The sequence below is a fragment of the Kitasatospora sp. NPDC036755 genome, from assembly GCF_040636595.1.
Taxonomy (GTDB): domain Bacteria; phylum Actinomycetota; class Actinomycetes; order Streptomycetales; family Streptomycetaceae; genus Kitasatospora.
Genome location: NZ_JBEZUT010000011.1, coordinates 1 through 52,478 on the forward strand (window position 1 = coordinate 1; position 52,478 = coordinate 52,478).

The window sequence follows — 52,478 nt, forward strand, 5'->3', positions numbered from 1 at the left end:
CGTGCCCGGCGGCCCCGGACGGGTGTTCGCGGGCGGTCCCGGGCGGGCGCTCGGGGGCGGTCCGGGCGCGGGCGGGCGGTTCCTGCCGGGGCCGTGGACGACCGGGTCCGCCGGTCAACCCCATGGGCGCAGCGTCCCCGGCGTTTCGGGGCGGGAGGGGCCGTGGGGGCGGACGCACCGTTCGGTCGACGGATTCCAGCCCATCGGGTGACAGCACCCGCATCCGGCTGACGCAACCGGCCGCCCGGCCTTATGGTGCGCTGGATCGTGGTGCGCGGGGCCCGTGCGCCGGGGTCGCCGCCGGGTAGCGGTGTTCCCACGGGGGGATGCTGGACGGCGTCCGGCCGGGCGGTCGTCGGGTGCTTCGCACCGGACCGGTCGCCGGGGTCCGGGCGGCGTCACCGGAACGACCGCGCGGTGTCACCGGGACGAGTGGAAACCGGGGTGATCCGGAACGCCCACCCGGACCGGGGCGTCGAAAATGTCAGTAGCGCCACGCAGCATGCACTACCGGGGATCGGACGCCTCCGTTTCCCGGTCGGAACTGATCGTTTCGAGTCGGCTCAGGGCCCGAAGCCGGGCGCCCGAGGGCTCCGAAGGGGGTGCCGCACCGTATGGCAGCAGTCGACAACGCGCGCGCTCACGCCCAGGCGGTCCTGCGGGTCCGGGGCCTCGCCCGGGCCGCCGCCGCCCTGCCCGCCGCCGTCGCGGTGGTCCTGCTCGCGGGCCGGTTCACCGGCCGGATCGGCGCGCCCGGGGCCGCCGACGCGGCCGGCTGGGACGCCGCCCGCTGGGTGGTCTGCGCGGTCGCCGCGCTGACCCTGCTGGTGGCCGGGCTGACCGCCCGGGCCCTGCGCCGGGCCGTCCCGCCGCGCACCCCGGCCGTCTCCCTGGAGCGCGCCGAGGCCCCCGAGCTGTACCGGCTGATCGACGAGCTGGCGGCCCGGCTGGAGGTGCCCGCGCCCTCCGCCGTCGCCCTCACCCCGGACTGCGACAGCTGGCTGGAGGACGTCCCGCCGACGGGGCGGACGGCCCCGTCGCGGTCGCGTCCACCGCGGCCGGGCCCGGACGCGCCCGCCCCCGTCCTGGTGATCGGCTCACCCTTCCTGTGGTGGATGCGGGCCGGCGAGCTGCGCGCCCTGCTCGCCCCCGTGGTGGCGGGCACCGCCGCCTCCGCCGACCCGGAGATCGCCGCCGCCCGGCGCTTCCTGCGCGATCTGGACGCCTGCCTGGACTCCGGCGGCGCGGCCCCCGGCCTCGGCGGCGCCACCCTGGCCGCCCCGCCCCGGCCGCCCCGGCGCGGTCCGGCCGCGCTCGCCGACCGGGTCGTCCGCAGGATCGTCCGCCGCCTGCTCGGCGCCTGCCGGGGGCACTCCGCCGAGCTGGAGCGCTCGGTCGCGAGCTGGGCCTCCGAGCAGGCCAGGGCGGTCGACTACGGCCTGCGGATCGCCGCCCAGGAGCAGGTCGGCCTGGCCTACGCGGGCTGGGACCGGCTGCTCACCCGGGTCGCGCTGCCCGCCTGGCGGCTCGGCCGGCACCCGGCCCACCTCAACGCCGGAGTGGTCTCCGCCCTCACCGAGCTGTCCCGGCGCGACCGGCTGGCCGACGGCTACGGCAGCCGGCTCGGCGACCGCCCCGCCTGCGACCTGCTGGAGGAGCCGGGCGCCGTCGACCGGGCGGTCTCCCGGCTGGCCGCCGAACTGTTCTTCGGCCGTCCGCCGGCCGGCACCTGGCACGAGCTGGAGTGGGCCGACTACCCGGCCGAGGCGGTGGACGCCGGCTGGCGGGCGGGTGCCGCCGCCCTGCAGACCGCCCTGGACCGGCTCGCCCCGCAGGCCCGCCCCGGCTCCCCGACCCTCACCCGGCTGCTGGGCCGGCTCGCCGAGGGGGACGGCGAGCTGCTGGCCGCCGCGCTGGCCGCCCAGCTGGCCCGCACCACCGCCCCGGCCCCGCTGCTGGAACCCGACCGCGGCGGCCGCGACCTGTTGGTCGACCACGTCACCGCGATGGTCTGCTGCGCCGCGGTGGACACCGCCGGCGGCGTCCCCGGCCTGGACTGGCTGGACGGCCCGGTGCTGCTGCTCGGCGGGGTGCGCCGCACCGACCTGGCCGGCCCGGTCGCCCAGGCCGTCGAACAGGGCCAGGACGGTCCGCTGCGCGCCTGGCTGGACGCCGCCGACGTCCGTCTCGAGAAACCCGTCCGCCTCTGACGTCCCAGGCGCCCCGGGAGGGCGCTCGGACCTCCGGTACGCGCCCCCAAATCGACTGGCCGCCGGGCGTTTCCGCAGGCCGGAGGCCCTGCCCGGGAGGCGCGCGAGATTCCCTGCACCAATCGCTACCGGAGGGTGACGTTGCGCCACCACTCTGTGGTGTATTAGACCGCACGCACATCCGGGGGGCACGTGCCAACCGGGCGGAAGTGCACCTGGGAGGGGCGCGTGGGGACCGAACTCAACCGCCGCTGGGAGTCGGGGACGCACGCCTACAGCGTCTCCGACCCCTTCGGTCAGGGCCCGCTGCCCTGGCTGCGCAGCCCGGACCAGTACCTGGCGGGGGCGGAGGGCGCCGTCCCCTGGTACGTCTCGGTGGACGCGCCCGGGCAGCAGCCGCTGACGGCGGGCGTCCGGCGCAAGCCGTCGGTCGGCAGCCCGCAGGGCGCCAACGACGTGGACCAGCAGATCAAGGGCTTCGCCTCGGCCGGGGTGATCCGCCCCGGGGGCTCGGTGGACTTCCGGGTCACCGTCAACCCGCCCCGCGAGTTCACCGTGGACGTCTTCCGGATCGGCCACTACGGCGGTGACGGCGCCCGCCACATGACCTCCAGCCCGCTGATCTCCGGCCTGGCCCAGCCCGCCCCGCTGGTGGTCGACCGCACGGTCTCCTGCCACCACTGGTGGCACTCCTGGCGGCTCCAGATCCCGGCGCACTGGAAGCCCGGATCGTACGTCGCCGTGCTGACCACCGCGGACATGCTGCACCGCAGCCACATCCCCTTCACCGTCCGGGACTTCGACGAACAGGCGCGCACCGCCGAGCTGCTCCTGGTGCTCCCGGACGTGACCTGGCAGGCGTACAACCTGTTCCCCGAGGACGGCCGCACCGGCGCCAGCCTCTACCACGCCTGGGACGGCAGGGGCGGCCTGGTCGGCGAGCCGGAGGCGGCCGTCACCGTCTCCTTCGACCGCCCGCACGCCACCGCCGGACTGCCGCTGCACGTCGGCCACGCGTACGACTTCATCCGCTGGGCCGAGCGCTACGGCTACGACCTCTCCTACGCCACCGCCACCGACCTCCACGCCGGCCTGGTGGACCCGTCCCGGCACCGGGCGCTGGTCTTCCCCGGCCACGACGAGTACTGGTCCGAGCCGATGCGCCGGGCCGCCGAGCGGGCCCGGGACGGCGGCACCTCGCTGGTGTTCCTCTCCGCCAACACCATGTACTGGCGGGTCGAGCTGACCGCCGCCGCCTCCGGCGAGCCCAACCGGCTGCTCAACTGCCGCAAGCGGCAGAAGGTCCGGGCCGGCAGCCCGGCCGCCGGGGCGGCCGGCGCGGCCAGCGCGCTGTGGCGGGACGCCGGGGAGCCCGAGCAGCACCTGCTCGGGGTGCAGTACTCGGGGCGGGTCGCCGCGCCCGTCCCGCTGGTCGCCCGGCACACCGCGCACTGGCTCTGGGACGGCACCGGCCTCCAGGAGGGCGACGAGCTGCCCGGGCTGGTCGCCGGCGAGGCCGACCGCTACTACCCCAAGGTGGCGCTGCCCGAGCACATCGAGCGGGTGCTGCTGGCGCACTCGCCGTACCAGGACCCGGCCGGCCGCACCCGCTACCAGGAGACCTCGCTGTACCGGGCCCCCAGCGGCGCGTACGTCTTCGCGGCCGGCACCTTCGCGTGGTCGCCGGCGCTGGGCCGCCCTGGCCTGACCGACGAGCGGATCCAGCGGGCCACCGCCAACCTGCTGGACCGACTCTGCAAGAACTAGCGCGCGGGGGCCGTGAAAGACTGCGGGGGCAGTGACCTCCCCTTTCGCGGTGCCCCTGCCCGTGAACGACCCCTGAGGACTGAACACCTTGAGCGGATTTGTCACCAAGCCCGAGCCGGTCCAGGTACCCGGCCTGGTCCACCTGCACACCGGCAAGGTGCGCGACCTCTACCGCACCGAGTCGGGCGAACTGGTCATGGTGGCCAGCGACCGGACGTCCGCCCACGACTGGGTGCTGCCGAACGAGATCCCCGACAAGGGCCGTGTCCTCACCCAGCTGTCGCTGTGGTGGTTCGAGCGGATCGCCGACATCGTGCCCAACCACGTGATCTCCACCGAGGTCCCGGCCGGCGCCCCGGCGGACTGGAAGGGCCGCACCCTGGTCTGCCGCAGCCTGGAGATGGTCCCGGTCGAGGCGGTCGCCCGCGGCTACCTGGCCGGCTCCGGCCTGGCCGAGTACGAGGAGAGCCGCACGGTCTGCGGCATCGCGCTGCCGGAGGGCCTGGAGAACAGCTCCGAGCTGCCCGGCCCGATCTACACCCCGGCGCTCAAGGCCGAGGTCGGCGAGCACGACGAGAACGTCTCCTACGAGGAGACCGCCCGCCGGATCGGCGCCGACCTCGCCGCCCGGCTGCGCCGCACCACCCTGGACGTCTACGCCCGGGCCCGGGACATCGCCCGCGAGCGCGGCATCATCCTGGCCGACACCAAGTTCGAGTTCGGCCTGCTGGACGGCGAGCTGGTGATCGGCGACGAGGTGCTCACCCCGGACTCCTCCCGCTACTGGCCGGCCGACGACTACCGGCCCGGCCGCTCGCAGTCGTCCTTCGACAAGCAGCTGATCCGCGACTGGCTGGTCTCCCCGGCCTCCGGCTGGGACCGCCACGGCGAGGAGCCGCCGCCCGCGCTGCCGGCCGAGATCGTCGAGCGGACCCGGGCCAAGTACATCGAGGTCTACGAGCGGCTGACCGGGACGACTTGGTCCTGAGCCCGCCCGGACCGCCCGCGGGCGCGGCTTCAGATCCAGCCGTGCTCGCGGGCGATCCGCACGGCCGCGTGCCGGTTCTCCGCGCCCAGCTTGGTGGCCGCCGAGGACAGGTAGTTGCGCACGGTGCCCTGGGAGAGCGAGGCCCGTTCGGCGATCTCGGCGATCGAGGTGCCGTCGGCGGCCAGCTCCAGGACGTCCGTCTCCCGCGGGGTCAGCGGGGTCTCGCCGGCGCTGATCGCGTCCGCCGCCAGCTCCGGGTCCACGTACCGGCCGCCGGAGCGCACGGTGCGGATGATGCCGGCCAGGTCGGAGGCCGAGACGGTCTTCGGCAGGAAGCCGCGTATCCCGACCTCCAGGGCCCGCTTCAGGTAGCCGGGGCGGCCGTGGCCGGTGACGATCATGCAGCGGCAGTCCGGCAGCCGCAGCCGCAGCTGGGCGGCCACCTCGATGCCGTCCTTGCCGGGCATCTGGAGGTCCAGCACCGCGACGTCCGGGCGGTGCGCCAGCGCCATCGCCAGCGCCTCCGTGCCGGAGCCGGCCTGGGCGACCACCTCGATGTCGTCCTCCAGCGAGAGCAGCGCGGCCAGCGCGCCCCTGATCAGGTGCTCGTCGTCGGCGAGCAGGACACGGACGGGCGCGGCGTTCTCGGTCATCGGGCGGGCCTTCCTCGGCGTTCTTCGGGCGGGCTCAGCGCGGCAGCGGGACGGTGGCGAGCATCCGGAAGACGCCCGCGTCGGCGGTCGGCAGGGTCAGTTCGCCGTCGTGGGCGGCGAGCCGCTCGCGCAGCCCGCGCAGCCCGGTGCCGCTGCCCTGGGAGGGGAACGGGACCTCGGGCACCCCGTCATTCTCCAGCTCCAGCACGGCCCGGCCGTCCTCGGTCCGCAGCCGGATCAGGCAGTGGCCGGCCTCGCTGTGCCGCAGCACGTTGGTGGTGGCCTCGCGGATCACCCAGCCGAACACGGACTGGACCGGAGCCGGCAGCTCGTCGGCGTGCTCGCCGAGGTCGATCTCGCAGTCGACGTCGGCCGAGCGCAGCACCGCGCGGGCGCCGATCGCCTCGGCGTGCAGGTCGGCGGTGCGGTAGCCGCGGATGACGTCCCGGACCTCGCGCTGCGACTCCTGGGCGATCTTCTGCACCTCGGCCATCTGGTCGGCGGCCTCCTCGCGTCCCCGGCGGGCGAGCTGGACGGCGAGTTCGCTCTTGAGCGCGATGGTGGTGAGGTTGCGGCCCATCACGTCGTGCAGGTCGCGGGAGAAGCGCAGCCGCTCCTCGGCGACGGCCAGCCGGGACTGGGCCTCGCGGGCGGTGTCCAGCTCCCAGACCACCGAGGTCAGCCAGGCGAAGCTGCGGCAGGTCCCGCCGAGGACGGGCAGCATGATCAGGGAGCCGACCACCAGTCCGGCGGTGCCGGCGAGGCCCTGCCCGGCCAGCACCATCGCTGGGACGACCAGCAGGAACCCGCCGAGGGCGGCCAGTGCGGCGTGGGGCAGCGACAGGCCGATGGACGCCGGGCCGAAGGCCATGACGAGCAGGAGCACCGAGACGGTGGAGGTGAACAGCGTCGCGCGCGAGCCGTCCGCCCCGCCGGCGTCCGGTCCGAGCAGTAGGACGGCCCAGGAACCGGCCACCGCGAACCCGCCGTTGACGGCCAGCCAGCGCAGGTGGTCGGTGGGGCGCTTCAGGTAGTGGTCGAGCGAGGTGCGGCAGGCCCGCAGGCCCAGCAGCGTCTCGGCGAGCGCGACCAGCACGGAGACCCGGACGGCGTTGCCGGAGCCCGGCAGGTCGCTGCCGGCCCCGGCGACCACCAGCACGGCCGGGAGCAGCAGCAGCGGCATCGAGTAGAGCGACCAGCGGAAGTACAGCTCGGTGCGCTGGGGCTTGCTCAGGCTCGTCCAGCTGCGCAGCGGTGACCGCATTCTCAATTCTTCCGCCCAGTTCGATCACGATCTTGCCGGAGACTTCATATCAGAGGCGCCGAAGGCGCTCATCCGACGGATGAGCGCCTTCGGCGTGCGGTGGCCCTTCGGGTCAGCGGCGCGGCTCCCAGCGGAAGTAGCGCACCGCGCCCCAGACCGCCAGGCCCAGCCAGATGCTCCCGGTGACCAGGTGCGAGCCGGCGGCGCCCCAGGAGCCGGCGAAGTCGGTCGCGGCGGCCGAGCCGTCGGTGCCGAACCAGCCGACCCGGATCAGCTGGAAGGCAGGGGTGGTCGGCAGCAGGCGGCAGACGTTCGCCATCTGCTCGGGCATGACGTCCAGCGGGATGAACAGGCCGGAGCCGAACTGCATGACCAGCATGACGGGCAGGGTGGTGATGCCGGCGCTCTCGACGGTCTTGGTGAAGGCGCTGGACAGCGCGGCCAGGGCGATCATGGTGGCCAGCGCCAGCAGCAGGCCGGCCAGCATCAGCAGCGGGTTGACCGGCACGGCCAGGTGCAGGCCGACGCTGCCGCCGATCCCGATCAGGGCGGCCATCAGCAGGCCGAGGGTGAGCGAGGGGACGGCGGTGCCGAGCAGGATCTCGATGTCCCGGGCCTCGCCGGTGCGCAGCCGCTTGAGGACCAGCTCGCCGCGCCGCCCGACGTACGCGGCGGTCAGGTTGTAGTAGACGACGAAGGCCAGGACCATCCCGACCGAGCCGTAGACCAGCAGCGAGTCGACGTCCAGGCCGGGGTTGGACTCGGCCTGCTTCGCCAGCGTGCTGTGGAGGACGACGACCAGGAACAGCGGCAGCACCAGGGCGGTGAACAGGGCCGTGCGGTTGCGCGTCAGCAGGGTGGCCTCGGCCCGGCCGAGGGCGAGCAGCCGGCGGACGGCGGTGCTCTTCGGACCGGCGGTGGTGGTGGCGGTGGTCATCGGGCGGATCCGATCAGGCGGCGGCGGGCGGGACGGGTGGCGGCGGGCGCCTGCGGGGGGTTCTGGTGGGCGGCCTCGGAGGCGATCGCGAGGAAGGCCTCCTCCAGCGAGGCGCTGCGGGCGTCCAGGGCGCCGAGCGCGATCCCGTGGTGGCGGGCCCAGCCGAGCAGGTCGGTCAGGGTGTCCTGGAGCCCGAGGGTCTGCACGGTGACCTTGCGGCCGTCGACGGTGAGGTCGGCCCCGGCCAGGGCGGGCAGCGAGGCCCCGGCGAACTCGGGGAGCTCGAAGCTGATCCGGGAGGGCCGGCCGGCGATCACCTCGGCGACGGTGCCGGAGGTGACCACCTGGCCGCCGTGCATGATGGCCAGCCGGTCGGCCAGCTCCTCGGCCTCCTCCAGGTAGTGCGTGGTGAGCAGCACCGTGGTGCCCTGGGCGCGCAGTTCGCGGACCAGCTGCCAGACGGCGGCCCGCGCCTCCGGGTCGAGGCCGGTGCTGGGCTCGTCCAGGAAGAGCACCTCCGGGCGGCCGAGCAGGGCCATCGCGAGGTCCAGCCGGCGCTTCTCGCCGCCGGACAGCTGCTTGACCCGGACGTTCGCCCGGTGGCCGAGGCCGACCAGCTCCAGCGCCTCCGCCACCGGGCGGGCGCCGCTGGTCATGCCGGCCCAGACGCGGCCGGTCTCGGTGGCGGTGAGCTCACCGGCGAAGCCGCCCTCCTGGAGCATGATGCCGATCCGCGGGCGGACGGCGGCGCGCTCCTTGAAGGGGTCCCGGCCGAGCACCCGGACGGTGCCGCCGCTGGGCGCGGCCAGGCCCTCGATGACCTCCATGGTGGAGGTCTTGCCGGCCCCGTTGGTGCCGAGCAGGGCGAACAGCTCGCCGCGGCGGACGGTGAGGTCGACGCCGCGCACGGCGTGGTACCCGGTGGTGCCGCCGCCGTAGTGGCGGTGCAGGTCGGTGACCTCGATCACGTCGTCGCTGGGGCGGGAGGGCCGGCTCGTTTCCATGCCTCAAGCCTCCCGTCGGCCGGGCCCCGCGGGCAGTGCGTGCCGTCATGACATCGCCGTGGGGACGCACGGGTCGGCGATGACAAATGTCATGGCCGATATCGCCGGTGCCCGGGGACCGCCCGCCGGGAGCGGGGGAAGGAATGCCGAAGGGCCCCCTCGAATGAGGGGGCCCTTCGTATCTGAGCGGACGACGAGATTCGAACTCGCGACCCTCACCTTGGCAAGGTGATGCTCTACCAACTGAGCCACGTCCGCAGGTCAAGATATTGAGTTGTGCTGTGCTCGCGCACTGCGAGCGGACGACGAGATTCGAACTCGCGACCCTCACCTTGGCAAGGTGATGCTCTACCAACTGAGCCACGTCCGCACGGTGCCTGGTGGGGCACCGGCCGCCTCTTCGGATCTCTCCGTTGCGGCGACGAGGAATACTCTACAGCATCGTTCGGGGTGGTCGCCCCACCCTTTCGGTCCGGGCGGGCGGGGCGACCGGGGAGCACGCTCCCGCGGGGCTCAGTTCGCCTCGGCGAACGCCTCGTACACGTGCTTGGGGATGCGGCCGCGGGCCGGAAGTTCCATCCCGCGGGACAGGGCCCAGGCGCGGACGGCGGCCGGGTCCGGGGTGAGGGCGGTGCGACGGAACGACTTTCCGGTGCGGCTCTGGCGGCGGCCGGCGGCGACGAACGGAGCGAGGGCCTCCCGCAGCTTTTCCGCGTTGTCCACGGACAGGTCGATCTCGTACGACTTCCCGTCGACGCCGAAGTGGACGGTTTCCGCGGCGGCGCCGCCGTCCAGGTCGTCGGAGAGCGTGACAACTACACGCTGAGCCATGGGTGTCAATCCTCTCGGGCAATTCGGCCGCCGGTCCGAGGGGGTACCGGGGCCTGATGTGCACCAACTCGGGCAAGCGCGTACGGGCGTGCCGGACGGCTCGCCTGATACGCAGCACTTGCCGCGACAGGTGGCCCTATTCTGCACCCGAAGGGGGCCGAAATCGAAGAGTCCGGCATTCTTTTCCGGATATTCACGTCTCTTCGCGGTGGTCCTGGATACCGATGTGCGGGACGGGCGGATCTGTCCCCAAGTGCCGTATTCGGGTGTTCTCCGGGCGGGGGCGTTCCGGGCGTCGAATCCGGGGAAACCGGCGGGGCCGGGGCGGTGGCGGGGGGTCCGGATCCCTTGCGGCGTAAGGGTCTGGGGTCTACGCGCGTCGCTATGCCCGGCCAGCAATCCTGCCCGAAACCACCGGTAGTCTGGAGTTCCCCCGCCTCACCGAAGACACCACCGGGAGTGCCAGTGGCACGCGTCGTAGTCGACGTCATGCTCAAGCCGGAGATCCTCGACCCCCAGGGACAGGCGGTGCAGCGTGCACTGCCCCGTCTCGGATTCACCGGGATCGCCGACGTCCGCCAGGGCAAGCGTTTCGAGCTGGATGTGGAGGGCCCGGTCGACGACGCGGCGCTCGCCCGTATCCGCGAAGCCGCCGAGACCTTTCTCGCCAACACCGTGATCGAGGACTTCACCGTCCGGGTCGAGGAGGAGGGCAAGTGACCACCCGCGTAGGCGTCGTCACTTTCCCCGGCTCCCTCGACGACCGCGACGCCCAGCGGGCGGTCCGCCTGGCCGGCGCCGAGCCGGTCGCCCTCTGGCACCGTGACAAGGATCTCCACCAGGTCGACGCCGTCGTCCTGCCGGGCGGATTCAGTTACGGCGACTATCTGCGCTGCGGTGCGATCTCCCGGTTCTCGCCGGTGATGGAGTCCGTCATCGAGCAGGCGAAGCTCGGAATGCCGGTCCTCGGTATCTGCAACGGCTTCCAGGTGCTGTGCGAATCGCACCTGCTGCCCGGCGCGCTCCACCGCAACGACTCGCTGCACTTCATCTGCCGCGACCAGAAGCTGCGCATCGAGAACGCCGGCACCGCCTGGACCCGGGATTACTCGGCGGGCCAGGAAATCGTCGTCCCGCTGAAGAACGGCGAGGGCCGCTTCGTCGCCGACGAGCGGGTGCTGGACGAACTGGAGGCGGAGGGCCGGATCGTCGCCCGCTACGTCGACGTCAACCCGAACGGTTCGTACCGCGACATCGCCGGCATCACCAACGCCGCCGGCAATGTCGTCGGCCTGATGCCGCACCCGGAGCACGCGGTGGAGCCGCTCACCGGTCCGACCACCGAGGGCCTGGGCTTCTTCACTTCCGTCCTGAAGCAGCTGGTGAACGCCTGATGAGCCTCGACACCGTCAAGAACGCCGAGCAGACCCCGGACGCCGCCCAGCCCTGGGCCGAACTCGGCCTCAAGGAGGACGAGTACGCGCGCATCCGGGAGATCCTCGGCCGCCGCCCGACCGGCGCCGAACTCGCCATGTACTCCGTCATGTGGTCCGAGCACTGTTCGTACAAGAGCAGCAAGGTCCACCTGAAGCAGTTCGGCGAGAAGAAGCCCGATTCGGACGCGATGCTCGTGGGCATCGGCGAGAACGCCGGCGTCGTCGACGTCGGCCAGGGCTACGCGGTCACCTTCAAGGTCGAGTCGCACAACCACCCGTCGTACATCGAGCCCTACCAGGGCGCGGCCACCGGCATCGGCGGCATCGTGCGCGACATCCTGGCGATGGGCGCCCGCCCGGTCGCCGTGATGGACCCGCTGCGCTTCGGTGCGGCCGACCACCCGGACACCCGGCGCGTGCTGCCCGGGATCGTCGCGGGCATCGGCGGCTACGGCAACTGCCTGGGCCTGCCGAACATCGGCGGCGAGGTCGTCTTCGACTCCTGCTACCAGGGCAACCCGCTGGTCAACGCGCTGTGCGTGGGCGTCATGAAGCACGAGGACATCCACCTCGCGCAGGCCTCCGGCGCCGGCAACAAGGTCATCCTGTACGGGGCCCGCACCGGCGGCGACGGCATCGGCGGCGTCTCGGTGCTCGCCTCCGAGACCTTCGACGACACCAAGCCGGCCAAGCGCCCGGCCGTCCAGGTCGGCGACCCGTTCCAGGAGAAGCTCCTGATCGAGTGCACCCTGGAGATCTTCCGGGAGAAGCTCGTCAAGGGCATCCAGGACCTCGGCGGCGCCGGTCTGTCCTGCGCCACCAGCGAGCTGGCCTCGGCGGGCTCCGGCGGCATGCGGATCGAGCTCGACACCGTGCACCTGCGCGACCACACGCTCTCGCCGGAGGAGATCCTCATGAGCGAGTCGCAGGAGCGCATGTGCGCGATCGTGGAGCCCGACAAGGTCGACCGCTTCCTGGAGATCTGCGAGAAGTGGGACGTCATCGCCAACGTCATCGGTGAGGTGACCGACGGCGAGCGCCTGGAGATCTTCTGGCACGGCGAGCTCGTGGTGGACGTCCCGCCGCGCACCGTCGCCCACGAGGGCCCGACCTACCAGCGCCCGTACGCCCGCCCGAGCTGGCAGGACGCGCTGCAGGCCGACGCCCCGACGGCCGAGCGGCTGGCCCGCCCGACCACCGGCGAGGGCCTCAAGGCCGACCTGCTGAAGGTCACGAGCCACCCGAACCAGGCCTCCAAGTCCTGGATCACCGACCAGTACGACCGCTACGTGCTCGGCAACACCGTGCTCGCCTCCGGCGAGGACTCGGGCATGATCCGGATCGACGAGGAGACCAACCTCGGCGTCTCGGTCGCCACCGACGGCAACGGCCGGTTCGCCAAGCTGGACCCGTACACCGGGGCCCAGCTGGCCCTGGCCGAGGCGTACCGCAACGTCGCGGCCGGCGGTGCCAAGCCGCTCGCCGTCTCCGACTGCCTCAACTTCGGCTCCCCCGAGGACCCGGACGTGATGTGGCAGTTCGCCGAGGCCACCCGCGGCCTGGCCGACGCCTGCCTGGTGCTCGGCACCCCGGTCACCGGCGGCAACGTCTCGCTGTACAACCAGACCGGCGAGGTCGCCATCCACCCGACCCCGGTGGTCGCGGTGCTCGGCGTCATCGACGACGTCACCCGGCGCACCCCGCTGGCCTTCGCCGAGGAGGGGCAGCTGCTCTACCTGCTCGGCGACACCGCGGACGAGCTCGGCGGCTCGGCCTGGTCGCAGGCCGTCCACGACCACCTCGGCGGCCTGCCGCCCGCGGTGGACCTGGAGCGCGAGCGGCTGCTCGGCGAGATCCTGATCGCCGCCTCGCGCGACGGCATGATCGACGCCGCGCACGACCTGTCCGACGGCGGTCTCGGCCAGGCGCTGGTGGAGAGCTGCCTCAAGGGCGGCCACGGGGCCCGGATCGTCGTTCCCGAGGGCCAGGACCCGTTCGTCCTGCTGTTCTCGGAGTCGGCCGGCCGCGCCGTCGTGGCGGTGCCGCGCAGCGAGGAGCTCCGGTTCAACGACATGTGCACCGCGCGCGGCCTGCCGGCCACCCGGATCGGTGTCGTGGACGGCGACAGCCTGGACGTCCAGGGCCAGTTCAGCGTCTCGCTGGCGGAGCTGAAGGACGCCCACACCGGTGTCATCGAGGCCCTGCTGGCCTGACGCACGGCTCCCGGGGGCGGACGGTTCTTCTCGAACCGTCCGCCCCCGGGCGTATGTTGGGCCCATGCCTGCCAAGCCCCGCACCTATCAGCCGCAGAAGGTCCGCGCCGCGCTGGCCGGCCAGAACGAGGCGCTCCGCGCCGTCGTGCACGGCGTCACCGCCGAGCAGTTGGAGCTGCCGACCCGGCTCGGGTCGTGGCGGGTACGGGAGTTGCTGGCCCACCTGTGCCTGGCGCTGGGCCACCTGCCGGCCGGGGTGGACGGGCCCGAGCCGGACGGGCCGGCGCTCTCGCTGGCCGGCTACGCCGAGCTGTCCGAGGCGATGGCCGAGGCCGTCGACACCCGGGTGGTCGAGCACGCGGCGGCCGGGTTCGCCGGCCCGCCCGCGGAGGTGTCCGCCGCCGTCGACCGGACGCTCGACGCCGTGCGGGCCGCGCTCGACGGGCCGGCCGTGACGGAACCGGAGCGGCGGATCGCCGTCCTGGGCGGTCGGTCGATGGCACTGACCGACTACCTGGTGACCAGACTGCTCGAGGCCGTGGTGCACGCCGACGACCTCGCCGCCGCGCTCGGCCGGGACGCCTTCCCGCACGACCGCCAGGCCCTGGCCGCCGTCACCCGGATGCTGGCCGACGTCCTCGCCGACCGCGCCCCCGGTGGCGCGGTCGAGCTGAGGGTCCCGCCGTACGCGGTGGTCCAGGCGGTGCCGGGGCCGAAGCACACCCGCGGCACCCCGCCCAACGTGGTGGAGACCGACCCGCTCACCTGGATCCGGCTGGCCACCGGCCGGGCCGACTGGGCGGCGGCGGTGGAGGCCGCCGAGGTGTCCGCCTCGGGGGAGCGCAGCGACCTGCGGGCGTACCTGCCGGTGTTCGGATAGGGGGCCCGCGGCCCGGCCCGCACCCGGGCCGGTGCCGCTACGGCACGGACGGCCCGCTGAGGTAGGTGCCCTCCGCCGAGTACGGCCAGGCGTTGGGCGTGCAGCCCTTGAGGCCGTAGATCTGCTGCATCATCGCGGGCGCCGGCTTGCCCTCGCCCGGGCAGCCCTCGTGCCCGTGGCCGATCCGGTGGCCCACCTCGTGGTTGACGATCAGCGCCCGGTACTCCTCCAGCGGCCCGCTGAACTGCGGTGAACCGGTGTTCCAGCGCTTGGAGTTGACGAGGACCTGGTTGCCGACGTTGCAGTTGACCTCGCCGTGGGTGTCCAGGCCGGAGGCGCCGCAGATCCGGTCCACGGTGGCCGGTGAGGCGATCTTCACGGTGAAGTCGTACGGGCCGTCGGCGACCAGCTGGAAGCCGTTCTTGCGGTCGTTCGTCCAGCCGCGCCTGTCGCCGAGGATGCCGTGGATCTGCGCCGCGGCGGACGGGGCGTCGATGCCGATGCCGTCCTCGACCTCGACCCGGTAGCGGCGCACGGTGCCGCGCCCGACCGGCTTGGCGGTGGCGGGGGCGACGGCGAAGGTGCCCGCCCCCTTGGTGGGCCCGGGGTCCGGGGCCGGGGGCGCGGGAGGCGCCGTCGGGGCCGGGGACTGCGCGGGCGGCGGGGTGTCGGCCGGCGCGGGGCCCGGGGGAGGGGTCTGCGCCGCCGTGGCGGCCTGTTCGGCGGGCGGGGCGACCCTCGCCTGGGTGGTCGGGGTGGCGGCAGGGGTCTGCGCGGGGCGGTTCAGCATGACCGCGGTGGCGCCGAGCACCAGCGCGGAGACCGCGAATGCCGTGAGCATGCCAGGACCGGGTCTGCGCCGCGGTCGGCGGCGTCGGCGACCGCCCTTCCGGGGCGGTGCGGTGCGCCTGCCGACGGATCGGGCTGCGGACATGATCTTCACACTGGCACGGCGAACGGGTGAATGTCCACGCACTTCGTCCGCGGGTTCGCGGCCCCGGCGCGGCGGTCCGGACGGGACGGCGGTTGACCCCTGCGTCTCGGGTGGCAGACTTCAGGGCATGGCGATTCACAGGAATCTTCTCGACGGTCCCGAACCGACCCTCCTCCCGGAGGAGGAACGGCCCTACCGGATGCTGGCGGAGGAATCGGCCTCCCCGACCCAGGTGGCGGCCGAGTTCCCGGCCTTCTGCCTGGCATGGGCCATGCTGGCCGACGACGCCTTCGCGGCCGGCCGATACGTCGAGTCGTACGCCTACGCCCGGACGGGCTACCACCGCGGCCTGGACGCGCTGCGGCGCAGCGGCTGGAAGGGCCACGGACCGGTGCCGTGGGAGCACCGCGGCAACCGCGGCTTCCTGCGCTGCCTGGCGGCCCTCGCCCGGGCGGCCGGCGCGATCAAGGAGACCGAGGAGGAGGCCCGCTGCTGGCAGTTCCTGAAGGACAGCAGCGCGGAGGCGTACGCGGAGCTCAAGCAGTAGACCCCCCGACGGACGGGTGCCCCCGGCGGTCTCCGCCGGGGGCACCCGTGTTCTCAGGCCCGGGGCGTCCCGCGCCCGGTCCCTGTGCGGCCCGGAGCGCGTGTCCGGGGCGCGGGCCTCACTTCAGGCGCTTGCCCGCCGAACGCAGCTGCTCGGCGGCCTCGACCACGCGGGCGGCCATGCCGGCCTCGGCCAGCTTGCCCCAGGTGCGCGGGTCGTAGGTGTTCTTCTTGCCGACCTCGCCGTCGACCTTCAGCACGCCGTCGTAGTTGGCGAACATGTGGCCGGCCACCGGGCGGGTGAAGGCGTACTGGGTGTCGGTGTCCAGGTTCATCTTCACGACGCCGTTCTCCAGCGCGGTGGCGATCTCCTCGGCGGACGAGCCCGAGCCGCCGTGGAAGACGAAGTCGAACGGGTCGGTCTTGCCGTACTGCTTGCCGATCGCGTCCTGGAGCTCGCGCAGCAGCTCCGGCTTCAGCACGACGTTGCCGGGCTTGTACACGCCGTGCACGTTGCCGAAGGAGGCGGCCAGCAGGTAGCGGCCCTTCTCGCCCAGGCCCAGGGCCTCGGCGGTGCGCACGGCGTCGTTGACGGTGGTGTACAGCTCGTCGTTGATCTCGTGGGTGACGCCGTCCTCCTCGCCGCCGGTCGGGGTGATCTCGACCTCGAGGATGATCTTGGCGGCGGCGGCCTGGGCCAGCAGCTCCTGGGCGATGGCCAGGTTGTCGGCCAGGGTCTCGGCCGAGCCGTCCCACATGTGCGACTGGAACAGCGGGTTCAGGCCCTTGGCCACGCGCTCGGCGGAGACCGCCAGCAGCGGGCGGACGTAGCCGTCCAGCTTGTCCTTCGGGCAGTGGTCGGTGTGCAGCGCGACGGTGACGTCGTACTTGGCGGCGACGATGTGGGCGAACTCGGCGAGCGCGACGGCGCCGGTCACCATGTCCTTGTTGTGCTGGCCGCCCAGGAACTCCGCGCCACCGGTCGAGATCTGGATGATGCCGTCGCTCTCGGCCTCGGCGAAACCACGCAGGGCGGCGTGCAGGGTCTGCGACGACGTGACGTTGATGGCCGGGTAGGCGAACTTGCCCGCCTTGGCCCGGTCCAGCATCTCGTTGTAGACCTCGGGAGTTGCGATGGGCATGCGATCCGCTCCTGTCGGGTTGCGGCGTACGGACGGTGCTGTCCGACGCTGTGTACGCCTTCGTGACGACTCCGTGCCGGCCCGCCGACGCGCGGCGTTGCGGTGTGGCTCTCCGGCACGTTCGAGGCGACCTCCGCGGTACGGCCATGAGGGTGGTGTGCCGTTGCGGACCGGACGCCTGTGCCATCTTCCCAGACTCGTGCCTGCGGGTCAGCAGGAGCCCGCCATGCGGAACGTCGCACGGCACGGGCGCACGGCGGCACTCCGGACCGTCCCCGACCGGCCCCCGACCGGTGCTCAGCCGGCGCTCCGCCGCTCCCCGGGCGGCCCGGGCGGCGGCCGGGAGCGGCGCCGGGCGGGCCCCGCCGGTACGGGACGCCCGCTTCGCCGGCAAGGTGCGCCCGCTATCCTGCGCCCGTGGACTACAACCAGCTGGCCGTCAACCTGCTCGACGCCAAATCCCTGATCTCGTCCCTCGGCGCCATCGGGCTGATCGCGATCATCTTCGCGGAGACCGGCCTGCTGGTCGGCTTCTTCTTCCCGGGTGACTCGCTGCTGATCCTCGCGGGTGTCGCCGCCTCGAACGCCGCCTCCTCGGTGCTCGGCGACGGCGCCAAGCTGCCGATCGCCGTGCTGCTGATCGGCTGCCCGATCGCGGCGATCGCCGGCGCCCAGCTCGGGCACCTGATCGGGGCCAAGGTCGGGCCGAAGATGTTCGACAAGCCCGATTCGAAGATCTTCCGCCGCGAGTACGTGGTGAAGGCGGAGGAGTACTTCAACAAGTTCGGCTCCGGCAAGGCCGTGGTGCTGGCCCGCTTCATGCCGATCATCCGCACCTTCCTGAACCCGGTCGCCGGCACCCTGGAGATGCCCGCGCGCACCTTCTTCGTCTGGAACGTGATCGGCGGCGTGCTGTGGACCGAGTCCATGCTGCTGATCGGCTACTTCTTCGGTGACGCGCTCGCCCCGGTGATCGACAAGTACCTGATCCCGGCGGTGCTGCTGATCGTCCTGCTGTCGATCTCGCCGATCCTGGTCGAGGTCATGCGCGAGCGGAAGAAGAAGCGGGCCGGCGGCGCCGCCGCCGAGGTCGGCGACGAGAGCCAGGCCCAGGCCGGCGGCGGCCGGCACCGGCGGGGCTGAGCGTCCGCCGCTCCGGACACGGCGAGGGCCGGTGCTGTTTCACGTGAAACAGCACCGGCCCTCTGTCGTTCGTCGTGCCGGTCGCTCCCCGGGGCACCGGCCGTCGGCCCGGGGTCAGAGACCCAGGTCGTCCAGGGTGTACGCGGTCACGTACTCCAGGCCCTGGGCCTCGACGGCGGCCGCGCCACCGCGCTCCACGATCACCGCGACGCCGACCACCTCGGCGCCCGCCTCGCGCAGCGCCTCCACGGCGGTCAGCACCGAGCCGCCGGTGGTGGAGGTGTCCTCGACGGCCAGGACCCGGCGGCCCTTGACCTCCGGGCCCTCGATCCGGCGCTGGAGGCCGTGCGCCTTGCCCGTCTTGCGGACCACGAAGGCGTCCAGCTGCTGCCCGCGCGCGGCGGCGGCGTGCAGCATCGAGGCGGCCACCGGGTCGGCACCCAGGGTCAGACCGCCGACGGCGTCGTACTCCAGGTGCGAGGTCGCGTCCAGCATCACCCGGCCGACCAGCGGGGCGGCCACGCCGTCCAGCGTGATCCGGCGCAGGTCGACGTAGTAGTCGGCCTCCTTGCCGGAGGAGAGGGTGACCTTGCCGTGCACGACGGCCTTGTCCTTGATCTGTGCCAGCAGGGCGTCGCGGTCGTTGCTCATGAGCGTTCAGTCTAGGCCCTGGCGGGCCCGGCGGCGCTCCCGGCTCAGCGTCGGCGCAGCGCCCTGACCAGCACCACGGCGCCGCCCAGCAGGGCGACCGAACCGCCGATCACCCACGGCACCGCGCTGCGGCCGCCGGTGCCCGGCACCACGATCCCGCCGGCCTCCCCGCCCCAGCGGGACGCCGCCCGGGCCCGCGCGCTGCGGGCGGGCAGCGCCGGGGCGTACGGGCCGCGCGGCGGGGCGTGGTCCACCTCCTCGGCGGACCGGCCGACGATGCTGCGGCGCACCGGGCCGGTGAGCACCGGCTCCTCCTCGTACGCGAAGAGCGGCTCGGCGGGCAGTTCCTCGGCGACGCCGTCCTGCTCGGACCCCTCCGCGTCGTCGACGTCGTCCTCGTCGTCGTCGGCGGAGCCGGTCGGCAGGCCGAAGCGCTCGGCGTCGGCGTCCGAGAAGGCGATCAGGTCGGAGAGGTCGTCGTCCAGGTCGTCACCCGGGAGGTCCTGGCGCTCCTCGATGAAGACCACACCGGCGTCGGTCCCGGTGGCCTCCGACCCGGCCGGCTCGGCGTCGTCCTGGTCCTGGTCCTCCTGGGGCTGCTCGCCCTCCGGGGCGACCAGCGCGGCGGCGAACCTGTCCAGCAGGCGGCGGCCGGTGGTGTCGAGGGTCTCCTCGTCGAACTCGGCCAGCCGGCCGGTGGCGCTCAGATCGCCGGTGAAGCGGATCGCCGCGGTGCCTTCCTCGGCGCCGTCCGCGACGCTGACCCGGACGGTGGCGGTCACCTCACCGCTGCCCCGGGCCTCCTCGCCCTCGGCGAACACGGTCAGCACGCCCTCCCGGCCCTCGATCAGCGACAGCACGCCCTTGTACGTGATCGTGGAGCCGCCGATCCGCAGCTTCAGCCGGCCGCCGATCTCCTCGGCCGCACCGGCCCCGACCGCGGCCGGCTCGGTGCTCAGCCCCGGCACGCTCCGCGCCAGCAGCGCCGGATCCTGCAAGGCCTGCCGCACCAGCTCGGCGGACATCGGGACGACAACCTCATGCTCCATGTCACGGAGCCTACCGACTGGCCCCCGCCCGGTCCCTACCCACCACCACCAGATTTTCCCCGCCCGGGCTGTTCCCCCGGCCGTCGAACCGACACCCGGGCCGCGCCCGTCCCGGCTCGGACTCCTCCGGGGTGCGTCCGGGCCCGAGGGCCGGCGGTCGCCCCCGCGGGCCCCGGGCCCGGCCCGGCTCAGCGGGGGCCGAGCAGGGTGAGGGCGGCCGGGGGACGGGTGGGGCGGAGGGCGGTGAGGCGGGTGGTGGCGGCGCGGAGGGCGTCGGTGGTGAGGGCGCGGGGCGGCGGGGCGTCGGGGGCGAGGGTGAGCGCGGGGCGGGTGGCGGCGGCGAGGAGGAAGTTCTGGGCGTCGTCCGGCGGGCCGGGGCGGCAGGTGGCGGTGGCGCTGCCCGGGACGGCGTACGGCACGGTCTGCAGGCCCGTGGTGCGCAGGCCGGACTCGATCTGCCAGAGGCCGTCCAGGCCGTCCAGGCCGCTCCCGGCGCGGACGGCGATCCGGCCGCCGGGGGAGAGCAGCCGGGTGGCGAGGCCGTAGAACTCCTGGGAGTGGAACTTGACCGGTCCGCCGTCGGCCGGGGCCGGGAGGTCGGCGAGCACCACGTCGTACGGTCCGTCGGCGCCGGAGGCTCCCGCGTCGCGCAGCCAGGCCATCGGGTCGGCCGCGGTGGTGCGGACCCTGGGGTCGTCGAGCGAGCGGCCGCCGAGGGCGGAGAGCCCGGGGTCGGTGCGGGCGATCCGGGGGAGGGCGGGGTCGGAGTCGACCAGCCGGACGGTGCGGACGCCCCGGTGCCGCAGCACCTCCCGCAGGGCGAGCCCGTCGCCACCGCCGAGCAGCAGGACCCGGGCGTCCGGGCCGGCCGCCATGGCGGGGTGCACCAGGCCCTCGCTGCCCCGGTACTCGTCGGGCCCGCAGACCGCGAGCCGGCCGTCCAGGTAGAGCCGGAGGGGGCCCTCGGCGGGGCCGGTGAGCACGATCTCCTGGGAGCGGCCGCGGGTCGCGTAGCGGACCTGGTCGCCGTACAGGGCGTGCCGGGCGGCGCGCTCGATGGCGTCGGAGCCGGCCGCGGCCGCCGCGAGCGCGGCGAGGACGAGCAGGCAGCCGCCCCAGAGGAGCCGTCGTATCCCGGGGGCGGGTTCGTCGCGGAACAGCCAGAGCACCACGGCCGCTCCGGCGACGGCGTTGACGGCACCGGTGAGCAGTGCTCCGTCGCCCGGTCCGAGGGCGGGCAGGATCAGGAACGGGAAGGCGAGGCCGCCGACCAGCGCGCCCACGTAGTCGGCGGCGAACAGGTCGGCGACGGCCCGCCCGGCGTCCTCGCGCCGGATCCGCTGGATGAGCGTCATCAGCAGGGGGATCTCGGCGCCGATGAGGACGCCGATCAGGCAGGTGAGGCCGACCATGGCGGCCTGGTAGCGGCCGATCCAGGCCCAGCAGGAGTAGAGCGCGAGGACGGAGAGTCCGCCGGTGAGCGCGAGCGCGCACTCGACCAGGGCGAAGGCGGTGGCGGGCCGGTGGGTGAGCCGTTTGGCGAGCAGTGAGCCGAGGCCCATCGCGAACACCATGACGGAGAGCACGACGGAGGTTTGGGTGACCGTGTCCCCGAGCAGGTAGTCGCCGAGCGCCACGAGTTCGAGCTCGTAGACGAGTCCGCAGGCCGCGCAGACGAACGCGGCCAGCAGGACGCTCAGGCGGGCGAGTCGGGGGCGGGAGCGCAGCCGGGGCCGACGGCGGGCGGGCAGGAGTGGGGCGAGGGGTCGCCCGGGCCGGAGTGGGGTGCCGTCGTCGAGGTCCACTCGCGGGCGTGCGGGCGGACCGGCCGGATGGTTGATCACGAACAAACGCTAGGGGACGTGCGGGACGGATGGCTGCGCCCATCCGACGGACAGTGAGCAACGTCGGATTGACGAACCGTTCCTGCGTACGATTCGCAGGCCAGTGCCGGGAGGCCTACGGCCGGATCGGTGTTCCGGTCCGGGCTTCGGGTGGTCATGCCCCGGACACCACCAGCGAGGAGCGGGTGCACACCAGCTGCCCCTCCTGCGGGTAGGCGTGCCAGGTGCGCCAGAGCAGCCGGTCCGCGCCGCCCTGGGCGACCAGCGCGGTGAAGGCGCTCGGGTCGCCCGGGAAGACTCCGGCGAGCCCCCGGGGGTGCCCCTCGACCAGGGCCAGCAGTTCCTGGGCGCGGGCCGCGAAGTCGTGCGGCGGCAGCGCCTCGATGCGGGCGGCGAACTCGTACTCCCAGCCGCCGACCTGCTTGGCCACCCGGGCCGGCAGCGGGGTGCGGCGGCCGGGCAGACAGGCGACGGTCTCCAGGCACTGGCCGGGGCCCGCGTCGATCACCACCTGGTGGGAGGCGCCCAGCAGGCGCAGCTGGAGGGTCCCGGAGGCGCCCGGGCGGCCGCATCCGTCGAGTCTCAGGTCGCGGACGGCGAGAGCGGGCAGCGGGTCGCCGCCGAGGCACCAGGCGAGGTCACCGGCGCGGGTGTCCGTGTAGGAGGTCTGCAGTGTGGTGAGCATGCTCGGCTCCGCGTTTCAGCTCCGTGCGCGCCCGCCGAGCAGCAGCGAGTAGGCCTAGGCGATGGCGAGGCTGTTCGTGGCTGTGCGGCCCTGGGCGCGGCCGACCGTGGAAGGAAGGATTCCGGCTGGAGATTCAGCAGCAGAGAAGCACGAATACGCCGGGTCCGCCGGTGATTTACCCAACTTTGTCAAGCATTCACCGTTTCGAGCACACCTGCTTCCCGGGTCCGATCGAGTCCATGTGCGACTCTGCACAGCGCGCGCCCCTATCACCGGATCGCGCGCCGTGCGCGCCGGGTGTGCGCTGTTCGGGTGCATCACACGCCGCCGCCCTCCAAGCGTGAGGCATGGAGGGCGGCTCGGTACTGCCGGAAGGTCGATCAGAACGCCTTCGGGTTATCAAAAATCCAAGCTGATCAAGGAAGTTGATGATCCATCGGAACTGGTGTCGGGTTCCGGAGATCCCAGTTCGAAAGGCAGGGCGGGGGCGTGAAGGGGGGCGTGCGGCCCTTCACAGGCGCCGCAGACGGGTGACGGCCTCCTGAAGGACTTCGTCCGTTTTGCAGAAAGTGAAGCGGACCAGGCTAAGGCCGGCCTCCACGGTGTCGTAGAACACCGCGTTCGGGATCGCGACGACGCCGCAACGGCCGGGCAGGGCACGGCAGAACCCGATGCCGTCCTTCTCGCCGAGCGGGGTGATGTCGGTGGTGACGAAGTACGTGCCCTCGGGCGTGAAGGCCCGGAAGCCGGCCGCGGTGAGCCCGTCCACCAGCAGGTCGCGCTTGCGCAGCAGGTCGGCGCGGAAGCCGTCGAAGTAGGCGTCGGGCAGCCGCAGGGCCTCCGCGACGGCGTACTGGAAGGGGCCGGCGCTGACGTAGGTGAGGTACTGCTTCGCCGTGCGCACGGCCGCGACCAGCTCCGGGCACGCGGTGACCCAGCCGACCTTCCAGCCGGTGAACGAGAAGGTCTTGCCGGCCGAGGAGATGGCGACGGTGCGCTCGCGCATGCCGGGCAGGGCGGCGATCGGGTGGTGGACGGCGCCGAACACCAGGTGCTCGTACACCTCGTCGGTGACCACCAGCAGGTCGTGCTCGACGGCGAGTTCCGCGATGCCGCGCAGCTCCTCGGCGGTCAGGACGGTGCCGGTCGGGTTGTGCGGGGTGTTGATCAGCAGCAGCCGGGTGCGCGGGGTGACGAGCGAGCGCAGCTCGTCCAGGTCCGGCCGGAAGGACGGGGCCCGCAGGGTGAGCGGGACCCGGGTGGCGCCGGCCATCGCGATGCAGGCGGCGTAGGAGTCGTAGAACGGTTCGAGGGCGATCACCTCGTCGCCGGGCTCCAGCAGGGCCAGCAGGGCGGCGGCGATGGCCTCGGTGGCCCCCGCGGTGACCAGCACCTCGGTGTCCGGGTCGTACGAGAGGCCGTGGAAGCGCTGCTGGTGCTCGGCGATCGCGGTACGCAGTTCGGGGATGCCGGGGCCGGGCGGGTACTGGTTGCCGCGGCCCTCGCGCAGGGCCCGTACGGCCGCCTCGCGGACCTCCTCGGGCCCGTCGGTGTCCGGGAAGCCCTGGCCGAGGTTGATCGAGCCGGTGGCCGTGGCCAGCGCGGACATCTCGGCGAAGATCGTCGTTCCCATCCCGGCCAGTCGGCGGTTCAGCAGCGGCCTGGTACCCATCGGTGGCTCCTCACGGCTCGTCGTCAGGGGGCCATCCTGGGACAGCCGGGAGCCGGGGACAAGAACGGCCCGCCACCGGCGCGGAGGCGGTGGCGGGCCGGACCGGAGTACCGGGGCGGGATCAGGCCTGGTCGGTGCCCTCGGTGCCCTCGCCGTCCTCGCCCTCGATCTCGTCCTGGAGGCCGAGGCGCTCGACCATCCACTGCTCGAAGCCGACCGCGGCCTGGGTCCAGTTGGCGGTGGTGGTGACGAAGTAGTCCAGGTTGACGCCGGTGCCGACGATCATCTGGGCCTCGCCGATCAGGCGGACCACGCCGTCCTCGTGGGTGTGGGTGTAGACCTTGGGCCAGAGGGTCTCGCGGTTCCACTCGTCGATCAGGTCGAGGATCTCGCCCTTCTTCTCCAGCGGGTACGCGCGGTCGTAGAAGGCGCGCACCGCGAAGAGCTCCTTCTGCTCGCCGCGGAACATGTAGTAGACGCGGAAGCCCTCCCAGGGGGCGGTGAGGTCGCCCTCCTCGTCCACGACGTGCTTGAGCTGCATCTGGTCCAGCAGCTGGGTGACCAGGGCCTGGTCCGGGACGATGATCGGCGGCGGGCCGGCCGGCCGCCCGCCCTGGCCGCCGGGCTGGCCGCCCTGGGGGACGCCGAAGGACGGGATGGACGACGGGTCGATGCTCATGGGGGTCCTCTTCCTCAGTGCACGTGGTGGCCGGCAATGAGAGGCCGCCCTTTCCACCTCCCATCCTGCCTCATTCGGGGCTCCGCTCACAGGGGCGGCCGAGGGGTGCGTCGATCTTCGTCCGGCGTTCTCCGGGGCTTCGCCGGGCGTCGTCGGGCGGCCCCGGCGGGGGTGCCGCGGGCGGCGGTCACGGAGGGTGCGCGGGGCCCGGGGTGGCCGGGCGGGTGGGGCCGACCGGAGGGGCCGCGTGAGTCACGTCACGCGCCCGGCGCGCTGGTTCGCCTGTCGCGCGGACCGGTTGCGGTTAGCGTGCGACGGAAGTCGCTTCGATCAAATCCCGGCCGGCCCGGGGGAGTTGAGCTGTCCGGAAGTGGACCGTCCGGAGTCGGACGGTCCGGAACTGAGGGGGGACCAGGAGTGGGTGGAGCGGCGACGGGGGACGGCGCATCGCTCGGGGCGCTGCTGCGGAGCATCCGGCTGGACCGGGGGATGACGCAGGAACGACTGGGCGAGGCGACCGGGCTGAGCGTGCGGTCGATCCGGGACCTGGAGCGGGGGGTCTCCTGTCCGCGGGTGTCCACGCTGAGGCTGCTGACCCAGACCTGGAACCTGCCGGACGCCCAGGTGGCCGAACTGCACCGGCTGGCGCGCAGCCGGCGGGACCGGACCCGGCGGCTGCTGCGGCGGGCGACGGAGTGACCGCGGCCGGGCGGTGGGCCGCGGACGCGGAACGGGCCGCCCCCGCCGCCGGAGCGGAGGGAGCGGCCCGTGCGCCGGACGCCCGGCGGTGCTACTTCTCCAGCGGCCCCCGGCCGCGGACGGTGAGGCGGTCGCCCGCCTCGTCCCGCTCGACCACGACGGTGTCCCCGTCGTGCACCGCGCCGGACAGGATCGCCCGGGCCAGCTGGTCGCCGATCGCGGACTGCACCAGCCGGCGCAGCGGCCGGGCGCCGTACGCCGGGTCGTAGCCGGTGAGCGACAGCCAGTCGCGGGCGGCCTCGGTGACCTCCAGGGTGAGCCGCCGCTCCTGCAGCCGCTCGCCCAGCCGGGCCACCTGGAGGTCGACGATCCGGCTCAGCTCGCCCGTGCCCAGCGGCTCGAAGACCACGATGTCGTCCAGCCGGTTGAGGAACTCCGGCTTGAACGCGGACCGGACGGCGCCCAGCACCAGCTCCCGCTTCTCCGCCTCCGGGGTGGCCGGGTCGACCAGGTACTGGCTGCCCAGGTTGGAGGTGAGGATCAGGATGGCGTTGCGGAAGTCGACCGTGCGCCCCTGGCCGTCGGTGAGCCGCCCGTCGTCCAGCACCTGGAGCAGGACGTCGAAGACCTCCGGGTGCGCCTTCTCCACCTCGTCCAGCAGCACCACGCTGTACGGCCGGCGGCGGACCGCCTCGGTGAGCTGGCCGCCCTCCTCGTAGCCGACGTACCCGGGCGGGGCGCCGACCAGACGGGAGACCGAGTGCTTCTCGCCGTACTCGCTCATGTCGATCCGGACCATCGCCCGCTCGTCGTCGAACAGGAAGTCGGCCAGGGCCTTGGCGAGTTCGGTCTTGCCGACGCCGGTCGGGCCGAGGAAGAGGAAGGAGCCGGTCGGACGGTCCGGGTCGGCGATGCCGGAGCGGGTGCGCCGCACCGCGTCCGAGACGGCCTGCACGGCCTCCTTCTGGCCGATCAGGCGTCGGCCCAACTCATCCTCCATGCGCAGGAGTTTGGCGCTCTCGCCCTCCAGCAGCCGGCCGGCCGGGATGCCCGTCCAGGAGGCGACCACGTCCGCGACGTCGTCCGGACCGACCTCCTCCTTGACCATCGGGGCGGAGGCGGACCCGGGCTCGGTGTCCGCGGTGGCGGCCCGCTCCTGGGCGTCGGTGAGCTCCTTCTCGGCGGCCGGGATCTCGGCGTACATCAGCTTGGACGCCCGCTCGAAGTCCCCGTCGCGCTGGGCGCGTTCGAGCGCCCCGCGCAGGTCGTCCAGCCGCTCCTTGAGCTCGCCGACCCGGTTGAGGCTCTTCTTCTCCTGCTCCCAGCGCGCCGTCAGCACGCTCAACTGCTCGTTCTTGTCGGCGAGATCGCGCCGCAGCCGGGTCAGCCGGTCCACCGAGGCCGGGTCCGACTCCTTCTCCAGGGCCAGCTCCTCCATCCGCAGCCGGTCCACGGAGCGCTGGAGTTCGTCGATCTCGACCGGGGAGGAGTCGATCTCCATCCGCAGCCGGGAGGCCGCCTCGTCGACCAGGTCGATCGCCTTGTCGGGCAGGAAGCGGGAGGTGATGTAGCGGTTGGACAGGGTGGCCGCGGCGACCAGGGCGGCGTCCGAGATCTGCACCTTGTGGTGCGCCTCGTACCGGCCCTTGAGGCCGCGCAGGATGGCGATCGAGTCCTCCACGCTGGGCTCGCCGACCAGCACCTGCTGGAAGCGGCGCTCCAGGGCCGGGTCCTTCTCGATCCGCTCGCGGTACTCGTCCAGCGTGGTGGCGCCGACCATCCGCAGCTCGCCGCGGGCCAGCATCGGCTTGAGCATGTTGCCCGCGTCCATCGCGGAGTCGCCGCCGGCGCCCGCGCCGACCATGGTGTGCAGCTCGTCGATGAACGTGACGACCTGGCCGTCCGAGGCCTTGATGTCGTTCAGGACGGCCTTCAGTCGCTCCTCGAACTCGCCGCGGAACTTGGCGCCCGCGACCATCGCGCCGAGGTCCAGCGAGACCAGCCGCTTGCCGCGCAGCGACTCCGGCACGTCGCCGGCCACGATGCGCTGGGCCAGGCCCTCGACCACGGCGGTCTTGCCGACGCCGGGCTCGCCGATCAGCACCGGGTTGTTCTTGGTCCGGCGGGAGAGCACCTGGACCACCCGGCGGATCTCGTGGTCGCGGCCGATCACCGGGTCGAGCTTGCCGTCCCGGGCGGCCTGGGTGAGGTCGGTGCCGTACTTCTCCAGCGCCTTGTAGGTGCCCTCCGGATCCGGCGAGGTGACCCGGCCGCTGCCCCGGACGTCCTTGAACGCGGCCAGCAGCGCCTTCGGAGTGGCGCCCTGCTGCACCAGCAGCTCGGCCGCCTGCCCGCCCTCGGCGGCCAGGCCGACCAGCAGGTGCTCGGTGGAGACGTACTGGTCGTCCAGGTCGTTCGCGCGCTTGCCGGCCTCGGTGAGCACCGCGACGGTGTCCCGGGCGAGCTGCGGGGCGGAGACCGTCGAGCCCATCGCGCTGGGCAGCGCGGCCGCCTGGCGGCGGGCCTCGGCGCCGACCCGGGTGACGTCGGCGCCGACCGCCTCCAGCAGCGGCCGGGCGATGCCCTCGGGCTGTTCCAGCAGCGCGATCAGGATGTGCACCGGCCTGACGTCCGGGTTGCCGGCCGCGCCCGCCTGCCGGATCGCGGCCGCCAGGGCGTCCTGGGTCTTGGTGGTGAACTTGCTGGCGTCCACTGCTGGGGGGCCTCCCTCGTCGTCCTTCACTGCTGCCAACGGCACTGCTGTTCGTGGTGCTGCCACCGCGGCACCGCCGCTCGGCGGCACTGCCACGTACAGCATGCACTAAGTTGAGTCTATTCCGCTCAACCTTTACCGACTCCCCCTCCGCCCCGACTTCTCGGTGAACGCTTGCCGGACTGCCGGGTCAGCCCCAGCAGCTCCCGGGCCGGCCCGCTCGGCCGCTGCCCGGCCGGCCAGACCGCCCGCAGCGGCCGCCGCAGGTCCAGTTCCTCCACCAGCGGCACCTCGACCAGCCGCCGGGTGGCCAGCTCCTCCACCACCGCCAGCTCGCTCAGGCAGACCGGCCCCGCCCCGGTCATCGCCGCCGCCTTCAGCGCGGTGGACGAGGCCAGCTCCATCCGGGGCCGCGCCGGGCCCCCGTACGGCCGCAGGGCCGCCTCCAGCACCTCGCGGGTGCCCGAGCCCGGCTCGCGCAGCGCCAGCGGGGTGGCCGCCAGCTCGGCTCCGGTCAGCGGGGTGCGGCGGCGCGCCCACGGGTGGCCGGGTGCCACCACGACCACCAGGCGGTCCGCCGCCACCACCGCGCCGGCCAGTCCGGGCGGGGTGGACGGGCCCTCGACGAAGCCGAGGTCGGCGTCCCCGGCCAGGACGTGTCCGGCGACCTCCGCCGAGTTCGCCGTCCGCAGCGTCACCGCCGTCCCCGGGCTGGCGTCGGACAGGCCCAGCAGCCAGCCGGGCATCAGGTACTCGGCGACGGTCAGACTGGCCACCACCCGCAGTTTGGCGTCCCGCCGCTCGCGCAGCGCGTCGATCCCGGCGTCCAGCGCCTGCGCCGCCTCCACCACCTGCCGGGCCCACTCGACCACCAGCCGCCCCGCCTCGGTCGGCCGGCTGCCCCGGGGCGAGCGGTCCAGCAGCGCGACGCCGATCTGCCGCTCCATGCCCTTGATCCGGGCGCTGGCGGTCGGCTGGCTGACGCCCAGCTCGGCCGCGGCCCGCCCGACGCTGCCCAGCCGGGCCACCGCGAGCAGCAGTTCCAGGGCGCCGAGTTCGGGGACGTGCGGGGAGAGAGCCATAGGTTCAGGCTATGCCCCCATAGAAGTCCCGGCGCTACCGGCCACCGGCCCCGCGGGCGACGGTGGGGACATGTCCACTATGGCCGGTATCCGCCCCCTCGCCCGTCCCGCCGTCCGACCCCGGCCCGACCTCGCCCAGCTCGGCCCCAACTGGTACGCCGCCGTGATGGGCACCGCGATCCTGGCCACCGGCGCCGCCGTCCTGCCGGTGCGGCCGCCCGGGCTGACCGGCTTCGGCGAGGTGATGTGGGCGCTCTCGCTGGCCGCCCTGCTGGTGCTGGCCGGGGCCCGGCTGGTCCACCTCACCCGGCACCGCGGGGCGGCCCGCGCCCAACTGCTGGACAACCCGGCCACCGCGGTCTTCTACGGCTGCCCGCCGATGGCGCTGCTGGCGGTCGGGCTGGGCACCCTGCTGCTCGGCTCCCGGGTCATCGGCACCGGTCCCGCGGTAGCCCTGGACGCGGTGCTGTGGGGCCTGGGCACCGTGTACGCGCTGGCCGTGGCCGGCGGCATCCCGTACCTGATGATCACCCGGCACCGGGTCTCCGCCCTGGAGGCCAACCCGACCTGGCTGCTGCCGGTGGTCGCCCCGCTGGTCGCCTCCGCCTGCGGCCCGGCGCTCGTCCCGCACCTGCCGGCCGGGCAGGCCCGGGAGGCCATGCTGTACGGCTGCTGGGCGCTGTTCGGGATCGGCCTGCTCGCCACCCTGGTGCTGCTGCCGGTCGTGTTCACCGGACTGTTCCACAGCAAGCTGTCCGCCCTGGCGCTCACCCCCACGCTGTTCCTGGTGCTCGGCCCGCTCGGCCAGTCCGTCACGGCGGTCCACCAGCTCGCCGACGCCGCCCGGCCGGTGCTGCCCGCGCTGGCGCCCGCCATGCTCGACCTCGCCGAGCTGTACGGCGTGGCGGTGATCGGCGTCGCGATGCTCTGGCTGGCCGTCGCGCTCACCGCCAACCTGCGCGCCCGGCGGGCCGGGATGCCGTTCGCGATGACCTGGTGGGCGTTCACCTTCCCGATCGGCACCTGCGTCACCGGCGCCTCGGCGCTCGCCCGGCACACCGGATTCGGGGGGTTCGGCGGGCTGGCCGTCGGCCTGTACCTGCTGCTGGCGCTCGGCTGGGTGCTCGCCGCCGGCGGCACCGCGGCCGGGCTGGCCCGGGGACGGCTGCTGGGACGTGGCTGACGGGGGCGCGGCTCGACGGGCGCTCCCCGGCCCGCCGGCTCCGGGCCGGGCCCGACCGGTCGCGGATGCGGGAACGTGCACCTCCGCAATGACCGTGCACGGCCAAGCGGGCCCGGTGCCGGGGACCGCCGACACCCCCCGCGGGCCCAGGACTTCACCGGAATCCGGCCCACCGTCCGGACCGCCGCGGCCGCACCGGGATGCAGGTAGCTGCAATTGCGCGAACATGCACTCGGGCGGCACTTGTTCACCGGGCGTCACGCTGTGAGGGTGGAGACAACGCCGAAGCCGTCCAGGCAAACGCAGCCTGATGGTGGCGAACCGCTCTTCGACACCGACCGCGGGTGCGACATCCCGCGGTGGTGGAACGGGGGGGAAGAGCGCCGGCCGGGGACCATGTGTGGTGATGGCCTCCGACCGGTCCCGTCGAGGCGTTGCTGCTCCGCCTCGACGGGATCGCCTTGGCATTGGCGTAGCGACGGCGGCCCCGGGCACCCGGTGTGCGACGGCACCCGGGCCCCGGGGCCCGCCGTCCCACCCGGTACCGTGACCGCCTGATCCATGATCACGCCGTACCGGTCCAGCGGCACCGCGAGCCCGCCCGGCCCACCGGTGCCGCGGCCCGCACGGCGGGAACACGGTCGGCGCGGCGGGGAACACGGTCGGCGCCGGGGGAGAGGCGTCCGACGGGCAGGGCCCAGGGGGAGTACGACGTGACGGCGGAACCGGCAGCCACCCCGCACCAGGGGCCCGTGGGCGAGGAGCCCGACGAGACGGCCCGGCAGCTCTACCTGGCCGTCATCGCCGCGGGCGGCCGCGTCCCCACCGGCGAGATCGCGGACGTCGACCGGGACGCGCTCCAACAGCTCATCGACATCGGGCTGTTGATGGTCAACCGGATGGACCGCTGCTACACCGCCGTCAGCCCGCGCTCGGTCAGCGACCGCCTCGGCGCCGAACTGCGCAGCGAGGCCACCCGGCTGCTGGTCCGCGCGGAGAACCTCCCCGGCGCCCTGGACGGCCTCACCCGGGCCTACGACGCGATGCCCCGCCCGACCGACCGGGCCGGCGGAGCCGTCCACGTCGAGGGGCACGTCCACATCCGCCAGCGGATCTCCCAGCTGGTCTCCGACTGCCGCTCCGAGGTCCTCACCGCGCAGCCCGGCCACCGGCCCGCCGACACCCTCCAGGTCGCCCTCCTCCAGGACGTCCAACTGCTCCAGCGGGGCTGCTCGCTGCGCACCATCTACCAGCCGGGCGCCCTCGCCGACCCGCCCGCCCTCGCCTACGCCGAGGAGGTCACCCGGCACGGCTCGCTCATCCGCGTGCTCGACGAGCCCTTCCAGCGGCTGATCGTCTTCGACCGTTCCGTCGCCGTGATCTCCGCCAACGACGACAACAGCACCGCGGCCTTCATCACCGACCCGGCCACCATCGGCTACCTGGTCGGCACCTTCGAGCGCGACTGGGCCAGGGCCGACACCGCCGAGTCCGCCGCGTTCGGCCTGGCACCCGCCCGCACCGTCCCCGACCGGGTCGGCCGGCTGCTCGCCCGCGGCCTCACCCAGCGCGCCGTCGCCACCCGGCTGGGCCTCAGCGAGCGAACCGTCGCCGCCCACATCTCCCGGCTGCGCGACCGCTACGGCGCGCAGACCCTCTTCCAGCTCGGCTGGCTGATGCGGGGCGCCCGCGATGACCGATGAGCCGGGCCCGGCCGAGCGGGCGCTCTACCTCGCCGCCGTGCGCGGCGGCGGCCGGCTGCGCCCCGAGGACCTCGCCCCCGCCGACCGCCCCGCGCTGGCCGCCCTCGTCGCCCGGGGCCTGCTGACCCCCACCGCCACCGGCTGGACGGCCGCCAGCCCGCGCGCCCTCGGCGAGCGGATCGGCGTCGAGCTGCGCAACCGCGCCCTTTGCCTGCTGCGGTACGCGGAGCGGCTCCCGGCCGCCCTCGGGCCGCTGGCCGGCGCCTACGACGCGGCCCGCCACCCGGTCGGGAGCCCGCCGCCCCTCGGCCCCCGGGCCGTCGAACCGCGGTCCGAAGGTCCCGGGGCCGAGGCTCCCGGAACCGGTGCTCGGGGGGCCGGCGATCCCGGGGCCGGTACCGTCGGCGGCGCCGCCGAGGTCCGCCGGCGGGTCGGCGAGCTCGTCTCGGAGTGCCGGGAGGAGGTCCTGGCCGCCCAGCCCGGACCGCGCCCGCTGGAAGGCCTCCGGATGGCCCTCGCCCAGGACCTCTCGCTGCTGCGCCGCGGCTGCTCGCTGCGCACGCTCTACCAGCCGGTCACCCTGACCGATCCCGCGGTGCGGAGCCAGATCGCCCTGCGCACCGGGCAGGGCGCCCAGGTCAGGGTCCTCGCCGAACCGTACGAGCGGGTGCTGGTCTTCGACCGCGCGGTGGCCGTCATCCCCGCCGCCGAGGACCTCGGCCGGGCCGTCTTCCTCACCGACTCCACCACCGTCGCCCACCTGGTCGCCCAGTTCGAACGCGACTGGGCCCGGGCCGCCCCCGCGGGCCGGTACCTCGACGCGCCCTCCGCCACCACCGTCCGGATCGGCCGGCTGCTCGCGCGCGGCCTCACCCAACGGGCCGTCGCCGGCCGGCTGGGCGTGAGCGAGCGCACCGTGGCCGCCCACATCTCCCGGCTGCGCGACCGCTACGGTGCGCAGACCCTCTTCCACCTCGGCTGGCAGCTCCGGGGTGAGCACCATGACTGACGCCGCCGCCCGGGCCCTCCACCCCGCCGTGCCGCGCGAGGGCGGCCGGCCGCGGGCCCGGACCCGCCGTCACGTCGAGCGCGGCGGATCGGTCCGCACGATCGGCCGGCCGCGGGCCCGACCGGAGCGGGACCAGGTCGGGTCCGGCGCCGGGACCACGCGGACGGGCTCGCGGATCCGGGTCCTCGACGCCCCGTGCGGCCGGGCCCTCGTCCCCGGCCGGACCGTCGCCGTGATCCCGGCGACCTCGGGCGACGAGGTCGCCGCCGTGGTGGCGGATCCGGCGGTGGTCGGGTGCGTGGCGGGCGTCTTCGCGCAGCGCCGGGAGGAGGCCCGGGGCGTGGACCGGGCCGCGCTGTGCGCGGGTTCGTCGGGGCCGGCGGCCCACGAACGGGTCGGCCGGCTGTCGGCCGGGGGCTCACGCAGCGGGCGATCGCCGGCCGGGCGGGGCTGGGCGAGCGCACCGTCGCCGGTCACATCGCCCGGCTGCGTGGGCTGTTCGACGTGGAGGCGCTGTTCCGATCGGGTCGGCGGATGCGAGGACTCCGGACGGGGAGGCCCGGTGGGTAGCCGTCGGTCAGCCGGTGGCGGCGCCGGTCGGCCAGTAGCCGGGGACCGGGGGCTGCTGCCGGGGGACGTTGAACTGCTCGCCGGGGGCGGTCCAGAAGCCCTCGCGCAGGGAGAGCGCCATGCCGGCCCAGTCCAGCGCGGTCTCGACCGTGTGGTTGAGGGCCTCCTGCGACCAGGTGTCGTCGAAGACCAGCGGCAGGACGGGGGCGACCTGCTCGATGGTGGCGATCAGCGGGTTGTGGGTGATGGCCTCGTCGACGAGCAGGACGATCGGCTTGCGCAGCGCCGACGCCCAGCCGAGCTCCAGGCTCACGCCGGCCGACAGGGGGGCGCCGACGTAGGCGAACACGAGGTCGGCGGACTGGAGGGCGCGGAAGTCGGACGGAACGCGGGGCTCCGGCGCGCGGCCGGAGATGGTCCAGGCGTCGCTGTGGTGCGCGCTGTACACGGCGGCACCGCTGCGGAGCAGGGTGGTGCGGAGCGTCGTCAGCCGCGTCCGGCTGGCGAGGGTCACCACGCTGTCGGCCGGCCCGGTCAGTCGCATCAGCGGGGCGGCCAGGAACACACGTGCACGCCGACCCTCAGGGGCCTGGCTGTCGTGGTGACGCAGGTAGGGCTCGGTCATGTCGACTCCGGGGAAAGGCCGACCGGGTTATGAAGTGGTGCCGGCAGGCGTTGAGAGTGGTTGCGTCTTCAATTTTTCCGGTGCCCTGCTATGGTCAAATTGACAGTACAGCAACAGAATTGTCGGTTGATGCTGGACCATCGGGGGCGAACTGATCGTCCATCGGTGGCCCCTGCCCCGTCCAGGGCTTCCCGGTGTCATATGGCTGCCTGGCAGAGAGATGACGCGTCCGTGGTCGTGCAGGTATTGGCAGGCTCGTGCACCCTGCGGCAACATGTGGTCGATAAGTTTGCCGTGACACTGCGTTCGAAGCAGATGACTGAAGGGGTGGGTATGTCTCACTTGTGCCGTTTCGTCCGTAAGGCGGTTCTGCCTCTGGTTGTCGGTGCGGCTGCGGTGCTGGGTGGATTCCTCGCGGTCGACCACGTGAACGACGCGTCCGATTCCTCGGCCGTCGCTTCCGTCGTCGCCATGGACGACATCAGCTGGGGCTAGTCGCGCACGTCGGGCGGATCCGGACCGGGGGCCGTCCGTCGGGCGAGTCCGGCCGCGGCCAGTGGCTTCGCGTACGGAGCGTTCCGTCGCGCCACGACCCGCGCGGAGCCGGAGGACTGCCGTCGAGATCCGGCCCTACGGCCGTTTCCCGCCGGCGGATTCGGCCTGCGCCAACGCGTACCCGAGTTGGAACAACGAGTCCACGTTGTACTCCTCGCGCATCTCGGCGATGTGGCGCGCCAGGGTGCGTTCGCTGATTCCCAGGCGTCTCGCGATGACCCGGTGGTTGGTCCCGGCCAGCAGCAGATCGATGATCGTCTGGCGGAGCCGGGAGACCACTTGCTGGGGGACGGTGCGATCCCCGTCGAAGTCCAGCGCGCGACTCCAACTGGGCTCGAATACCTGCTCGGCGAGATAGCTCGCCACCGCCGGTTCGTGGATGAACGCCGCCATGTTCAAGTCGTGCGCGACCGGGATGACGGCGATTTTCCGGTCTATGACGATGAGCCGGGTGTAGGGCTCGTCCAGGGTCCGGTACTGCCCGCCGGCCTTGGCCAGGCGCGCCACGTAGTCCCGAGTGGGCTGGTGGTAGCGCGTGCTGGCGTGGTAGATCGTCCGGATCTCCGTGCCGTTGCCCAGCATGGCGAGGTCCCGGTCGATCACCGAAGCCAGCAGTTCGGGAGGTCTCGGGCCCCCCGGTTGGAGTGCCAGTGCCTCTTCCGCGCCGGCATCCGCGTACTGCTGCATCTTCTGGTTTATCAGCACCTTTCCGTGGACGTACTCGATAGAGCCGCCCCCCTGCCCCGGCGTGTGAAACTCCTGGGCGAGGTCGCTCAATTCGGCGGGAAGTGCGACGGACCGGGAAAGAAGGTCGAGTGCCTGCCGCTGCCATGAGCTGCTGAGGCTCTCCGAGAGCTGGGTCGGGTCGATGGCGACCAGGTTGTCCAGGCTGTCGAGGTCCGGTACCAGCAGCCCTATTCGGATCAATTCGTCCTGCGGACCCGAGTCCTCCGGGGATGCGGCGACTTGTGGCGTACGACCACCGGCCCTGACGATTCGCAGGAAGAGCGCACGAGCTTCTGCCGAGAGTATTGGTGCCCCACCTGCGATGGGGCCGAGTTGAGCTCGTCCACTCATGTCGGCTCCTTGCCGTTGACCCAGACCTGCCGGGACCCGTTCCATCAGATCCTAGGGCGGGTGACCATTACTGACGATGAGATCGCCGCTCCCCCCTGAACCAGGGCCGGTCGCCGGATCGACACTCTCTCACCACACGGCAGCCGCCGGCACCCCCCGGGAGGAGGGGCCGGCGGCCGGTGGATGGTCCCGTCAGCGCTTGGGGCGCCAGACCACCAGAGCGCTGGACTGCGGGGTGGGCGGCTGGTACGGGACGAGGTCGCGGCGGTAGGAGGCGTGGACGGCCGCCTCGCGCTGCTGGAGGGCCGTGGCCGCGCCCTCCAGGGAGTCGACCAGTTCCGCGATGCGGGACTGGAGGGCGGTGACCTGGTTCTCCAGCTCGATGATCCGCTTGATGCCCGCCAGGTTGATGCCCTCGTCCTGGGAGAGCCGCTGGACCTCGCGCAACTGCTGGATGTCGCGCGCGGAGTAGCGGCGGCCGCGGCCGGCGGTGCGGTCGGGGCAGACCAGGCCGAGGCGGTCGTACTGGCGCAGGGTCTGCGGGTGCAGACCGGACAGCTCGGCGGCCACGGAGATGACGTACACCGGGGTGTCCTCGGTGAGGACGTACGGCGGCGGTGCCGCGGCGGCCCGGCGGGTGCGGCGGGGGCCGGCGCCGGGCAGGCCCTCGCCGAGGCCGGCGCCGATCGGGGTGTCGGGGTCGATCGGATTCATCGGGGACATCTGGTCGTCACGCTCCCTTCGCCGCCCGGAACAGGGCGGCGCGCGGATCGTCGGAGGCGGTGGCCTCGCGGTACTGCTCGAGGGCGTTCAGCGCGTCGCCGGTGACGTGCCGGGGCACCACGACCTCGACGGTGACGAGGAGGTCGCCGCGGGTGCCGTCCTTGCGGGTGGCGCCCTTGCCGCGGGCGCGCATGGTGAGGCCGTTGGCGCTGCCCGGGGGCAGCTTGAGCTTCACCGCCGGACCGTTCAGCGTGGGCACCTCGATGGTGGCGCCGAGCGTGGCCTCGGGGAAGGTGACCGGGACGGTGACGGTGAGGTTGTCGCCCTTGCGCCCGAAGACCGGGTGCGGGTCGACGTGCACGGTGACGTAGAGGTCACCGGGCTGCCCGCCGCGCTCGCCCTGGGCGCCCTTGCCCTTCAGCCGGATGCGCTGGTCGGCCTGGACGCCGGCCGGGATCCGGACCTGCATGGTGCGGGCCGAGCTGGCCCGGCCGCTGCCGTGGCAGTCGGTGCACGGGTCGTCGACGATCATGCCCCGGCCGCGGCAGTCCTTGCACGGCTCGGAGAGCGCGAAGGCGCCCTGGCCGCGGCTGACGGTGCCCGCGCCGACGCAGGTCGGACAGACCCGCGGGGTGGTGCCGGACTTGGCGCCGGTGCCGTTGCAGGTGCGGCAGGGGGCCTGGCTGGTCATCCGCAGCGGGACGGTCGCGCCGTCCACCGCCTCCTCGAAGGAGAGCGTCACCTCGGTCTCGACGTCCGCGCCGCGCCGGGGCTGGGCCTGCCGGGTGCCGCCGCGGTTGAAGAGGCCGCCGAAGACGTCGCCGATGCCGCCGCCACCGCCGCCGGGGCCGCCCTGGCTCCCGCTGAAGAGGTCGCCGAAGTCGAAGCTGTAGCTGCCGGTGCCGCCGGGGCCGCCGGCGGCCCGGAAGCCGCCGTTGGCGAAGAGGCTGCGGGCCTCGTCGTACTCCTTGCGGCGCTTCTCGTCGGAGAGGACGTCGTACGCCTCGGAGATGTCCTTGAACCGCTCCTCGGCCTTGGCGTCACCCTTGTTGGCGTCGGGGTGGAACTCGCGCGCGAGCTTGCGGTAGGTCTTCTTGATCTCGGTGGCGGTGGCGTCCTTGGGCACGCCGAGGACCTTGTAGTAGTCCTTCTCCACGTAGTCCTTGCCGCTCATGCGTCCACCTCGCTGCACTCGGCAGCCGCAGAGCGGTACACGCGCCCCTCAACGGTTCGCTCGCTGCGCTCGCTCACGGCTTCCGCCACCTCCCGATGTCCATCGTCACAGAACTGTCAACAGGCACCGGGCGAAGGGCTGTTGACAGAGCGCTGCGGAGCCGGCCGCCGTACTGGCCGGCGTACGACTCCGCAGCGCACTGGGTGTCAGCTGTCACAGGTTGTCAGCTGTCCGAGCCACCGTCGGACTTGTCCGCGTCGGCGGACTTCGCCTCGGCGTCCGAGGACGCCTGGCTGCCGGGCTGGGGCTCCGCGACGGCCACCATCGCCGGGCGGATGATCCGCTCGCCGATGCGGTAGCCGGGCTGGAGGATCTGCACACAGGTGTCCTCGGTGACGTCCGAGGAGTAGCTGTGCATCAGCGCCTCGTGCATGGTCGGGTCGAAGGGCTCGCCCTCCTTGCCGAACTGCTGCAGGCCCAGCTTGGCGACGACCGTCTCCAGCGACTCGGCGACGGACTTGAAGCCGCCCGTGACCTCGCCGTGCTCGCGGGCGCGGCCGATGTCGTCCAGGACCGGGATCAGCGACTCCAGGATGTTGGAGACGGCGATCTCGCGGACGGTCAGCCGGTCGCGCTCGACCCGCTTGCGGTAGTTCTGGTACTCGGCCTGGAGGCGCTGGAGGTCACCGGTGCGCTCGGCGAGCTCGCGCTTGGCAGCGGCGGCCTCGTCCGAACCGGACTCTCCGGAGCCGGCCGCGGCGGCCTCCTCGGCAGCCTTGATCACAGCCTCTTCGGCGGCGGAGTCGTCGCCGGGCTTGCCACCCTGCGGCTTGTCCGTCATGCCGCACCGCCCTTGGGCTTCTCGTCGTCCACGATCTCGGCGTCGACGACGTCGTCGTCCTTGGCCTGGGCGGAGTCACCGGCAGCGGCGGCACCGGCGGGGGCGTCGGCGTTGGCGTACAGCGCCTGGCCGAGCTTCTGCGCGGTGGTGGAGACCTTCTCCGAGGCCTCGCGGATCTTCGCGATGTCCTCGCCCTTCAGGGCCTCCTTGAGCTCGCCGATGGCGGTCTCGACCTCGGTCTTGACGTCGCCCGGCAGCTTGTCGGCGTTGTCGGCGATGAACTTCTCGGTCGAGTAGACGAGCTGCTCGGCGGAGTTGCGGGTCTCCACGGTCTCGCGACGCTTGTGGTCGTCCTCGGCGTACTGCTCGGCCTCGCGGCGCATGCGGTCGACCTCGTCCTTCGGCAGCGAGGAGCCGCCGGTGACGGTCATCTTCTGCTCCTTGCCGGTGCCGAGGTCCTTGGCACCGACGTGCATGATGCCGTTGGCGTCGATGTCGAAGGTGACCTCGATCTGCGGCAGGCCGCGCGGCGCCGGCGGCAGGCCGGTCAGCTCGAACATGCCGAGCTTCTTGTTGTACGCGGCGATCTCGCGCTCGCCCTGGTAGACCTGGATCTGCACGGACGGCTGGTTGTCCTCGGCCGTGGTGAAGATCTCGGAGCGCTTGGTCGGGATCGTGGTGTTGCGCTCGATCAGCTTGGTCATGATGCCGCCCTTGGTCTCGATGCCGAGGGACAGCGGGGTGACGTCGAGCAGCAGGACGTCCTTGACCTCGCCCTTCAGGACACCGGCCTGCAGCGCGGCGCCGATGGCGACGACCTCGTCCGGGTTGACGCCCTTGTTGGCGTCCTGGCCGCCGGTCAGCTCCTTGACGAGCTCGGCGACGGCCGGCATGCGGGTCGAGCCACCGACCAGGACGACGTGGTCGATCTCGGAGAGCGAGATGCCGGCGTCCTTGATGACGTTGTGGAACGGGACCTTGCAGCGCTCCAGCAGGTCCGCCGTCAGCTGCTGGAACTGGGCGCGGGTGAGCTTCTCGTCCAGGTGCAGCGGGCCCTCGGCGGAGGCCGTGATGTACGGCAGGTTGATCGAGGTCTCGGAGGACGAGGACAGCTCGATCTTCGCCTTCTCGGCGGCCTCGCGCAGACGCTGGAGGGCCATCTTGTCCTTGGACAGGTCGACGCCGTGGCCGGACTGGAAGACCTTGACCAGGTGGTCGACGACGCGCTGGTCCCAGTCATCGCCACCGAGGTGGTTGTCACCGTTGGTGGCCTTCACCTCGACGACCCCGTCGCCGATCTCCAGCAGGGAGACGTCGAAGGTGCCGCCGCCGAGGTCGAAGACCAGGATGGTCTGGTCGTCCTTGTCGAGGCCGTACGCGAGGGCGGCCGCGGTCGGCTCGTTGACGATGCGCAGGACGTTCAGGCCCGCGATCTCGCCGGCCTCCTTGGTGGCCTGGCGCTCGGAGTCGTTGAAGTACGCCGGGACGGTGATGACGGCGTCGGTGACGGTCTCGCCCAGGTACGCCTCGGCGTCCCGCTTCAGCTTCTGCAGCACGAAGGCCGAGATCTGCTGGGGGTTGAAGTCCTTGCCGTCGATGTTGATCTTCCACCCGGTGCCCATGTGGCGCTTGACCGAGCGGATGGTGCGGTCGACGTTGGTGACCGCCTGGCGCTTGGCCACCTCGCCGACCAGGACCTCGCCGTTCTTCGCGAAGGCGACGACGGACGGCGTGGTCCGAGCGCCCTCGGCGTTCGTGATGACGGTGGGCTCGCCACCCTCCAGAACGCTGACGACCGAGTTCGTCGTACCGAGGTCGATGCCGACCGCGCGTGCCATCGTAGATACCTCCACGGAAGAGTTGAGCTTTACAGGCTCAAGGATGCACGACCCGGTGGGTCGCGTCAACAGGTATGAGTTCGTCCCGCTCAACTTTGCTGAGCGCGGGGCGGATGCGGGGCGGATGTGGGCGGGTGCGGGGCGGTCCGCGGGCGCCCCGGCACCCCGGTCGGCGTCCGCGGGCCCGCCGCGCCGTGGCGGGGGTGCGCCCACGTGACTGCCGCCATAGCTTGGGAATCTTCTGGAGAACTGTTGCGCACCGGTAATGTCCGGGCCGTCGGCCCGGCAAGTTACCGACCAGTACACTCAGTTCCGAAAACCGTAGGGCCGAGGGCCTGCTCAACCGCAAAGCCGCAGGAGACGGAGAGCCGATGCAGCTAGCAGCGATCGTCATCTCGCTGGTCACATTCGTGATCGGCACCGCGCTCGCCGCCCGTGCGGCGCTGTACATCTACAAGGTGGTCCGCACCGGTGCGCCGGACTCCACCCGCTTCGGGCAGCCCGCCCAGCGGGCGAAGACCCTCGCGACCGAGTTCGTCGGCCACACCAGGATGAACCGGTGGGGGATCGTCGGCATCGCCCACTGGTTCGTCGCCGTCGGCTTCTTCAGCCTGGTGCTGACCATCGTCAACGCCTTCGGCCAGCTCTTCGACGCCGACTTCGCGCTGCCGATCATCGGGCACTGGATGATCTGGCAGCTCTTCGTCGAGCTGATCGGCACCCTGACCACGCTGGGCATCCTGGTCCTGATCGTGATCCGGCTGATGAGCCTGCCGTCCAGGTCGGGCCGCAAGTCCCGGTTCGCCGGCTCCATCGCCTGGCAGGCCTTCTACGTCGAGTACACGATCCTCGGCATCGGCCTCTGCATCCTGATGCTGCGCGCCCTGGAGGGCGCCCTCAACGGCGTCGACTCGTACGGGCCGGAGCACCTGGTCTCGTACCCGCTGGTCTCCGCGCTGAGCGGCCTGTCGCACGGCACGCTGGAGAACCTGATCTACCTGTTCGCGATGCTGAAGATCTGCATCTCGTTCGCGTGGGCGACGACCATCGGCCTCAACCCCTCGATGGGCGTGGCCTGGCACCGCTTCCTCGGCTTCTTCAACATCTACTTCAAGCGCGAGGAGGACGGCGGCACCGCGCTCGGCGCCCTCCGTCCGATGACCAGCGAGGGTCAGCCGATCGACTTCGAGGACCCGGCCGAGGACGCCGTCTTCGGCGTCTCCCAGGTCGAGCACTTCTCCTGGAAGGGCATCCTCGACTTCTCCACCTGCACCGAGTGCGGCCGCTGCCAGTCGCAGTGCCCGGCCTGGAACACCGGCAAGCCGCTCTCGCCGAAGCTGCTGATCATGAGCCTGCGCGAGCACGCCTACGGCAAGGCGCCGTACCTGCTGGCCGGCGGCGGCAAGGACATGGAGGGCGAGGAGCGGGCCACCGCCGAGCAGCTCGCGGACGTCCCGGCGGCCGCCCTCGCCGAGGCCGAGCGCCCGCTCATCGGCACCGCCGAGGAGAACGGCGTCATCGACCCGGACGTGCTCTGGTCCTGCACCACCTGCGGCGCCTGCGTCGAGCAGTGCCCGGTGGACATCGAGCACATCGACCACATCGTCGACATGCGCCGCTACCAGGTGATGATCGAGTCCTCGTTCCCGACCGAGGCCGGGACGATGCTCAAGAACCTGGAGAACAAGGGCAACCCGTGGGGCATGGCCACCAAGGCCCGCCTGGACTGGGTCAAGGAGCTCAAGAAGGAGACCGGCATCGAGGTGCCGGTGATCGGCGAGGACATCGACCCCGCCGAGGTCGAGTACCTCTACTGGGTCGGCTGCGCCGGCGCCCTGGAGGACCGCGCCAAGAAGACCACGAAGGCCTTCGCCGAACTGCTGCACACCGCGGGCGTGAAGTTCGCGATCCTCGGCAAGGAGGAGTCCTGCACCGGTGACTCCGCCCGCCGCCTGGGCAACGAGTTCCTGTTCCAGATGCTCGGCGCGCAGAACGTGGAGACGCTGAACGCGGCCCTGGAGGACGCCCCGGTCAAGCGGATCGTCGCCACCTGCCCGCACTGCTTCAACACCATCGCGAACGAGTACCCGCAGCTGGGCGGCCACTTCGAGGTCATCCACCACACCCAGCTGCTGCAGCACCTGATCGACGAGGGCAAGCTCGTCCCGGTCAACCCGGTCGAGGGCCTGATCACCTACCACGACCCCTGCTACCTGGGCCGCCACAACAAGGTCTACAGCCCGCCGCGCGAGATCATGGACAAGGTCCCCGGTCTGCGCCAGCAGGAGATGCACCGCCACAAGGAGCGCGGCTTCTGCTGCGGCGCCGGCGGTGCCCGGATGTGGATGGAGGAGCGCATCGGCAAGCGGATCAACACCGAGCGCGTGGACGAGGCGCTGTCGCTCGACCCGGACATCGTCTCCACCGCCTGCCCGTTCTGCCTGGTGATGCTCTCCGACTCGGTCAACGGCAAGAAGAACGAGGGCGCGGCCAAGGAGCACCTGAAGGTGGTCGACGTGGCCCAGCTGCTGCTCGACTCGGTGAAGGCCCTCCCGCCGGCCGGGAGCGAGGAGCAGAGCGCGACGGTGGACGCGTGAGCAGTGCCTGACCAGGCACCGAACGCCTCCTGAACCACCGCCGCGGAGCCCGCTGTTCGACAGTTCTGCTACAACCGCCCGGCCCGGTGGACGCCGCTGACGCGTCCGCCGGGCCGGGCTTTCGGACTCTCCGGGCGGCCCGCGCCGGTACGGCGGGCGTACGGGGAGTGACGGCAATCGCACAGGCGCCGGACGGGCATTCGGTCGGAAGCAAATACAGTAGGCCCGGACCGGCTTCGTGCCGGTCGACCCGTTCCGGACGGAAGCCCCGGGCGGGTGGCGACCCGCGTCGGCCGGACGGCCGGGTCCCGACCGACGACGAGGTGTCGGCCCGGCGGGCCGGGCCGCAGAGACCACAAGGGGAACAGCGCAGACCATGACCGAGGCGATCATGCTGGTCGGTGGTAAGGGCACGCGACTGCGTCCGCTGACCACCCACACCCCCAAGCCGATGCTGCCGGTGGCAGGCGTCCCGTTCATCGCGCACCAGTTGGCCCGTGCGGCGGCCGCCGGCGTCACCCGCGTCGTGCTGGCCACCTCGTACCTGGCCGAGGTGTTCGAGGACCACTTCCAGGACGGCACCCCGTACGGAATCGAGCTCGTCTACCTGACCGAGCGCGAGCCGCTGGGCACCGGAGGCGCCATCCGCAACGCCGCCTCCGGGCTGACCTGCGGCCCCGACGAGCCGGTGCTGGTCTTCAACGGCGACATCCTCTCCGGCGTCGACATCGCCGCCCTGCGCGACGGCCACGTGGCCGCCGGGGCCGACGTGACCCTGCACCTCACCCGGGTCGAGGACCCGCGGGCCTTCGGCCTCGTCCCGACCGACGAGGACGGGCGGGTGCTGGAGTTCCTGGAGAAGCCGGAGACCCCGGAGCAGATCGTCACCGACCAGATCAACGCCGGCTGCTACGTCTTCACCCGGTCCGTGATCGACCGGATCCCGGCCGGCCGCGAGGTGTCCGTCGAGCGCGAGACCTTCCCCGAGCTGCTCGAGACCGGCGCGCTGCTGCGCGGCGTCGTCGACACCTCGTACTGGCTGGACCTGGGCACCCCGGCGGCCTTCGTCCGCGGCTCGGCCGACCTGGTGCTCGGCAAGGTCGACTCCCCGGCCGTCCCCGGCCCGACCGGCGACGCCCTGCTGCTGCCCGGCGCCACCGTCCACCGGGGCGCGGTGCTCAGCGGCGGCACGGTGGTCTCCGAGGACGCGGTGGTCGAGGCCGGCGCGATCGTCGAGGGCAGCGTGATCCTCCCGGGCGCGGTGATCGGCCCGGACACCCTGGTCAAGGACTCGATCGTGGGCGCCTTCGCCACCGTCGGCGACCGCTCGGCGCTGGACGGCGCCGTGATCGGCGACGGCGCGATCGTGGAGTCGGACAACGAGCTGCCGAACGGCATCCGGATCGCCTGCGGCACCCTGCTGCCGGTGGGCGCCGTCCGCACCTCGGCCGGCCCGGGCGGCTGCCCGGCCGGCACCAGCGCGGCCGCGGCGGTCCACGGGCCGTCGGTCGGCGCCCAGCGGTAGCGCCCCGGGGCCGGGGCCGGAGGGTTTTCGGCCCCGTTCGTCTCAGCCTCGCTGCAAACCGGCCCCGGCTCCGTCCGGGGGCCCACGCGGGCCGGGCCGGACGGGTACCTTCGGACCGTGGCTGGTAATCGATACGACAGCGGTCAGGGCGCCGACCGCCCGCACGGCGGGTGGTCGGCCCCTCCGCCGCCGGCGGCGCCCGGGGGGCACGGGGGAACGGACGGGCCGGAGTACTTCACGGCCTCGCACCCGGCGGCGCCCGGCGGGCCCGGTGGCGGTCCGTCCGGAGGTCCGTCCGGAGGTTCGGGGCACCCGGCGGGGGACGGGTACGACCCGTACGCGGCGGACCGGCCCGGCAACACCCGGGCCTTCCCGGCCGGCGACCCGTACGCGGGCGGTGGCCCGTACGGGCAGCAGCCGCCGTACCAGGGGCACCCCGGCTACTACGACGACGGCCACGGGCCGCAGCAGCCGCCGTACGGCTCCGACCACGGCTACGGTCCCGAGCAGGGTTACGGCTCCGAGCAGGGCTACGGCTCCGAGCAGGGCTACGACCAGCAGCCGTACGGGCAGGACAACGTCGCCACCTACCGGGCCGGCGGCCAGTCCGCCCCGCACGTCGCCGGGCCCCGCCCGCAGTGGCGCGAGCTGTTCACCGGCCTGTTCCGCTCCCCGACCGCCGTCTTCGACCGCACCCGGGACCACCAGGTCTGGCTGCCCGCCCTCACCGTCTCGCTGCTGTACGGCGCGCTCGCGGTGCTCGGCATCGGGCTGACCCACGACGACATCGTCAACTCGACCTTCACCGTGGCGCTGACCGGCATCCTCGCCGCCGCGATCGGCTTCACCGTGGCCGGCGCGCTCTTCGGCGGGGTCACCTACGCGATGGCCCGCCAGCTGGGCGGCGACGGCCCGTGGAAGGCGACCGTCGGCCTGGCCGCGCTGATCGGCTGGCTCACCGACGCGCCCCGGCTGCTGCTCGACCTGGTGATGCCCTCCGGCAGCATCGTCGTCCAGGTCGTCGGCTGGGCCACCTGGATGCTCTGCGCGTACCTGCTGACCAGCATGGTCCGGCGGCTGCACGACCTGCCCTGGGGCAAGGCCGCGGCCGCGTCGGCGATACAGCTGGTCGCGCTGCTGGTGCTGATCAAGCTGCCGACACTGGGCTGAGGGCTCCGAAGGACGAAGGGCAGAATGGGGGCGGGTCGCGGCCGAGCGCCGGGCCCGCCACCCTCGTCGTCCACCTTCACCGGAGCCAGGCATGACCCTCCCCACCACCCACGTCAGCTTCCCGGCCGGGGCGGTGACCGGCGAGTCCCCGGTGCTCGCGGTGCACCCGCTGGCCGACGGCCGGTACGCCGTCGTCACCGAGGCGACCCCGTTCCACCCGCTCGACCACACCTGGCCCGACCAGCCGGCCGACCACGGCACCCTGACCGTGGACGGCACCGAACTGGCCGTGGTCGACTGCCTGACCGGCGCCGTCGGCCCGGAGGGCGGGGAACCGCTGGTCGGCGCCGACATCCCGGTCCGGCGCGGTGACGAGGAGTGGTCCTGGCTGGTCCTGCACGTCGTCGACGGCGACCCGGGGGACCTCGTCGGCCGCACCGCGGCGCTCGCCGTCGACGCCGACCGCCGGGGCGCCCTCAGCGCCTCGCACAGCGGCTGCCACCTGCTCGCCCTCGCCCTGAACGCCGCGCTCGCCCCGCGCTGGCGCAAGGACCCGGGCCGCTCGGACGCCTTCGGCCACCCGGACTTCGACAGCCTCGCCATGGCGAGCTCGGTGATGGACACCGCGGCCAGCACCGACACCTACCGGCTCGGCAAGTCGCTGAAGAAGAAGGGCTTCACGGTGGACGCCACCGAGGAGTTCCCGGCCCTCGCCGATGCCCTGCCGGCCCTCACCGAGGCCGTCAACGAGCGGCTGGCCGCCTGGGTCGCCGCCGATGCCCCGGTCCGCATCGAGGTGCCCGGCCCCGAGCTCACCGCCCGCCGCCAGTGGCACTGCGAGCTGCCCGAGGGCGGCGCGCAGATCTTCTGCGGCGGCACCCACCTGCACCACCTCGGCGAGCTGGCCGGGCTGCGCACCGAGCTGCGGCTGTCCGAGGACGGCACCGAGCTGGTCGCCGTCACCAGCCCCGAGCGGGCCTGAGAAACGCCACGGGCGGCCGCCCCGTCCGTCCTCGGACGGGGGCGGCCGCCCGTCGTGCGTGCGCTCCGTCGGTCCCGCGGTCAGATCTTGGTCTGGTGGAAGTTCAGGTACGAGCGGGACGGCGTCGGGCCGCGCTGGCCCTGGTAACGCGAGCCGTAGCGCTCCGAGCCGTACGGGTGCTCCGAGGGCGAGGAGAGCCGGAACAGGCACAGCTGCCCGATCTTCATGCCCGGGTAGAGCTTGATCGGCAGCGTCGCGACGTTCGACAGCTCCAGGGTCACGTGGCCGCTGAAGCCCGGGTCGATGAAGCCGGCCGTGGAGTGGGTGAGCAGGCCCAGGCGGCCCAGGCTCGACTTGCCCTCCAGCCGGGATGCGACGTCGTCGGGCAGCGTGATGACCTCGTACGTCGAGGCCAGCACGAACTCGCCGGGGTGCAGGATGAACGCCTCGTCGCCGTCCGGCTCGACCAGCCGGGTCAGGTCCGGCTGCTCCTCGGAGGGGTCGATGTGCGGGTACTTGTGGTTCTCGAACACGCGGAAGAAGCGGTCGAGGCGCACGTCGATACTCGACGGCTGGATCATCGCCGGGTCGAAGGGGTCGATGCCGACCCGACCCAGGTCGATTTCGGTCCGGATGTCCTTGTCAGAGAGCAGCACGCTTCGAGGTTACGTGCAAGAAAGGGCCCCGGACGAATCCGCCCGGGGCCCGTCACTCCGTCCGTCCGCCGTCAGGCCAGGAACTCCGCGGCCTCCAGCCGCATCGCCCGCGCCAGTTGCGGCTCCGACAGCTCCCGCACGTCGGCCAGCACCGAACTCCGCAGCCGTCCGCACTGCGGACAGCGGATCAACCGTCCGGGCCCGAGCCGGCCCGGACCGAGGTTCTGCATCGGGAACGTGGTGGTGCTGAACAGGTGCCCCTCGGCACAACGAACGACGGCGCGCTGCTCCATCGATCCCCTTCCCATCCCTAACCCAGTACTCACCCGTACTCGCACCCCGGCGGCCGAGCCCCGGGACAGCGTCACATTAGGGGATGTTCCGGACATTCCTCACCATGGCTCGCCGCCTCGGCTCCCACCCACCGGAGCACTCGCACGCGGCCCAAACAGTACGCCCCCGCACCCGCCCCACCGCTCTCCGCCACGTCCGCGGACCCCCCGTGCAACCACCGTCGCAGATGGGGTACAGTGACACTGGATCGAGCGGTCTCTGACGGCTCATCAGGCGGGCGTAGTTTAATGGTAGAACATGAGCTTCCCAAGCTTAGAGCGCGAGTTCGATTCTCGTCGCCCGCTCCAGCAGTAAAGCCCCAGGCCAGCGGCCTGGGGCTTTCGCATTTCCGGGTTCCTCCAGTGCCCCCTGCGTGCCTCTACGGCTGGTCGAGCGGTGTCGTGCCCCGACCGAGGGCATCGTTGATCGCTGCGTCCATGCCGTCCGCGATCTTCTTGTCCCGCTCGCTGGTGGCGTGCTGGTAGATCAGCGCGGCCCGGGGGGCCACTCGGCCAGATTGCGGTCAGGCCCAAGGAGCCCTGACCGAGTCGCGACAGCTTGCGGCCCCTCGATCACGCTCGACCCCGAACCAGGCAGGACACCGGCCGAAACCGCTCCACCGCCCGAGCGTCGAAGCTACCGTGCTCACATGGCTGACTACCCCACACACGTGTCCAGGGCCGAAGAGCTTCTCGCGATGCTGAACCCGAAGTCGTTCTCAGTCAAAGGCAACCCGGAGTTGCGCATCCAGATGGCCCAGGTCGAAGCGATTCTCGCGCTAGCCGCAGCCATCGCCAGCCATCGCCGCCCGACACGAGAGGACGACTGACCGACCCGCCTTGGTGAGCCACATGATCCGTGTCTCATCCATGCCGCAAGAGGCAGTCTCGGCCGGTAAATCACGGTAAGCGGCGGTGCGGCCCGTCAAGGCTGCGACGACACCGGGGCAGCGTGACTGCACGCCAGGGCCATGGTTCCGCCGCGAGGGTGGCGAGCTGACCAAGCTGGGAGCGCGAGTTCGGTTCTCGGCGCCCGCTCCAGCGGCGAAGGCCCAGGTCATACGACCTGGGCCTGTCGCGTTTTCCGGGGCCGGGCGGGCGGGGCGGTGGGGTCTCGGTGGGGGCGGATCCAGGCGGGGGTCCAGGTGGCGGGGGCGCCGGGGGTGGGGGTGGTGGCGAGGTGGGCGCGGAGGGTGGGCAGGGCGGGGTGGGGGTTGTCGCGGTGCCAGAGGAGTGAGTGGGGGTAGACGGGCGTCGGACCGGTGACCGGGATGCGGCGCAGGCCGTGGCCGGCGGGCCAGACGAGGCGGGTCCGCTCGCTCATGAAGGTGGCCAGGGCCGGGGTGCCGGCGATGGTGTCGAGGAGGGCGTCGGAGCCGAAGTTGGGCCCGGTGGCCTCGATGGTGAGGCCGAACTCGGCGACGAGGTCGTCGTAGTAGGCGGCCCACTCGCTGCCGGGGAGGATGCCGGGCATCCAGATGCGGTGGCCGACCAGCTCGGCGACGGTCACGGAGTCGGCGTCCGCGAGGGGGTGGGCGGGGCCGGTGAGGAGCTGGAGCGGTTCGTCGAGGACGCGGACGGACGCGATGTCCTCGGGCAGGGGGCGGCCTGGCATGGCGACGGCGCGGAAGGTCGCGTCGAGCGCGCCGGAGCGGAGGGCGGCGAGGGCGGCCTCGATGTCGAGCAGCATCAGCACGTCGAGGTCGACGTCCGGGTGCGCGTGGTGGAAGCCGCGCATCAGGCCGGAGGCGGCGCCGCGCGAGTTGATCACGTCGACCCGCAGCGGGCGGTGGTCGGTGCGCACGGAGGCGACGGCGCGTTCGGCGGTGCGCAGCAGCTCGCGGGCGTGGGGGAGGAACGCCTGTCCGTCGATGGTGAGTTCGGCGCCGCGGGGGGTGCGGGTGAACAGCCGCACGCCGAGGTCGCGTTCCAGGGCGGCGACGCGCTTGGAGACTGCCTGCTGGGTGACCGACAGGTCGACGGCGGCCTTCTGGAACTGGCCGGCGTCCGCGACGGCGGCGAAGGTGCGCACTGCTTCGAGGTCCACGCCGATCCACCTTAGGGAACAACCGGTGGTTGTGCCGGGCGGGTGAGTCGGTTGTTTGACCCGCCGCCGCACCGCCGGGTTGGCTCTCATCCGCCGAGGCCGGTCGAGGCCAGGGGAGGTCGACGGAGGCCGGCCCGTACGGGCGCGGCCGGGGCACCGAGGGGAGCACTCCGGGCATGGTGGGCGGGAAGCGGCTGGGCCGGCGGTTCGGCTGGCTGTGGGCGGCGTACGCGGTGAGCGCGTACGGGTCCGGGCTGGGGTTCGGGGCTCTGCCGCTGATCGCCGTCCTGGTGCTGCGCGCCGGCCCCGCCGAGGTGTCCGCGCTGTCCGCGGTGGGGCCCGCGGTGGGTGCGCTGGTCGCGGTGCCGCTCGCGCCGTGGGTGGAGGTCCGGCGCAAGCGCCCGGTGATGATCGCGACGGATCTGGTCCGGTTCGCGGCGATGGCGACGATCCCGGTCGCCCACGCCCTCGGAGTCCTCCGCTTCGCCCACCTGCTGGTGGTCTCGGTCGTGATGGCCGCGGCCAGGATCGCGTTCGGTGCGGCGAGCGGCGCCTACCTCAAGGCCCTGGTCCGGCCGGAGGACCTGCTCGTGGCCAACGCGCGCTTCGAGTCCACGAACTGGAGCTCCATCGCGATCGGGCCGCCGCTGGGCGGGGCGGCGGTCGGCCGGCTCGGGCCGGTCACCACCGTGGTGGCCGACGCGCTCAGCTACCTGTTCTCGGCGCTGGCCGTCACCGCGATCCGCGGCCGGGAGGAGCTGCCGCGGCGGGCCGGCGGGAACCCGGTCAGGGCGGGGGCGGTGCTCGACGGCTGGCGGCACATCACAGGCGATCCGGGGCTGCGGTCGCTGTACCTCAACAACATGCTCGTCGCCGGTCTGATCATGGCCACCGAGCCGGTCCTCGCGGTGCTCCTGCTCCGCCAACTCCACTTCGCGCCTTGGCAGTACGGCCTGGCCTTCGCCGCCCCCTGCCTCGGCGGGCTGGTCGGCTCCCGGCTGGCCCGGAGGGTCGTGGAGCGCCACGGCCGGGACCGGGTCCTGCGGGTCGTGGGTGCCCTGCGCGCCGTCTGGCTGATCGGTCTGGTCTTCGTCCGGCCCGGCGTGGCCGGCCTCGTCACCGTGATGGCCGTCGAGCTGGCGATCATCGTCAACATGAGCCTGTTCAACCCGGTGCTCGCCACCTACCGGCTGGAACGCACACCCCAGCACCTCGTCGCCCGCACCCTGTCGGCCTGGTCGATCGGCCAGCAGGCCTCCATCGCCGTCTGCACCGCGCTCGGCGGGCTGCTCGCCGCCGCGACCGGTCCGCGCACCGCCCTCGCGGTCGCGGGACTGCTCGTCCTGGCCACCCCGCTCCTGCTGCCCCGGGCGGGAGGCACGGCGGGACCGGACGCCGTACCGGGAACACCGCCGCCGGTGCGGCGGACACCCGCATGACCACGCCCCCGCGCGCGGCAGCCGCGGGCCGGTGGGCCTGCGGCTGTCGCGGAGCGGGGTGTCAGGGGCGGTCGGCGAGCTTCTCCAGGGCGGGGACCAGGGCGGCCGGGCTGGGCAGGGCGGTGTTGTCGGCCCGCAGGCGGTGGGCGGCGTCGCGCAGCGCGGCGTCGGTGAGGAGGCGGGTGAGCAGCGGGGTGTCGACGGCGTCGGAGGTGGAGGTCAGCGCGGCGCCGGTGGCGGAGAGGGCCTCGGCGTTGACGAAGTGGTCGGCGCCCTGGGGGAGCACCAGCTGGGGCAGGCCGGCCTGGAGGGCGGTCAGCATGGTGCCCGAACCACCGTGGTGGATCAGGGCGTCGGCGCGACCGAGCAGCTCGTTGAGCGGGACCCAGGGCAGGCCGCGGACGTTGTCGGGCAGGGTGCCGAGCGGGGCGAGGTCGGCGCCGCCGACCGCGAGCAGGAAGTCGGCGTCGACGTCGGCCGCCGCCTCGACCAGGCGGACCACCGCGCGGACGCCGTCGATCTCGGCGAGCACGGTGCCGAGGGTGACGACCACCCGCGGGCGCTCGGGCTCGCGGAGGAACTCGGCCGGGACGGTGCCGCCGCCGTTGTACGGGACGTAGCGCACCCGCAGGCCGTCCGGGTCGCCGCCGAGCGGGCCGACGTTGAGCGCCGCGGTGACGGTCGGGCCGGACACGCCCCACCGCTCGTACAGGTCGGACATGTGCGAGGCGACCAGTTCGACCATGGGGATGCCGGGGGTGGCACCGAAGTTGTGGACCACCGCCGGGATCTTGAGCCGGGCGGCGACCAGCGGGGGAGCGGCCTGGAACGAGTCGTGGACGATCAGGTCGGCGCCCCAGTCGGTGGCGGCCGCCAGCAGGTCGTCCACGGCGGGACGGGAGGCGTGCGCGAACATCGCGGCCGCCCGGTCGAAGATCTCCTCCTGGGTCGTGTTCGGGAGCACGTACTGGACCTTGCCGCCCAGGCGCTCCTCGATGATCTCCCGCAGGCCCCGGCCGTCACCGATCTCCACGACCGGGAAGCCCGCGGACTTGATCACGTCGATCGGCTGTCCGGTGGCGAACAGGGCCTCGTGCCCGGCGGCGCGCAACGCCTGGGCGGTGGGCACCATCGGGTAGAGGTGGCCGGCCGAGGCGGGGCCGACGAAGAGTATGCGCATGGTGGTCTCCTTGCGAATGTTGCTGTCGAGGCAGTCTCACCTTTGAAGTTGACGTTCAGTCAATTCGATGGGGATGACCATGCGCGGTAATCGGACTTTCTGGAGCGGGGCTTGCCTCCGGGGCGACGGTGTGCTCCGAGCGCCGGTCGTGCGGGTGGTGTGCGCCCGTCGGCCGTGCCGTGTCCGCGCCGTCGCCCGCGCCGTCGCCCGCGCCCTCCCGGCGGTCGGCC

At 73.0% G+C, this 52,478-nt stretch carries 45 protein-coding genes, 3 tRNA genes and 1 pseudogene; 21 read left to right on the top strand and 28 right to left on the bottom strand.

Features of this window, described 5'->3' with window-relative positions; translation table 11 throughout:
* Positions 1-614 precede the first annotated feature (614 nt).
* The 3 genes from AB0E96_RS02965 to AB0E96_RS02975 all read left to right on the top strand — a co-directional run bounded on the left by AB0E96_RS02965 (position 615) and on the right by AB0E96_RS02975 (position 4,965).
* Positions 615-2,210 (top strand): hypothetical protein, encoded by a 1,596-nt coding sequence (locus tag AB0E96_RS02965; protein WP_359817731.1) that lies wholly within the window; start codon positions 615-617, stop codon positions 2,208-2,210.
* A gap of 228 nt (positions 2,211-2,438) precedes the next feature.
* Positions 2,439-3,977: a N,N-dimethylformamidase beta subunit family domain-containing protein gene (locus AB0E96_RS02970; protein WP_359817733.1), complete on the top strand. Its 1,539-nt coding sequence runs from the start codon at positions 2,439-2,441 to the stop codon at positions 3,975-3,977.
* Between the two features lie 88 nt (positions 3,978-4,065).
* On the top strand, positions 4,066-4,965 hold the full coding sequence (locus tag AB0E96_RS02975) for a phosphoribosylaminoimidazolesuccinocarboxamide synthase (RefSeq protein ID WP_359817735.1): 900 nt from the start codon (positions 4,066-4,068) through the stop codon (positions 4,963-4,965).
* A gap of 29 nt (positions 4,966-4,994) precedes the next feature.
* Here the strand turns inward: AB0E96_RS02975 and AB0E96_RS02980 are convergent, their stop codons facing one another.
* The 7 genes from AB0E96_RS02980 to AB0E96_RS03010 all read right to left on the bottom strand — a co-directional run bounded on the left by AB0E96_RS02980 (position 4,995) and on the right by AB0E96_RS03010 (position 9,654).
* Complete coding sequence (locus tag AB0E96_RS02980) at positions 4,995-5,618, bottom strand: response regulator transcription factor (protein ID WP_359817736.1); 624 nt, start codon at positions 5,616-5,618, stop codon at positions 4,995-4,997.
* 34 nt (positions 5,619-5,652) lie between these two features.
* Positions 5,653-6,882, bottom strand: a complete 1,230-nt coding sequence (locus AB0E96_RS02985; protein WP_359817738.1) for a sensor histidine kinase — start codon at positions 6,880-6,882, stop codon at positions 5,653-5,655.
* A gap of 112 nt (positions 6,883-6,994) precedes the next feature.
* Positions 6,995-7,819 carry an ABC transporter permease gene (locus tag AB0E96_RS02990; protein WP_359817740.1) on the bottom strand — a complete coding sequence of 275 codons (825 nt, stop codon included), beginning with the start codon at positions 7,817-7,819 and terminating at the stop codon, positions 6,995-6,997.
* Positions 7,816-8,823: an ABC transporter ATP-binding protein gene (locus tag AB0E96_RS02995; protein WP_359817742.1), complete on the bottom strand. Its 1,008-nt coding sequence runs from the start codon at positions 8,821-8,823 to the stop codon at positions 7,816-7,818. Before AB0E96_RS02995 ends, AB0E96_RS02990 begins: the two co-directional genes overlap by 4 nt.
* Positions 8,824-9,008: 185 nt before the next feature.
* Positions 9,009-9,081: transfer RNA gene (locus tag AB0E96_RS03000), tRNA-Gly, on the bottom strand.
* A 39-nt stretch (positions 9,082-9,120) separates the two neighbouring features.
* A tRNA-Gly gene (locus AB0E96_RS03005) sits at positions 9,121-9,193 on the bottom strand.
* A 143-nt stretch (positions 9,194-9,336) separates the two neighbouring features.
* Positions 9,337-9,654: an Lsr2 family protein gene (locus AB0E96_RS03010; protein ID WP_030056585.1), complete on the bottom strand. Its 318-nt coding sequence runs from the start codon at positions 9,652-9,654 to the stop codon at positions 9,337-9,339.
* 465 nt (positions 9,655-10,119) lie between these two features.
* Here AB0E96_RS03010 and purS point away from each other — a divergent pair, with 465 nt between their 5' ends.
* The 4 genes from purS (at position 10,120) to AB0E96_RS03030 (ending at position 14,183) form a co-directional block, all read left to right on the top strand.
* Entirely contained in the window at positions 10,120-10,374 is a 255-nt protein-coding gene (purS, locus tag AB0E96_RS03015; protein ID WP_049654013.1) for a phosphoribosylformylglycinamidine synthase subunit PurS, read from the top strand.
* The gene (gene purQ / locus AB0E96_RS03020) at positions 10,371-11,048 is read left to right on the top strand and encodes a phosphoribosylformylglycinamidine synthase subunit PurQ (RefSeq protein ID WP_359817744.1); all 678 of its coding nucleotides are present in this window, start codon (positions 10,371-10,373) and stop codon (positions 11,046-11,048) included. Before purS ends, purQ begins: the two co-directional genes overlap by 4 nt.
* Positions 11,048-13,303, top strand: coding sequence for a phosphoribosylformylglycinamidine synthase subunit PurL (purL, locus tag AB0E96_RS03025; RefSeq protein ID WP_359817745.1), 2,256 nt, complete (start codon positions 11,048-11,050; stop codon positions 13,301-13,303). The genes purQ and purL overlap by 1 nt, the downstream gene beginning before the upstream one ends.
* A 64-nt stretch (positions 13,304-13,367) precedes the next feature.
* On the top strand, positions 13,368-14,183 hold the full coding sequence (locus tag AB0E96_RS03030) for a sterol carrier family protein (RefSeq protein WP_359817747.1): 816 nt from the start codon (positions 13,368-13,370) through the stop codon (positions 14,181-14,183).
* A 37-nt stretch (positions 14,184-14,220) separates the two neighbouring features.
* Here the strand turns inward: AB0E96_RS03030 and AB0E96_RS03035 are convergent, their stop codons facing one another.
* Entirely contained in the window at positions 14,221-15,024 is an 804-nt protein-coding gene (locus AB0E96_RS03035) for a DUF3152 domain-containing protein (protein WP_359817748.1), read from the bottom strand.
* Between the two features lie 220 nt (positions 15,025-15,244).
* On the opposite strand from AB0E96_RS03035, the gene AB0E96_RS03040 reads away from it, so the two are divergent.
* A complete protein-coding gene (locus AB0E96_RS03040; RefSeq protein WP_359817750.1) occupies positions 15,245-15,664 on the top strand; it encodes a DUF3151 domain-containing protein in 420 nt (139 codons plus the stop codon).
* Positions 15,665-15,782: 118 nt separating this feature from the next.
* On the opposite strand, the gene fbaA is transcribed toward AB0E96_RS03040, so the two are convergent.
* Positions 15,783-16,805 carry a class II fructose-bisphosphate aldolase gene (fbaA, locus tag AB0E96_RS03045; protein WP_359817752.1) on the bottom strand — a complete coding sequence of 341 codons (1,023 nt, stop codon included), beginning with the start codon at positions 16,803-16,805 and terminating at the stop codon, positions 15,783-15,785.
* A gap of 417 nt (positions 16,806-17,222) precedes the next feature.
* On the opposite strand from fbaA, the gene AB0E96_RS03050 reads away from it, so the two are divergent.
* The gene (locus AB0E96_RS03050) at positions 17,223-17,948 is read left to right on the top strand and encodes a VTT domain-containing protein (protein WP_359817754.1); all 726 of its coding nucleotides are present in this window, start codon (positions 17,223-17,225) and stop codon (positions 17,946-17,948) included.
* 114 nt (positions 17,949-18,062) lie between these two features.
* Here AB0E96_RS03050 and pyrE read toward each other — a convergent pair whose 3' ends face one another.
* From pyrE to AB0E96_RS03080, 6 genes are all read right to left on the bottom strand, one after another.
* A complete protein-coding gene (pyrE, locus tag AB0E96_RS03055; RefSeq protein WP_049659651.1) occupies positions 18,063-18,599 on the bottom strand; it encodes an orotate phosphoribosyltransferase in 537 nt (178 codons plus the stop codon).
* Positions 18,600-18,643: 44 nt separating this feature from the next.
* Positions 18,644-19,648, bottom strand: a complete 1,005-nt coding sequence (locus tag AB0E96_RS03060; RefSeq protein ID WP_359817757.1) for an SRPBCC domain-containing protein — start codon at positions 19,646-19,648, stop codon at positions 18,644-18,646.
* Between the two features lie 188 nt (positions 19,649-19,836).
* Entirely contained in the window at positions 19,837-21,492 is a 1,656-nt protein-coding gene (locus AB0E96_RS03065) for a polyamine aminopropyltransferase (RefSeq protein WP_359817758.1), read from the bottom strand.
* 154 nt (positions 21,493-21,646) lie between these two features.
* The gene (locus AB0E96_RS03070) at positions 21,647-22,177 is read right to left on the bottom strand and encodes a DUF2617 family protein (RefSeq protein ID WP_359817760.1); all 531 of its coding nucleotides are present in this window, start codon (positions 22,175-22,177) and stop codon (positions 21,647-21,649) included.
* 511 nt (positions 22,178-22,688) lie between these two features.
* Positions 22,689-23,849 carry a pyridoxal phosphate-dependent aminotransferase gene (locus AB0E96_RS03075; protein ID WP_359817762.1) on the bottom strand — a complete coding sequence of 387 codons (1,161 nt, stop codon included), beginning with the start codon at positions 23,847-23,849 and terminating at the stop codon, positions 22,689-22,691.
* A gap of 121 nt (positions 23,850-23,970) precedes the next feature.
* On the bottom strand, positions 23,971-24,528 hold the full coding sequence (locus AB0E96_RS03080) for a YbjN domain-containing protein (protein ID WP_359817764.1): 558 nt from the start codon (positions 24,526-24,528) through the stop codon (positions 23,971-23,973).
* Between the two features lie 36 nt (positions 24,529-24,564).
* Here AB0E96_RS03080 and AB0E96_RS03085 point away from each other — a divergent pair, with 36 nt between their 5' ends.
* Positions 24,565-25,227 carry a helix-turn-helix transcriptional regulator gene (locus AB0E96_RS03085; RefSeq protein ID WP_359817766.1) on the top strand — a complete coding sequence of 221 codons (663 nt, stop codon included), beginning with the start codon at positions 24,565-24,567 and terminating at the stop codon, positions 25,225-25,227.
* 91 nt (positions 25,228-25,318) lie between these two features.
* Here AB0E96_RS03085 and clpB read toward each other — a convergent pair whose 3' ends face one another.
* On the bottom strand, positions 25,319-27,940 hold the full coding sequence (gene clpB, locus AB0E96_RS03090) for an ATP-dependent chaperone ClpB (protein ID WP_359817768.1): 2,622 nt from the start codon (positions 27,938-27,940) through the stop codon (positions 25,319-25,321).
* Positions 27,941-28,068: 128 nt separating this feature from the next.
* On the bottom strand, positions 28,069-29,022 hold the full coding sequence (locus AB0E96_RS03095; protein ID WP_359817770.1) for a LysR family transcriptional regulator: 954 nt from the start codon (positions 29,020-29,022) through the stop codon (positions 28,069-28,071).
* Positions 29,023-29,092: 70 nt separating this feature from the next.
* Here AB0E96_RS03095 and AB0E96_RS03100 point away from each other — a divergent pair, with 70 nt between their 5' ends.
* From AB0E96_RS03100 to AB0E96_RS03110, 3 genes are all read left to right on the top strand, one after another.
* Positions 29,093-30,205 carry a TDT family transporter gene (locus tag AB0E96_RS03100; protein WP_359817772.1) on the top strand — a complete coding sequence of 371 codons (1,113 nt, stop codon included), beginning with the start codon at positions 29,093-29,095 and terminating at the stop codon, positions 30,203-30,205.
* Between the two features lie 713 nt (positions 30,206-30,918).
* Positions 30,919-31,908, top strand: coding sequence for a LuxR C-terminal-related transcriptional regulator (locus tag AB0E96_RS03105; RefSeq protein ID WP_359817774.1), 990 nt, complete (start codon positions 30,919-30,921; stop codon positions 31,906-31,908).
* Positions 31,898-32,917: a helix-turn-helix domain-containing protein gene (locus tag AB0E96_RS03110; RefSeq protein WP_359817776.1), complete on the top strand. Its 1,020-nt coding sequence runs from the start codon at positions 31,898-31,900 to the stop codon at positions 32,915-32,917. The genes AB0E96_RS03105 and AB0E96_RS03110 overlap by 11 nt, the downstream gene beginning before the upstream one ends.
* Positions 32,918-33,494: 577 nt before the next feature.
* Here AB0E96_RS03110 and AB0E96_RS03115 read toward each other — a convergent pair.
* Positions 33,495-34,112, bottom strand: coding sequence for a hypothetical protein (locus AB0E96_RS03115; RefSeq protein WP_051709310.1), 618 nt, complete (start codon positions 34,110-34,112; stop codon positions 33,495-33,497).
* A gap of 231 nt (positions 34,113-34,343) precedes the next feature.
* On the opposite strand from AB0E96_RS03115, the gene AB0E96_RS03120 reads away from it, so the two are divergent.
* The gene (locus tag AB0E96_RS03120) at positions 34,344-34,607 is read left to right on the top strand and encodes a hypothetical protein (RefSeq protein WP_359817778.1); all 264 of its coding nucleotides are present in this window, start codon (positions 34,344-34,346) and stop codon (positions 34,605-34,607) included.
* Between the two features lie 135 nt (positions 34,608-34,742).
* On the opposite strand, the gene AB0E96_RS03125 is transcribed toward AB0E96_RS03120, so the two are convergent.
* The 5 genes from AB0E96_RS03125 to dnaK all read right to left on the bottom strand — a co-directional run bounded on the left by AB0E96_RS03125 (position 34,743) and on the right by dnaK (position 40,320).
* Complete coding sequence (locus AB0E96_RS03125) at positions 34,743-35,744, bottom strand: helix-turn-helix domain-containing protein (RefSeq protein ID WP_359817780.1); 1,002 nt, start codon at positions 35,742-35,744, stop codon at positions 34,743-34,745.
* A 192-nt stretch (positions 35,745-35,936) separates the two neighbouring features.
* On the bottom strand, positions 35,937-36,467 hold the full coding sequence (locus AB0E96_RS03130) for a helix-turn-helix domain-containing protein (RefSeq protein WP_359817782.1): 531 nt from the start codon (positions 36,465-36,467) through the stop codon (positions 35,937-35,939).
* A 7-nt stretch (positions 36,468-36,474) separates the two neighbouring features.
* A complete protein-coding gene (gene dnaJ / locus AB0E96_RS03135) occupies positions 36,475-37,641 on the bottom strand; it encodes a molecular chaperone DnaJ (RefSeq protein ID WP_359817784.1) in 1,167 nt (388 codons plus the stop codon).
* A 223-nt stretch (positions 37,642-37,864) separates the two neighbouring features.
* Positions 37,865-38,482 carry a nucleotide exchange factor GrpE gene (gene grpE, locus AB0E96_RS03140; protein WP_359817786.1) on the bottom strand — a complete coding sequence of 206 codons (618 nt, stop codon included), beginning with the start codon at positions 38,480-38,482 and terminating at the stop codon, positions 37,865-37,867.
* Entirely contained in the window at positions 38,479-40,320 is a 1,842-nt protein-coding gene (gene dnaK / locus AB0E96_RS03145) for a molecular chaperone DnaK (RefSeq protein WP_359817788.1), read from the bottom strand. Before dnaK ends, grpE begins: the two co-directional genes overlap by 4 nt.
* 371 nt (positions 40,321-40,691) lie before the next feature.
* Here dnaK and AB0E96_RS03150 point away from each other — a divergent pair, with 371 nt between their 5' ends.
* The 4 genes and pseudogenes from AB0E96_RS03150 (at position 40,692) to AB0E96_RS03165 (ending at position 46,594) form a co-directional block, all read left to right on the top strand.
* Positions 40,692-42,917, top strand: a complete 2,226-nt coding sequence (locus tag AB0E96_RS03150; protein ID WP_359817790.1) for a heterodisulfide reductase-related iron-sulfur binding cluster — start codon at positions 40,692-40,694, stop codon at positions 42,915-42,917.
* 376 nt (positions 42,918-43,293) lie between these two features.
* Positions 43,294-44,367 (top strand): annotated as a pseudogene (locus tag AB0E96_RS03155) (NDP-sugar synthase); the annotation flags it as partial.
* Between the two features lie 192 nt (positions 44,368-44,559).
* Positions 44,560-45,612 (top strand): YIP1 family protein, encoded by a 1,053-nt coding sequence (locus AB0E96_RS03160; RefSeq protein WP_359817792.1) that lies wholly within the window; start codon positions 44,560-44,562, stop codon positions 45,610-45,612.
* 91 nt (positions 45,613-45,703) lie between these two features.
* The gene (locus tag AB0E96_RS03165) at positions 45,704-46,594 is read left to right on the top strand and encodes a metal-dependent hydrolase (protein ID WP_359817793.1); all 891 of its coding nucleotides are present in this window, start codon (positions 45,704-45,706) and stop codon (positions 46,592-46,594) included.
* Positions 46,595-46,674: 80 nt separating this feature from the next.
* Here AB0E96_RS03165 and dcd read toward each other — a convergent pair whose 3' ends face one another.
* Both dcd and AB0E96_RS03175 read right to left on the bottom strand, forming a co-directional pair.
* A complete protein-coding gene (dcd, locus tag AB0E96_RS03170; protein WP_359817795.1) occupies positions 46,675-47,250 on the bottom strand; it encodes a dCTP deaminase in 576 nt (191 codons plus the stop codon).
* Positions 47,251-47,321: 71 nt separating this feature from the next.
* Positions 47,322-47,543: a hypothetical protein gene (locus tag AB0E96_RS03175; protein ID WP_174315667.1), complete on the bottom strand. Its 222-nt coding sequence runs from the start codon at positions 47,541-47,543 to the stop codon at positions 47,322-47,324.
* A 274-nt stretch (positions 47,544-47,817) separates the two neighbouring features.
* On the opposite strand from AB0E96_RS03175, the gene AB0E96_RS03180 reads away from it, so the two are divergent.
* A tRNA-Gly gene (locus AB0E96_RS03180) sits at positions 47,818-47,891 on the top strand.
* A 71-nt stretch (positions 47,892-47,962) separates the two neighbouring features.
* Here the strand turns inward: AB0E96_RS03180 and AB0E96_RS03185 are convergent.
* Positions 47,963-48,091, bottom strand: a complete 129-nt coding sequence (locus tag AB0E96_RS03185; protein ID WP_359817797.1) for an integrase — start codon at positions 48,089-48,091, stop codon at positions 47,963-47,965.
* Between the two features lie 141 nt (positions 48,092-48,232).
* Between AB0E96_RS03185 and AB0E96_RS03190 the strand changes: the two genes are divergently transcribed.
* Entirely contained in the window at positions 48,233-48,412 is a 180-nt protein-coding gene (locus AB0E96_RS03190; protein WP_359817799.1) for a hypothetical protein, read from the top strand.
* A 227-nt stretch (positions 48,413-48,639) separates the two neighbouring features.
* On the opposite strand, the gene AB0E96_RS03195 is transcribed toward AB0E96_RS03190, so the two are convergent.
* On the bottom strand, positions 48,640-49,629 hold the full coding sequence (locus tag AB0E96_RS03195) for a LysR family transcriptional regulator (RefSeq protein ID WP_359817801.1): 990 nt from the start codon (positions 49,627-49,629) through the stop codon (positions 48,640-48,642).
* A 176-nt stretch (positions 49,630-49,805) separates the two neighbouring features.
* On the opposite strand from AB0E96_RS03195, the gene AB0E96_RS03200 reads away from it, so the two are divergent.
* On the top strand, positions 49,806-51,068 hold the full coding sequence (locus AB0E96_RS03200) for an MFS transporter (RefSeq protein ID WP_359817803.1): 1,263 nt from the start codon (positions 49,806-49,808) through the stop codon (positions 51,066-51,068).
* Positions 51,069-51,129: 61 nt separating this feature from the next.
* On the opposite strand, the gene AB0E96_RS03205 is transcribed toward AB0E96_RS03200, so the two are convergent.
* Complete coding sequence (locus tag AB0E96_RS03205) at positions 51,130-52,248, bottom strand: glycosyltransferase (protein ID WP_359817805.1); 1,119 nt, start codon at positions 52,246-52,248, stop codon at positions 51,130-51,132.
* Positions 52,249-52,478 lie beyond the last annotated feature (230 nt).

Coding starts and splice junctions, on each gene's coding strand:
- AB0E96_RS02965 (WP_359817731.1), top strand. CDS start 615: ATGGCAGCAGTCGACAACGCGCGCGCTCACGCCCAGGCGGTCCTGCGG.
- AB0E96_RS02980 (WP_359817736.1), bottom strand. CDS start 5,618: ATGACCGAGAACGCCGCGCCCGTCCGTGTCCTGCTCGCCGACGACGAG.
- AB0E96_RS02985 (WP_359817738.1), bottom strand. CDS start 6,882: ATGCGGTCACCGCTGCGCAGCTGGACGAGCCTGAGCAAGCCCCAGCGC.
- AB0E96_RS02990 (WP_359817740.1), bottom strand. CDS start 7,819: ATGACCACCGCCACCACCACCGCCGGTCCGAAGAGCACCGCCGTCCGC.
- AB0E96_RS02995 (WP_359817742.1), bottom strand. CDS start 8,823: ATGGAAACGAGCCGGCCCTCCCGCCCCAGCGACGACGTGATCGAGGTC.
- AB0E96_RS03010 (WP_030056585.1), bottom strand. CDS start 9,654: ATGGCTCAGCGTGTAGTTGTCACGCTCTCCGACGACCTGGACGGCGGC.
- purL (WP_359817745.1), top strand. CDS start 11,048: ATGAGCCTCGACACCGTCAAGAACGCCGAGCAGACCCCGGACGCCGCC.
- AB0E96_RS03030 (WP_359817747.1), top strand. CDS start 13,368: ATGCCTGCCAAGCCCCGCACCTATCAGCCGCAGAAGGTCCGCGCCGCG.
- AB0E96_RS03035 (WP_359817748.1), bottom strand. CDS start 15,024: ATGCTCACGGCATTCGCGGTCTCCGCGCTGGTGCTCGGCGCCACCGCG.
- AB0E96_RS03040 (WP_359817750.1), top strand. CDS start 15,245: ATGGCGATTCACAGGAATCTTCTCGACGGTCCCGAACCGACCCTCCTC.
- fbaA (WP_359817752.1), bottom strand. CDS start 16,805: ATGCCCATCGCAACTCCCGAGGTCTACAACGAGATGCTGGACCGGGCC.
- pyrE (WP_049659651.1), bottom strand. CDS start 18,599: ATGAGCAACGACCGCGACGCCCTGCTGGCACAGATCAAGGACAAGGCC.
- AB0E96_RS03060 (WP_359817757.1), bottom strand. CDS start 19,648: ATGGAGCATGAGGTTGTCGTCCCGATGTCCGCCGAGCTGGTGCGGCAG.
- AB0E96_RS03070 (WP_359817760.1), bottom strand. CDS start 22,177: ATGCTCACCACACTGCAGACCTCCTACACGGACACCCGCGCCGGTGAC.
- AB0E96_RS03075 (WP_359817762.1), bottom strand. CDS start 23,849: ATGGGTACCAGGCCGCTGCTGAACCGCCGACTGGCCGGGATGGGAACG.
- AB0E96_RS03080 (WP_359817764.1), bottom strand. CDS start 24,528: ATGAGCATCGACCCGTCGTCCATCCCGTCCTTCGGCGTCCCCCAGGGC.
- AB0E96_RS03085 (WP_359817766.1), top strand. CDS start 24,565: ATGAGAGGCCGCCCTTTCCACCTCCCATCCTGCCTCATTCGGGGCTCC.
- AB0E96_RS03095 (WP_359817770.1), bottom strand. CDS start 29,022: ATGGCTCTCTCCCCGCACGTCCCCGAACTCGGCGCCCTGGAACTGCTG.
- AB0E96_RS03100 (WP_359817772.1), top strand. CDS start 29,093: ATGTCCACTATGGCCGGTATCCGCCCCCTCGCCCGTCCCGCCGTCCGA.
- AB0E96_RS03110 (WP_359817776.1), top strand. CDS start 31,898: ATGACCGATGAGCCGGGCCCGGCCGAGCGGGCGCTCTACCTCGCCGCC.
- AB0E96_RS03115 (WP_051709310.1), bottom strand. CDS start 34,112: ATGACCGAGCCCTACCTGCGTCACCACGACAGCCAGGCCCCTGAGGGT.
- AB0E96_RS03125 (WP_359817780.1), bottom strand. CDS start 35,744: ATGAGTGGACGAGCTCAACTCGGCCCCATCGCAGGTGGGGCACCAATA.
- AB0E96_RS03130 (WP_359817782.1), bottom strand. CDS start 36,467: ATGTCCCCGATGAATCCGATCGACCCCGACACCCCGATCGGCGCCGGC.
- dnaJ (WP_359817784.1), bottom strand. CDS start 37,641: ATGAGCGGCAAGGACTACGTGGAGAAGGACTACTACAAGGTCCTCGGC.
- grpE (WP_359817786.1), bottom strand. CDS start 38,482: ATGACGGACAAGCCGCAGGGTGGCAAGCCCGGCGACGACTCCGCCGCC.
- dnaK (WP_359817788.1), bottom strand. CDS start 40,320: ATGGCACGCGCGGTCGGCATCGACCTCGGTACGACGAACTCGGTCGTC.
- AB0E96_RS03150 (WP_359817790.1), top strand. CDS start 40,692: ATGCAGCTAGCAGCGATCGTCATCTCGCTGGTCACATTCGTGATCGGC.
- AB0E96_RS03165 (WP_359817793.1), top strand. CDS start 45,704: ATGACCCTCCCCACCACCCACGTCAGCTTCCCGGCCGGGGCGGTGACC.
- AB0E96_RS03175 (WP_174315667.1), bottom strand. CDS start 47,543: ATGGAGCAGCGCGCCGTCGTTCGTTGTGCCGAGGGGCACCTGTTCAGC.
- AB0E96_RS03190 (WP_359817799.1), top strand. CDS start 48,233: ATGGCTGACTACCCCACACACGTGTCCAGGGCCGAAGAGCTTCTCGCG.
- AB0E96_RS03200 (WP_359817803.1), top strand. CDS start 49,806: ATGGTGGGCGGGAAGCGGCTGGGCCGGCGGTTCGGCTGGCTGTGGGCG.
- AB0E96_RS03205 (WP_359817805.1), bottom strand. CDS start 52,248: ATGCGCATACTCTTCGTCGGCCCCGCCTCGGCCGGCCACCTCTACCCG.